Source organism: Cupriavidus sp. GW823-FHT07A04 (assembly GCF_058794615.1).
On the sequence record NZ_JBXAHA010000013.1, the window covers coordinates 1 to 55,809 of the forward strand.

The 55,809-nt window shown below is 63.1% G+C and carries 44 protein-coding genes and 1 pseudogene; 28 read left to right on the forward strand and 17 right to left on the reverse strand.

The window, feature by feature from the left end:
- Window positions 1-203 precede the first annotated feature (203 nt).
- Window positions 204-2,489, reverse strand: coding sequence for a xanthine dehydrogenase family protein molybdopterin-binding subunit (locus AC1Q7Q_RS22450; protein WP_492376756.1), 2,286 nt, complete (start codon window positions 2,487-2,489; stop codon window positions 204-206).
- Window positions 2,486-2,989, reverse strand: coding sequence for a (2Fe-2S)-binding protein (locus tag AC1Q7Q_RS22455; RefSeq protein WP_174424795.1), 504 nt, complete (start codon window positions 2,987-2,989; stop codon window positions 2,486-2,488). Before AC1Q7Q_RS22455 ends, AC1Q7Q_RS22450 begins: the two co-directional genes overlap by 4 nt.
- A gap of 285 nt (window positions 2,990-3,274) precedes the next feature.
- Here AC1Q7Q_RS22455 and AC1Q7Q_RS22460 point away from each other — a divergent pair, with 285 nt between their 5' ends.
- Window positions 3,275-4,609: an HdeD family acid-resistance protein gene (locus AC1Q7Q_RS22460; RefSeq protein WP_492376757.1), complete on the forward strand. Its 1,335-nt coding sequence runs from the start codon at window positions 3,275-3,277 to the stop codon at window positions 4,607-4,609.
- A gap of 39 nt (window positions 4,610-4,648) precedes the next feature.
- Here AC1Q7Q_RS22460 and AC1Q7Q_RS22465 read toward each other — a convergent pair whose 3' ends face one another.
- The 3 genes from AC1Q7Q_RS22465 to AC1Q7Q_RS22475 all read right to left on the reverse strand — a co-directional run bounded on the left by AC1Q7Q_RS22465 (window position 4,649) and on the right by AC1Q7Q_RS22475 (window position 7,535).
- Window positions 4,649-4,960, reverse strand: a complete 312-nt coding sequence (locus AC1Q7Q_RS22465) for a helix-turn-helix domain-containing protein (protein WP_492376759.1) — start codon at window positions 4,958-4,960, stop codon at window positions 4,649-4,651.
- Between the two features lie 129 nt (window positions 4,961-5,089).
- Window positions 5,090-6,814, reverse strand: a complete 1,725-nt coding sequence (locus tag AC1Q7Q_RS22470) for an alkaline phosphatase family protein (RefSeq protein ID WP_492376758.1) — start codon at window positions 6,812-6,814, stop codon at window positions 5,090-5,092.
- 262 nt (window positions 6,815-7,076) lie between these two features.
- The gene (locus AC1Q7Q_RS22475; RefSeq protein WP_492387214.1) at window positions 7,077-7,535 is read right to left on the reverse strand and encodes a hypothetical protein; all 459 of its coding nucleotides are present in this window, start codon (window positions 7,533-7,535) and stop codon (window positions 7,077-7,079) included.
- 506 nt (window positions 7,536-8,041) lie between these two features.
- Between AC1Q7Q_RS22475 and AC1Q7Q_RS22480 the strand changes: the two genes are divergently transcribed.
- The gene (locus AC1Q7Q_RS22480; protein ID WP_492376461.1) at window positions 8,042-10,126 is read left to right on the forward strand and encodes a Na/Pi cotransporter family protein; all 2,085 of its coding nucleotides are present in this window, start codon (window positions 8,042-8,044) and stop codon (window positions 10,124-10,126) included.
- Window positions 10,127-10,183: 57 nt separating this feature from the next.
- On the opposite strand, the gene AC1Q7Q_RS22485 is transcribed toward AC1Q7Q_RS22480, so the two are convergent.
- The 3 genes from AC1Q7Q_RS22485 to AC1Q7Q_RS22495 form a co-directional block, all read right to left on the reverse strand.
- Window positions 10,184-10,684 carry a TlpA family protein disulfide reductase gene (locus AC1Q7Q_RS22485; protein WP_492376460.1) on the reverse strand — a complete coding sequence of 167 codons (501 nt, stop codon included), beginning with the start codon at window positions 10,682-10,684 and terminating at the stop codon, window positions 10,184-10,186.
- Window positions 10,685-10,733: 49 nt separating this feature from the next.
- Window positions 10,734-10,967, reverse strand: a complete 234-nt coding sequence (locus tag AC1Q7Q_RS22490) for a high-potential iron-sulfur protein (RefSeq protein WP_492387220.1) — start codon at window positions 10,965-10,967, stop codon at window positions 10,734-10,736.
- Between the two features lie 77 nt (window positions 10,968-11,044).
- Window positions 11,045-12,400 carry a cytochrome C gene (locus AC1Q7Q_RS22495; RefSeq protein WP_492376459.1) on the reverse strand — a complete coding sequence of 452 codons (1,356 nt, stop codon included), beginning with the start codon at window positions 12,398-12,400 and terminating at the stop codon, window positions 11,045-11,047.
- Window positions 12,401-12,659: 259 nt separating this feature from the next.
- Between AC1Q7Q_RS22495 and AC1Q7Q_RS22500 the strand changes: the two genes are divergently transcribed.
- Window positions 12,660-13,304, forward strand: a complete 645-nt coding sequence (locus AC1Q7Q_RS22500; RefSeq protein WP_492376458.1) for a lytic transglycosylase domain-containing protein — start codon at window positions 12,660-12,662, stop codon at window positions 13,302-13,304.
- An 85-nt stretch (window positions 13,305-13,389) separates the two neighbouring features.
- Here the strand turns inward: AC1Q7Q_RS22500 and AC1Q7Q_RS22505 are convergent, their stop codons facing one another.
- The gene (locus tag AC1Q7Q_RS22505) at window positions 13,390-14,247 is read right to left on the reverse strand and encodes a peptidylprolyl isomerase (RefSeq protein ID WP_492376457.1); all 858 of its coding nucleotides are present in this window, start codon (window positions 14,245-14,247) and stop codon (window positions 13,390-13,392) included.
- A gap of 372 nt (window positions 14,248-14,619) precedes the next feature.
- On the opposite strand from AC1Q7Q_RS22505, the gene AC1Q7Q_RS22510 reads away from it, so the two are divergent.
- Together AC1Q7Q_RS22510 and AC1Q7Q_RS22515 are read left to right on the forward strand one after the other, a co-directional pair.
- Window positions 14,620-14,913, forward strand: coding sequence for a hypothetical protein (locus tag AC1Q7Q_RS22510; RefSeq protein ID WP_492376456.1), 294 nt, complete (start codon window positions 14,620-14,622; stop codon window positions 14,911-14,913).
- An 830-nt stretch (window positions 14,914-15,743) separates the two neighbouring features.
- On the forward strand, window positions 15,744-16,574 hold the full coding sequence (locus AC1Q7Q_RS22515) for a response regulator (protein ID WP_492376455.1): 831 nt from the start codon (window positions 15,744-15,746) through the stop codon (window positions 16,572-16,574).
- 121 nt (window positions 16,575-16,695) lie between these two features.
- On the opposite strand, the gene AC1Q7Q_RS22520 is transcribed toward AC1Q7Q_RS22515, so the two are convergent.
- The gene (locus AC1Q7Q_RS22520) at window positions 16,696-17,832 is read right to left on the reverse strand and encodes a PAS domain-containing sensor histidine kinase (RefSeq protein WP_492376454.1); all 1,137 of its coding nucleotides are present in this window, start codon (window positions 17,830-17,832) and stop codon (window positions 16,696-16,698) included.
- A 313-nt stretch (window positions 17,833-18,145) separates the two neighbouring features.
- On the opposite strand from AC1Q7Q_RS22520, the gene gspG reads away from it, so the two are divergent.
- From gspG to AC1Q7Q_RS22615, 19 genes are all read left to right on the forward strand, one after another.
- A complete protein-coding gene (gene gspG / locus AC1Q7Q_RS22525; RefSeq protein ID WP_492376453.1) occupies window positions 18,146-18,580 on the forward strand; it encodes a type II secretion system major pseudopilin GspG in 435 nt (144 codons plus the stop codon).
- Between the two features lie 59 nt (window positions 18,581-18,639).
- Window positions 18,640-19,842, forward strand: a complete 1,203-nt coding sequence (locus AC1Q7Q_RS22530) for a type II secretion system F family protein (protein WP_492376452.1) — start codon at window positions 18,640-18,642, stop codon at window positions 19,840-19,842.
- Between the two features lie 7 nt (window positions 19,843-19,849).
- Window positions 19,850-21,553 carry a GspE/PulE family protein gene (locus AC1Q7Q_RS22535; protein ID WP_492376451.1) on the forward strand — a complete coding sequence of 568 codons (1,704 nt, stop codon included), beginning with the start codon at window positions 19,850-19,852 and terminating at the stop codon, window positions 21,551-21,553.
- Complete coding sequence (locus AC1Q7Q_RS22540) at window positions 21,534-22,442, forward strand: hypothetical protein (protein ID WP_492376450.1); 909 nt, start codon at window positions 21,534-21,536, stop codon at window positions 22,440-22,442. The genes AC1Q7Q_RS22535 and AC1Q7Q_RS22540 overlap by 20 nt, the downstream gene beginning before the upstream one ends.
- Window positions 22,439-22,969: a hypothetical protein gene (locus AC1Q7Q_RS22545; RefSeq protein WP_492376449.1), complete on the forward strand. Its 531-nt coding sequence runs from the start codon at window positions 22,439-22,441 to the stop codon at window positions 22,967-22,969. Before AC1Q7Q_RS22540 ends, AC1Q7Q_RS22545 begins: the two co-directional genes overlap by 4 nt.
- Window positions 22,966-23,532, forward strand: coding sequence for a hypothetical protein (locus AC1Q7Q_RS22550; RefSeq protein ID WP_492376448.1), 567 nt, complete (start codon window positions 22,966-22,968; stop codon window positions 23,530-23,532). Before AC1Q7Q_RS22545 ends, AC1Q7Q_RS22550 begins: the two co-directional genes overlap by 4 nt.
- On the forward strand, window positions 23,529-24,140 hold the full coding sequence (locus tag AC1Q7Q_RS22555) for a hypothetical protein (RefSeq protein ID WP_492387215.1): 612 nt from the start codon (window positions 23,529-23,531) through the stop codon (window positions 24,138-24,140). The genes AC1Q7Q_RS22550 and AC1Q7Q_RS22555 overlap by 4 nt, the downstream gene beginning before the upstream one ends.
- Window positions 24,141-26,453, forward strand: a complete 2,313-nt coding sequence (locus AC1Q7Q_RS22560) for a secretin GspD/PilQ domain-containing protein (RefSeq protein ID WP_492370958.1) — start codon at window positions 24,141-24,143, stop codon at window positions 26,451-26,453. It abuts the gene before it with no gap.
- Between the two features lie 3 nt (window positions 26,454-26,456).
- Window positions 26,457-26,975 (forward strand): type II secretion system protein, encoded by a 519-nt coding sequence (locus AC1Q7Q_RS22565; RefSeq protein WP_492370957.1) that lies wholly within the window; start codon window positions 26,457-26,459, stop codon window positions 26,973-26,975.
- Window positions 26,976-26,983: 8 nt separating this feature from the next.
- Window positions 26,984-27,373 carry a type IV pilin protein gene (locus AC1Q7Q_RS22570; protein ID WP_492370967.1) on the forward strand — a complete coding sequence of 130 codons (390 nt, stop codon included), beginning with the start codon at window positions 26,984-26,986 and terminating at the stop codon, window positions 27,371-27,373.
- 65 nt (window positions 27,374-27,438) lie between these two features.
- A complete protein-coding gene (locus tag AC1Q7Q_RS22575) occupies window positions 27,439-27,981 on the forward strand; it encodes a type II secretion system protein (RefSeq protein WP_492370966.1) in 543 nt (180 codons plus the stop codon).
- A 345-nt stretch (window positions 27,982-28,326) separates the two neighbouring features.
- Entirely contained in the window at window positions 28,327-29,808 is a 1,482-nt protein-coding gene (locus AC1Q7Q_RS22580; RefSeq protein ID WP_492370956.1) for a multicopper oxidase domain-containing protein, read from the forward strand.
- Window positions 29,809-29,818: 10 nt separating this feature from the next.
- Window positions 29,819-31,414 carry a multicopper oxidase domain-containing protein gene (locus AC1Q7Q_RS22585; protein WP_492370955.1) on the forward strand — a complete coding sequence of 532 codons (1,596 nt, stop codon included), beginning with the start codon at window positions 29,819-29,821 and terminating at the stop codon, window positions 31,412-31,414.
- Between the two features lie 17 nt (window positions 31,415-31,431).
- The gene (locus AC1Q7Q_RS22590) at window positions 31,432-40,197 is read left to right on the forward strand and encodes a cadherin-like domain-containing protein (protein ID WP_492370954.1); all 8,766 of its coding nucleotides are present in this window, start codon (window positions 31,432-31,434) and stop codon (window positions 40,195-40,197) included.
- Window positions 40,198-40,349: 152 nt separating this feature from the next.
- Window positions 40,350-40,835, forward strand: coding sequence for a hypothetical protein (locus AC1Q7Q_RS22595; RefSeq protein ID WP_492370953.1), 486 nt, complete (start codon window positions 40,350-40,352; stop codon window positions 40,833-40,835).
- Between the two features lie 46 nt (window positions 40,836-40,881).
- Complete coding sequence (locus AC1Q7Q_RS22600; protein ID WP_492370952.1) at window positions 40,882-41,667, forward strand: outer membrane lipoprotein-sorting protein; 786 nt, start codon at window positions 40,882-40,884, stop codon at window positions 41,665-41,667.
- Window positions 41,668-41,684: 17 nt separating this feature from the next.
- A complete protein-coding gene (locus tag AC1Q7Q_RS22605; RefSeq protein ID WP_492370965.1) occupies window positions 41,685-42,527 on the forward strand; it encodes a LolA-like protein in 843 nt (280 codons plus the stop codon).
- Window positions 42,528-42,529: 2 nt separating this feature from the next.
- Window positions 42,530-44,164 carry a cytochrome c/ABC transporter substrate-binding protein gene (locus tag AC1Q7Q_RS22610; protein ID WP_492370951.1) on the forward strand — a complete coding sequence of 545 codons (1,635 nt, stop codon included), beginning with the start codon at window positions 42,530-42,532 and terminating at the stop codon, window positions 44,162-44,164.
- Between the two features lie 92 nt (window positions 44,165-44,256).
- Window positions 44,257-44,886: an SCO family protein gene (locus tag AC1Q7Q_RS22615; protein ID WP_492370950.1), complete on the forward strand. Its 630-nt coding sequence runs from the start codon at window positions 44,257-44,259 to the stop codon at window positions 44,884-44,886.
- Window positions 44,887-45,005: 119 nt separating this feature from the next.
- Here AC1Q7Q_RS22615 and AC1Q7Q_RS22620 read toward each other — a convergent pair whose 3' ends face one another.
- The 4 genes from AC1Q7Q_RS22620 to AC1Q7Q_RS22635 form a co-directional block, all read right to left on the reverse strand.
- Window positions 45,006-45,548, reverse strand: coding sequence for a GAF domain-containing protein (locus AC1Q7Q_RS22620; protein ID WP_492370949.1), 543 nt, complete (start codon window positions 45,546-45,548; stop codon window positions 45,006-45,008).
- A gap of 4 nt (window positions 45,549-45,552) precedes the next feature.
- Complete coding sequence (locus AC1Q7Q_RS22625; protein ID WP_416050897.1) at window positions 45,553-46,533, reverse strand: Bug family tripartite tricarboxylate transporter substrate binding protein; 981 nt, start codon at window positions 46,531-46,533, stop codon at window positions 45,553-45,555.
- Window positions 46,534-46,638: 105 nt separating this feature from the next.
- Window positions 46,639-48,468 (reverse strand): gamma-glutamyltransferase family protein, encoded by a 1,830-nt coding sequence (locus tag AC1Q7Q_RS22630; RefSeq protein ID WP_492370948.1) that lies wholly within the window; start codon window positions 48,466-48,468, stop codon window positions 46,639-46,641.
- Window positions 48,469-48,647: 179 nt separating this feature from the next.
- Complete coding sequence (locus AC1Q7Q_RS22635; protein WP_492370947.1) at window positions 48,648-49,451, reverse strand: hypothetical protein; 804 nt, start codon at window positions 49,449-49,451, stop codon at window positions 48,648-48,650.
- 181 nt (window positions 49,452-49,632) lie between these two features.
- On the opposite strand from AC1Q7Q_RS22635, the gene AC1Q7Q_RS22640 reads away from it, so the two are divergent.
- Window positions 49,633-50,589: a LysR family transcriptional regulator gene (locus AC1Q7Q_RS22640; protein WP_492370946.1), complete on the forward strand. Its 957-nt coding sequence runs from the start codon at window positions 49,633-49,635 to the stop codon at window positions 50,587-50,589.
- Window positions 50,590-50,702: 113 nt separating this feature from the next.
- Here AC1Q7Q_RS22640 and AC1Q7Q_RS22645 read toward each other — a convergent pair.
- From AC1Q7Q_RS22645 to AC1Q7Q_RS22655, 3 genes and pseudogenes are all read right to left on the reverse strand, one after another.
- A pseudogene (locus AC1Q7Q_RS22645) lies at window positions 50,703-51,002 on the reverse strand (type II toxin-antitoxin system RelE/ParE family toxin).
- Window positions 51,002-51,286 carry a CopG family ribbon-helix-helix protein gene (locus tag AC1Q7Q_RS22650; RefSeq protein ID WP_492370945.1) on the reverse strand — a complete coding sequence of 95 codons (285 nt, stop codon included), beginning with the start codon at window positions 51,284-51,286 and terminating at the stop codon, window positions 51,002-51,004. Before AC1Q7Q_RS22650 ends, AC1Q7Q_RS22645 begins: the two are co-directional and overlap by 1 nt.
- 173 nt (window positions 51,287-51,459) lie before the next feature.
- The gene (locus AC1Q7Q_RS22655; RefSeq protein WP_492370944.1) at window positions 51,460-52,365 is read right to left on the reverse strand and encodes a LysR family transcriptional regulator; all 906 of its coding nucleotides are present in this window, start codon (window positions 52,363-52,365) and stop codon (window positions 51,460-51,462) included.
- 60 nt (window positions 52,366-52,425) lie between these two features.
- On the opposite strand from AC1Q7Q_RS22655, the gene AC1Q7Q_RS22660 reads away from it, so the two are divergent.
- From AC1Q7Q_RS22660 to AC1Q7Q_RS22670, 3 genes are all read left to right on the forward strand, one after another.
- Window positions 52,426-53,505, forward strand: a complete 1,080-nt coding sequence (locus AC1Q7Q_RS22660; protein WP_492370943.1) for a 4-oxalomesaconate tautomerase — start codon at window positions 52,426-52,428, stop codon at window positions 53,503-53,505.
- Between the two features lie 56 nt (window positions 53,506-53,561).
- Window positions 53,562-54,518 carry a Bug family tripartite tricarboxylate transporter substrate binding protein gene (locus tag AC1Q7Q_RS22665; protein ID WP_492370942.1) on the forward strand — a complete coding sequence of 319 codons (957 nt, stop codon included), beginning with the start codon at window positions 53,562-53,564 and terminating at the stop codon, window positions 54,516-54,518.
- A gap of 126 nt (window positions 54,519-54,644) precedes the next feature.
- Window positions 54,645-55,703, forward strand: coding sequence for a porin (locus AC1Q7Q_RS22670; protein WP_492370941.1), 1,059 nt, complete (start codon window positions 54,645-54,647; stop codon window positions 55,701-55,703).
- Window positions 55,704-55,809 lie beyond the last annotated feature (106 nt).

Below are 55,809 nucleotides of genomic sequence, written 5' to 3' on the forward strand. Positions count from 1 at the left end.
CGTGTGAAAGTAGGTAATCGCCAGGCTCTCCCTTGAAACCCCTCAGTACGAAAGTACTGGGGGGTTTTGCTTTTGCGGCTGGGGTTTCGCGGCAGTGATTTTACGGCTGCGATTTGCGGCAACGATTTTGCGCGATCACGTTTGCCAAATGAAATGTGAATCGCGGAGCGCGAAACCCAACACCCCGCGATTCAGGCCCGGCCTCAAGCCTTCTTCAACTGCTCCCGGATCGGCAGCGCGCGGATGCGCTTGCCGGTAGCTGCAAAGATCGCATTGCACAGCGCAGGCGCGATGGTCGGCATGGCCGGCTCACCAACGCCGCCAAGCGGTGCATCGAACCTGCCCGGCACCAGATGCACATGGATCTGGCGCGGCGCCGAGGGCGCGCGCATCACCTCGTACTGGTGGAAGTTGTCCTGCTGGGCGCGCCCGTCCTTGAAGGTGATCTCGCCCGTGGTGGCCAGGCTGATGCCCATGATGCAGGCGCCTTCCACCTGTGAGCGGATGCGGTCCGGGTTGACCTGGGCGCCGCAGTCCACCGCCATGTCGATGCGCGGCACGCTGATGCTGCCGTCATCGGCCACCACCACTTCGACCACTGCCGCCACGTAGGTCACGAAGCTGTAGCAGACAGCCAGCCCCAGCCCGCGTCCCTTCGGCAGCGTCTTGCCCCAGCCAGCTTCGTGCGTGGCCAGTTCAATCACGCCGCGCAGGCGGCCGATATCAAGCGGATACTGCTGTGGCGATTCGCCGTAGTTCCAGGTATCGGACAGCTGCGTCGGGTCGATGCGCCGGTCCGGGCCGAGCAGCGCCAGCAGGTAGTCGCGATGATCGTGCCCGGCTGCCGTCGCCAGTTCGGCCGCGAACGATTGCACTGCGAAGGCGTGGGGGATGTTGGACACCGAGCGGAACCAGCCGATGCGGGTGTGCGCCTCCACTTCGGGGTTTTCCACGCGCACGTTCGGGATGTCGAATGGCATGTTCACCGCCGACATGCCAAGCTCGAACGTGGCTTCGTTCTTGGCGCCGGCCACGAAGGTCGACGTGATGGTGGAGGCGGCGGTGCGATGCAGCCACGCCTGCGTCTTGCCGTCGGCGCCGAGCATGGCTTCCATGTGCTCGACGGAGACGGTGTGGAAGTAGTCGTGATGCAGGTCGTCGTCGCGCGTCCAGGTTACCTTGACCGGCTTGCCGCCCATGGCCTTGGACAGCAGCGCGGCCTCGGCGGCGAAGTCCGGCTTGGACTTGCGGCCAAAGCCGCCGCCCAGCAGCGTCACGTGCACCGTGACGTCCTCCGGTTTCAGGCCGAGATGCCCGGCCACGGTTTCGCGCGTGGCCTGCGGCGCCTGCACCGACGTCCAGACTTCGCACTTGCCATCGGCGATGCGCGCCGTGGCAACCGGCGGCTCCATCGTGGCGTGCGCGATATGCGGCAGGTAATACTGCGCGGTGATGCGCTTGCCGGGGCCCGACAGGGCGGCCATCGTGTCGCCCTGGTTGCGCACCACCTTGCCGGGCTGGCTTGCGGCCTTTTCCATCGCGGCACGGAACGCACCGGACTCGTAGCTGGCGTTGGGGCCATCGTCCCAGCGCAGCTTCAGCGCCTCGCGGCCCTTGATGGCCGACCAGGTATTGGTGGCGATCACCGCCACGCCGCCCAGTGGGTTGAACATGGCGGGCACGGGGCTGCCGGCCAGTTCCACCACCTTGATCACGCCGGGCACCTTCATCGCCTGCGTGGAGTCAACGCCGGCGAGCTTGCCGCCGAACACCGGCGGGCGCGCGATGACGGCGTACAGCATGCCGTCGAGCCGCACGTCGATGCCGTACTGCGCGCGGCCAGTGGCAATGTCGTGGCCATCGATGCTGCGCGTGCTGTCCTTGCCGATATAGCGGAATTGGGCCGGATCCTTCAGCCTGAGGCTGGCGGCCGCCGGCACGGGCAGGCGCGCGGCATCCTTTGCCAGCGCACCAAAGCCAAGGCTCTTGCCGCTCGGCACGTGGACCACCGCGTGGTTGCGCGCCTGGACTTCGCTTACCGGCACATTCCAGCGGGCGGCGGCAGCAGCTTCCAGCATCATCCGCGCACTTGCGCCTACGCGCCGCATGGGCTCGAAGAAATGCCGCACGCTGCGCGAGCCGTCGGTGTTCTGGTTGCCGTAGCGGATTTCATCGCCGGGCGCCTGCACCACCAGCACCTGCGCCCAGTCGGCTTCGAGCTCGTCGGCCACCACCATCGGCAGGCTGGTGCGCACGCCTTGCCCCATCTCGGAGCGGTGGCAGACGATGCTTACCTTGCCATCTTCGGCAATGGAGAGGAACACCAGCGGGCTATCCACGGCGCCGCCAGGCATGCCGTCGCGGCCGTACTTCTTGGGCTCATCCGCTGCCAGCACGATGCCGTCCAGGCCAACAGTCAACGTCAGGCCGGCGAGGGCGCCCATGCTCTTGAGCCAGGTGCGGCGCCCGGCAGATTGCAGCGTGCTCATTTGGCGCTCCTCTTGCCCGTCGGCTGGGCAGACGGCTTTGCAGCCACGTTCGATTTAGCAACGTGCTGGATGGCGGCGCGGATGCGCGTATAGGTGCCGCAGCGGCAGATGTTGCCGCTCATGGCCCCGTCGATGTCTTCTTCGCTCGGGTGCGGGTTGGTGTGCAGCAGCGCGGTGGCAGACATCAACTGCCCCGCCTGGCAGTAGCCGCACTGCGGCACGCCGAATTCCTCCCACGCTGCCTGCAAGGCCTGCCCGATCTTGTCGGCCGACAAGCCCTCGATGGTGGTGATCTTCTTGCCGGCTACTGCCGAGATCGGGGTCACGCAGGAGCGGATCGGCTGGCCGTCCAGATGCATGGTGCAGGCGCCGCACAGGGCCATGCCGCAGCCAAACTTGGTGCCGGTCAGGCCGAGGTGATCGCGTACCGCCCATAGCAGCGGGGCGTCATCGGGCAGGTCGATCTTCTGCGGCTTACCGTTGATCGTGATGGTTCTCATGTTTTTTTGTGGGGGTGGTGCAACGGGGACGAGGGCTGGCGGACGAGCCAGGTGCCTGCGCTGCTTTGCGCAAAGCGCATTGTGATGCCGGCGGCTGGTACTGGGGAATGGCGTTGGCGGGATTTGTTAATTCCACAAACTGGAATGATGGCACTGCGGAGAACACTCTCGCGCCATCTATACGGCGATTGTCGACAATCGGAATGCGGCTGCCAGAGCCTATGGACCGGCAATCCGACGGTAGAATCCGACTAGCATTCCGCTGACACGATCTGGAGATTGCCGATGGTTCGCCTGCTGATGCTCTTGCTTGGCGTGGATTACTTGCGTATGCGATGGCGCACGCTGGCTTGGGCCGGATCCATCAGCGTGATCACCGGGGGTGCACTGTTTATCGACGCACTCGATGGCCGGCTCGATTTCCCGATCGAGCCGTTTGCATGGCTGCTGTTGCTCGAAGGGCTGGCTACCATGGCGGTGGCGTGGACCGGAATGGGCGGCCAGCGCACGCTGCGCTATGTCAAGGGTATGGCGTTCAGCGTGGCGGCGATCCTCGTGCTGGCCGGCCATCACCATGGCCACATGATCCTGTCGCTGTTGTTCGGCCTGCTGTTTCTGGCCGACGGACTGCTGCAGGTGGCATCGGCACGCCTGGTGCGCTTTCGTACGTGGCGGCTGGCGATGGCAGGTGGCATCGTCGAGATTGCAGTGGCGATCTTCTTTGTCCAGCCCTACCCCACGCACTACGCGGGCACCGTGCCCTACTGCGTGGGCCTTGGCCTGCTTTTCGGTGGCTGGAACATGCTGCTGCTCGCATCGCGCGTGCGCAGGCTGACCGGAAATCCGGGACTGCCGGGCACATCGGAAGCCGGCTCGGCTGATGATGCGGACCAGCGACTCACGACATGGAGCGGCCCGCCCGCAGCCAACGAACACGCGTTGACCGTGCACGTCTGGACGCCGGTGGGATCGGCAAAGACCGAAGCGCGCCGCCAGCCGATCATCGACCGCTATATCGCCGCGGTGGACCAAAATGGCGTGATCTCCACCGGCCACGCGGCACTGGAATCGCCAGAAGGCGTCTACATCAGCCTCTACCCGGCGGTCGAGATCGACCGCGCGCCCGACGATTTCACCCGACTGCTGCGCGCCACGCGCGAGAACGACGTACCTGGCACTTTCCAACCCGACTATCCGACCGAATCGAAAGCGTGGTGTCCGTCGACGGTGCAGGTGCGCATCCGCAACTACGACGCGCAGCGCCTGCGCGAATTCTGGGATGCCTATCAGCGTGACACCACGTACAACCTGACCCACCGCAACTGCTCAAGTACAGTGGCACGGGCGCTCGATGCCGCGCTGGAAGGCGCCGGCGCGCGCGTATGGACGCGGCTGGACGGGTGGTGGCCGTTGTTCCGCCTGGTACTGACTCCTGAACTATGGGTCGCGGCGCATCTACGCAAGCGCGCCGCGACGATGGCGTGGACGCCGGGCCTGACCCTCGACTACGCGCGCGCCATGAGCATGCTGGCCGATCCGCGTCCCTTCGCCTGGGCCACGTTCATCGGCACGCTGAAGCGGCGCAGTTCCGCCAGCCCGGCGGACGATCGAGACGCCTAGGAGCTGGCGACGGCGGAGCCAACTATAGCTTCGGACGCGTCACCCCCCCTTCCGGTGCCGAAATTCGTCTGGTGGCAGGCCCATCAGGCGATGGAACATAGCGATGAACGCTGATGCGCTGCCGTAACCGAGGCGGGATGCAATCTCCTCGACCGTGTGCGATGCATTTAGCAAAGGTATCGCTTTAACAACCCGTAGCCGTTGCCTCCATTCGGCCAATGACATACCTAGATTTTTCCGGGCGCGCCGTGCTAGCGTCCGTTCGGTCGTTTTGGCCAGCTCAGCGAGCGCGGGCAGTTGGGGAGTATCACCAGGAGCATTTTCCAGGAGTCGGAGGATAGGTTCTAGCAGTGGGTCGGTTGTGTACTGGAGGTAACTGCCATCGCCTTGCTATGATGCGGGAACGCCCCGCGGACTCTACAGCCACGGGGCTGTTTCCTGTGCCGGGACCGTCAGCTTGCGCTGCTGTCCCGGCGCCGTTCAATGCAGATACGGCAGTACCTTGGTGTGCTCGGCCTGCACCGCCTGCAGCTCGTGCGGCTTGAGTCCAAGCAAAGCGAGGATGGTCGGCGCGATCTGGTTGGTCTGGACCGGTTCGTCGACGATGTTCTGGTCGATGCCTGCACCCCACACAACGATGGGTACGTGACGGTCCTGCTTGGCATCACCGCCGTGTTCGGCGATCTTCGACAGTTTGCCGCCGGCCCAGACGGTACCTTGCTGCGCAATGCCGACGAGATCCGGCGCGCGATCGTCGCCGTGCGCCACGCCGAACAGGTCAGCGGCTTCTTCGCCGGCGTAGATCTTTCTCACCCCTGCCTGGCTGAAGGCCTTGGCGATGGCGTTGCCAGCAGCGTCGGAGCCGAGGCCGTTGCCGGAATAGCCGAGCAGGAAGCTCCTGGCAAAGCTGATCGCGGCGGGGGAACGGTCGTTGAACCACATCAGGATCCCGTCATCGTCGATCGCATGGGCCACCAGATGGGATCTGGACGAGTCCTTGCATGTGGCGGCGTATTTTTCCCAGGCGCAGTTCAGCGCATCGATCATGTCGCCATCGTTGATGATGGTGAGATCGGCGCGGTTCCGCGGGGACTGGCCGTGCTTGGCCGACAGGACTACCACGGTGCTGGTGCGGTCGAGGGCGCCGACCATTGTCGCCAGCTGGTTGTTGACGAAGGTCAGCGCGCTTTGCAGCACCACGCCGGGCGTGGTCCCGTTCATGGTGTAGCCGCCCAGGCCGCCGGCAACCTTGGTGGCGGTGTTGTTCGGATCCGTGTAGTAGCTGGATTTGTTGAGCTTCTGCGCGGTCGACACGGCCTGGAAGTTCATGCCGAAGATGGCGGGGGTGCCCGGTGAGCCGTTGCCGGCATGGTCGTGGCCCTTGATCCAGTTCAGGACGGCTTGTACCTTGAGGCTGTCGTAGCGCTGTGTGTTGGTGTTGTCCTTGGTCCAGTCGTCACCCGGGCCGGCGGGCAGCGACGGATCGGTTACCGAGCTGTTGATTTCGGGGGCAAACAGATCGTCGATACCCTGGCCGGACGGCCCGTTGAGGATCTCGTAGGCGGCGTGCTTGTCCGACCAGGCGGTGCGCAGTCCATGCTTGTGCGCGACCTCGAATATCGTGTTGACCTTGAGATACTGATGCGGATAAACCGGCTGGCAGGTCTGCGCAGAGACCGGCAGCAACGCCGGGTTGATCAGGTCTTGCGGGTGCCCGGTCAGCTGCGAAATCCTGGAAAAATCCGAGTACAGGCCGGGGATGCCTTGCCCGCTGTCCAGCCGGTTCAGGTCTTTCGCAATCACTTCGGCGTAATACACTTCAGCGCCTGGCTTGGTGCTGCGGCAACTGGCTGCCTTGGTGCCGGCCGGCAGCAGGCTGCGGCTGTAGGCGTCGTCGTAGTAGATGCCGGTGGTCCTGGGGTTGCCACCCGTGGCCTGGCCGACCATGCCGGGGAAAGAGTCCGAGGGGAACGGCGTTTGTGCATTCCGGTAGGCAACGCCATGGCGGACAAGTTGCGCAAGGCTGGAGGCCGGATTTGCGTTGACGAACCAGTCCAGGTCGGCCTGATGCAGGCCATCGACCGAAACCAGCAGCACATGCTTGGCACGCGGCTGACGGGCGTCGTCGTCCGCGCGTGCGGACGTGGCCAGTCCGCATGACAGCGACAGCGCCACGGCCAGGGTAAGCCTTTTTGTTGCTCGCATGATATCTCCTCGAATGACTGCCACAGGGCAGCCGGGAGACGCTATCAACCGCCCATGTCCGATCGGTGTCAGCGAATGGCCGGAGAGGTAACAAATTGTATGGGTGCCTTGAAGCTCCCGGAGTCGGGCATGCCCCGCGTCGGCAAGCCGCGAGGCGAACAAGCGAATCGAGCACGAGGCCGGCGGGCTTTGACGCCGCGGGCATGCCACGACACCGCATCTCAGGCGGTGTCGTGGCGGATGGCCAGTTGCGGGTACGGCATCAGACGTTGGCGCCTTCGGTGAAGACATCGACCTTGCCGCTGCGAGCGCCGTCGGTGTAGGCATCGAAGCTGCGGGCCGGTGTAGCCGAGACGCCGGTGCGATCCAGGCCGGCAACCAGCGCGCCATCGGTGTACGGGTCAAACTTGCCGGCACGTGCGCCATCGGTGTAGGCATCGAAGCCGCGAGCCGGCGAAGCCGAAACCCCCGAGCGGTCCAGGCCGGCGATGCGTGCGCCTTCGGTGAAGGTATCCAGCTTGCCGCTGCGCGCACCGTCGGTGAAGGTGTCGGTGGACCGGAAGTCGTAGCCATACTTGTCGGCGGGGACCGAGGTGCGGAATTCATAGCCGTACTTGTCGCCGGCGAGGGTGTCCTTGGCGGAGGCGGCCTGGGCGGCGCCAATGGCGGCGAGCGACAGCACGAGGGTGGAAGCGAGCTTGAGGGCGAAGGTCTTGGTCATGATGTTCTCCAGTATCTTAAAATTCGTTGAATTTCGTTGATTGTTCGCTGCGACTGCCAGAACGTTGCTTTGTTTGTGCGCGCCGTCCATGTAACGAACTATAGGAGAGTCATCGGCGCGTTAGACTAGTCTTATCCGGATAGTTTATTCAGAATTTTTGAATTAACGTCGGCGGCATCAGGTTGCTGGCAGCGCTCGGCGCTGACAAGGTGCCTTAGCGAGGTCGCTGCTCTGCGCAATGGCACGAGCGCCCCGGCTCGCAAGCCGGATCTCCGGGTTTCCGGCTCCCGCATTTTCCAAGGCGCCCGGCGCGTGTATCCCGCCGTGGCCGGCTCCTGGGGCCATCGTTGCTTTTTTTCCACTTCGGCTTCCTGTAGAAAGTCACGTTAGACTGGTCCCACTGTTTGATCGGGCACGTTTCAACTGGTGCACGATTTCGGCTGAAACGCGCAAGGCCAGCGGTGAGAGTCACATGGGCAACTGTTTGACGTCGAGGGCGGTGAATCATGGCATTTACATACACGCTGATTGATCTCGCTGGTTCCATAGCGCTGCTGCTGTTGGGCACCCAAATGGTTCAAACCGGTCTGCAGCGCGCCTTCGGCGCCGGCCTTCGGTCCCTCCTGGGTCGGGCGCTAAGCGGGCGATTCCGCGCCTTTCTCGGTGGAATGGGTGTCACGGCGATATTGCAAAGCAGTACGGCGACCGGACTCATGACTGCCGGCTTTGCTGCCGAGGGGCTCGCCGAGCTTGTCCCCGCCCTTGCCGTCATGCTCGGCGCAAACGTCGGCGCGACTTTTCTCGTGCAAGCGCTGTCCTTTGAGGTCGCGGCAGTCTCACCTGCGCTGATCCTGGTTGGTGTGCTGATGTTCCGCAAGGTATCGAACACGCGTGCGCACGATCTGGGCCGCATGTTCATTGGTTTGGGCTTGATGCTGCTCGCGCTGAACCAGCTGCTGATGTTGATGACGGATTATGAGGATGCCCCCAATCTTCGCATGCTGCTGGGCGCCGCATCCACCGTACCGGTGGTCGATGTTCTGCTGGCCGTCGGCTTGACCTGGGCCGCAAATTCGAATGTGGCGATCGTTCTGCTCGTCACGGCGCTTTGCGCAAAGAACGTGGTCCCGCCGGATACCGCTTTTGCACTGGTATTGGGTGCGAACCTCGGCACCGCGATCAACCCCGTGCTGGCAGCAACCACGCCGAGCGATCCGGCATCAAGGCGACTACAGGTTGGAAACCTGCTCATGCGCGCGGTCGGCGTCGCGGTGGCACTCGCTGCGCTCGGGCCAATAGGCCGGTTCATGGTCACGATCGAACCTGACAATGCGCGTGTGGTTGCCGATTTTCATACGCTATTCAACCTGGCTCTCGCCTGCCTGTTCCTGCCGTTGCTTTCCGTCTACGCGGCCCTGCTAAGGCGGCTGATGCCGCCGCTTGTGGAGGTCTCCGACGCATCACCGCCACTTCACCTCGATCCGGCTGCGAGGCGGATTCCGATGATGGCGCGCGGCAACGTGGCGCGCCTGGCTGATGTCCTCGGCGAGATGCTGTCGGGTCCCCGCGACGCGTCGGTTGAACGCGACCGAAAACGCATCGCGGAGGTCGGTCAGCGTGACGACATCCTGGATAGCCTGCATGGCACGACCGGGCCGCACCTGAGGTCTCTCGATCCCGAGCATTTCGTGGAGAACGACCTTCCGCGCTTGAGCCAGAGAAGATACGCGGCGTATGGCGAAGAGAGCATTGAATTCAAGATCAAGGAACACCGAGGCTACACGCTCGAACACGTTGGCGCATTTGGCAAGCCGCAGACATTTTACCCCGCGAAGTCACTGTGGCTCACTTTGCAGGATCTCCAGGTCGTCCAAGAACTAGAGCCAGCTGGAGGTGCAACGCAATCGACGCTCGCTACCTACATCCACGGGACCGCGCGCTTCGACGACAGTCGCTTGTCCATTATTGGTGAATCCGAGAACGGCACGCGTACGGTCCAGATCTCCTTCGCAGCCCGCGAAATCGGCGTGGCGGACCAGCAAGGCCTTCGTGAATGGCAAGAAGCGCTTGGCATTACCTTCTCCGACGCGCCGCTTGGCACAGCAAGGCTCGGCTATAACCGCTCTGACCGCGAGATGCAGGAGCCGGACCAGTGGTGGGCGTCGTGCCACGTGCCAGAAAGCAGCCTGCAAGCGCTTTGCGAGGGCGTTGAGAGCGGCCGGCTCACCGCCGTTAAGGTCGGGCTATGCCTGCGCAACATTTACATGTCCGACCAGGGTATGGCTGCGCTGCCAGGGGAGGCATGCCTGTTCCTTAGACCCGGCAAGAGCGATAACACCGTGGAGTCGCCGGAAATCGCAAGCGGATATGTTGTTCATCTCTCGCTGGATCTGTCGAAAGTCAGCTTGCGCCGGCTCGAAGAAGAACAGGGTTCGCACGAGGTGCCGCCGCTTCAAGAGCAGATAAACACTACTGGGACAGATGCCATTGGCGTACTGGTGGAGAAGCTCGGCAAGCTGGTCGCAAGCTTGAAATGGCTGGCGGCGCTTGTCGCTATCCTGGTTATCGTTTTTGCATTGAAAAACCGATGATCGAGAGCGTGTCGCATATTGCGTAATTGCTCAAGAAGAGCAACCGATGTCTAGGCTCTACGGCTTGAGGAGCGGCATCACCTGCGTCTCAAGTTGCGGCAGGTCGATGGTCGGCTCAGCGTGCCAGCCGTCCCGTTGCAGGATGCCGTTCCGATCGATTACGAACGTGACCGGGATCCGCCATAGGCGGCCAAAAGCCTTCACGTCAGCATCGCCGATAAAGGCCAGCGCAAAGGAGAAGGATTTCATCACCGAAAGTGCTTCCGCCTGATCGCTGGCCTTGTCGATATTGACAGCGATGACGTCCACCCCCAGCTTGTGATTCTTTTCGTAGAACGCCTCAAGCGCGGGCATCTCCTTGCGACACGGCGCGCACCAGCTTGCCCAGAAATTGACAATCGTAACGCGGCCTGCCGCAGTGGCTGGCGTTACGTGCCGCCCGTCCGCGAGCTTGATGTCGAAGGCCGGGACCGGCTCACCGACCTTAAGCTCGCCTGCGATAGCCGGCACCGGCACTGACAACAGGGCGGATAGCAACATTGGCAGCGCGCGCATCATTGACTCCTCGTGGCACTGCCGGAAGGCAGCCTTGCTGCGGGATGCGGACTCAGCGGCGCGAAAACGCCATGCACCACCCGTGAGGACTGATAGGGCCCTCCAGGATCTTGCAGGTGCCAGTATCGGAATCCGGTGCTGTCGAGGGCCTGAATGAACTACAGTCGGAGCACGAATGCCCATCCTTAGGGCTCTCCTGGTAGTGGAGCATCCCCTTCGTCGCGGAAGCGGACTTGGCGGCTGGCGAGTGAATCGCGATCGGAATCAGAGCAATGGATCCGAGCATGATGGTGCCGCGACGAAGCAAGTTTCGGCGGGACAACGGTATGATTTTCTTCACGGTGTTTCCTCCCTGATACAGGCTTAGAACATGAACCACGCATAGAAGAACAGGGTGTTGTTATCCGCTGCGCGTCTGAGCGTCGAATCGTAGTTCGAGTGGCTACCATTGAACTTGGTATAGCCCGTATATTGCAGACCAAAACGCACGTTCATTTGCGGGTCCCAGGCAAATTTAAACTTCGGCCAATAGTTCAGCTCGACGAGATAGCCCGTCGTATCCGGCTTGCCCGTTGTCGTGCCAAACCTGGCGAAATCGGCGTCGCCTGTCACCTTGAATGCACCGGCGGTAATGCCATAGGTGCGGTCGAATAGATAGGTGATCTTCGCTCGGGTCGAACGCAGGCTCGAGCTGGGATTGTCATTGCTCCCGTTGGGAAAGCCGGATCGCCAGTCGGTTTTTTCGTTGATCATGGCAGCCTGCGCGCTGATGATGTGGCGATCATCCTTGCTGAAGAACTGGTATTGGGCATCGAATCCAAGATCGCGAAACCGGTCTGCGGGTGTTCCGCCGCTGTCCGGCACTTCGACCGAGGCAATTGTTCCAAAGTGGCCGATCATGAAACTCTGGTGTTCATCGCCGATGGTATAGGCGATTCGCCAGTACGGATTGGCACCAGAGAGTGAAACTCTTTGACTATCCGGGGTGCCCGCGCGCAAGACAGAGAGTGCCCCTTTTGCCGTTTGATATGAGGTCGCCTCAAGGTATAGGGAATCCAGCACGTGCGCATAGGCACCAATCCCCGCAACCCGGGCACCCGACTCCAGGAACGTTAGTGTGCCTCGGCCCGGGGCTGCGATGCTCGGGCTCCAGTACGGAAAGCTCCAGGCCGGTGCCGTATTGAAAACGTCCTGAACGGTGGGGTTGTTGTGCAATGTCAGGCCGACAATCGTTGGCTTTTCTTCCGACCCGAACATTTTCACCACACGTAGATCCGTATTGTCGAGCGCACTGTGCCCGGCGAACGTCTGGTTATCCGTGGTGCTGATATTGTTATAGGTCCACTGGATGAAAGCACCGGCGTTGTCCGTGATCTTCCCGCCGGAGAACAGGCTGATGGCTTCCGCAACAAACTCGTTGTTCTTGCCGTAGAGCTTATCGCCGGTCGATTTGTCGGTGTTGTCGTTGATGGAGTTGCGCGAGAAGACTGCCATCAGCGCTAGCGGAACCTTCTCGCGTTCACCCAGCGTGTATCCGCCAAGTTTGAATTTCCGTCCGAATGGTGTCAGCTCAGGATAGATCGTGTGACAGGACGCGCAATTCAGGCCGGTTTGCCTGGCAAAAAGCGGATTGGCCTCTGTCCGCGGAATGAAGCCAAAAATGACGATCAGCCAAAGCGCAAGCACGGGGCTTCTAATGACAGCACAGAGGGTCTTCATTGCGGTTCTCCCGTCGGCCTTCCGCTCGGCTTCAGTCTTACAGAAAACTCTAGGTCAGCCACGCGCAGTCGTTAAGGGGGAGATCTACTCCTGCTCGCTTGGGTGCATCCATCCTTCGCTTGGGATAGAGCGCATCGCGAGCGCGCCCTCGCGCGAGGGCGTAACGGGATGGGATGGTTTGCCCTACCACAGCTGTAGGGAACCAACCCATGCCGTATCTCATTGCTCATCTGCACAATGCAGTCTGGGGGATCTCCAGATGCGTGCTCGCGTGTTGCCGCCCTTGCTGAGAGTTGGCTTTTTCATTGCGTCCTTCGCACTGGGCCTGGCTTGCCCGCGCATGGCAAAGGCCCAGATATTCGGCGCCGTCGGTGCCGATGGATCGATCATGCTGACAGACAGACCGGGCAATCCGGCGCTGCACCTGGTTGTCACTTCCAGCGAGCCGCCAGCGCGGGGTGCAAGAAAGGACAATGCCACCGGTGCTTCCGCGACGATGGATTCCGCTCAGTATTCCGAGATCATCGCCGAGGCGAGCCGCGATGCCCGGGTGCCACCGGAGCTGATAACGGCGGTGATCGTGGTCGAATCCGGATACAACCCGAACGCGGTGTCCAAGAAGGGAGCGCGTGGCCTGATGCAGTTGATGCCAGAGACCGCCAGGCGGTTTTCCGCGGGAGACATCCTCAATCCCCGCGACAATGTGTTGGCCGGCGCCAAATACCTGCGCTTTCTCCTGGATCTGTTCAGAGACGATGTTGAGCTGGCACTGGCGGCGTACAACGCGGGAGAGAATGCGGTGATCCGGGCGGGCTATCACATCCCGGCGTATGCGGAAACGCAAAGCTACGTGCCGATGGTGATGGCGCACTACCGGCGCTTGAGCGGTAGCAGGAGCCCCTAGGCAGCGGGTGCGCGCGCATGGCGCTCGGAGCGATTGATAACCCGCTTCTCGCCTCCCGCCGGCGGGCCGGAGGCGCCTGTCGTCCCTATTGCTGAATCGTCGCGCGTTGCATCTGGGCACTGATGAACCCGGCGCTCGCGTTCTTGAGGGCGAGCACTTGCAACTGCTGGCGAATTGCGCCCTTCATCTGATCGAATGTCGGCACCCGGGTCGCACGCTTGGCTTCCAGCTTGACGATCACGCGGACGTTATCGACGGCAATCGGCGCGGGCGTAACGCCGCCGGCGGAGAGTTGCGTCACGGCCTGCGCGACCGCTAGCGGCACACCTTGCGTCTTTCCCTCGGCCGCGGGCGTTTTGAAACTGACCCATGGCATTTCACCACCGTCTTCCTTGCTCGAAGCAATGCTGTACTCGCGCACGAGCGCGTCGAAGGCCGCACCTGAGCGCAATCGTTCAAGCACTTTCGCTGCCGTAGCATCGTCAGCCACGGATAGAATCCGCAGCTTATACTCCTCGTCGCCCATCAAGCCAACGATCTCGTGGTAGCGCGCGTTGACCTGCGCGTCGGTGATCGGCTCGGGATGGATGTTGTCCCGCAAGTAGAGTTCTGTCTCCGCAGCAACCTTGCTGGCATTGACCGCTTCCTGTACCGCCGGCTTCATGCCGTAGTTCTGCTTTTCGGCACCCTGGCGCAAGACCTCGCGCGCAATGAGTTCCTGCTTGAACAGCCGGCGCAGCTCGGGCGTATCCGGCTGACGCGCCGCGCGCATGGCGTCGCCGAGCCGCGCTAGCGGAATTGCCACGCCATTCACGATCGCCAACGTGTCCGTTGGCAAGCTGCCGCCTTCCTTGCTGATGGCCTGCTGGGCGAAAACGGGTGCTGCTTGGCCAAGCGCGAAGGCGATGGAAACGGCGATGACGGTCAAGGCATTCGTTTTCATTTGCATCTCCCGGTTGCGTGTCGTCAACAAGATCGCTGCCGTGGGTCGAGGGATGGCAGCGGCACGCCGCGGCGCTTGATTCCTCCCGGCCTTTGCATTTTGCTGGTGGCCGGTCAAGCTCGCCATGGGTCAACACCCTACAGATGAGGTAGGGCTACCCACCAAGGAGCCGCATCGTACAGGCGATGAATGATGGGGGGCGTGATCCGCACCGCCTTGCATTGGGGGATCTTGCCCATGCCTTTTGGCGTGGATTACCACTGTTCTTGTTACCCGCTTGGCCGAGCATAGTGATAGAAGCCCGGGACTGGCGTCGCCTCGCTTCGCCCCCGGATGTCCCGGGCCGTTATTGAATCGCTGAGGGAGACCATCATGAACAAGCTCACCGCCGCCGCACTTGCTTGCAGCTTGGCGTTCACAGCTGCAGGCGTTCTTGCTGCCGATGACACGGTTGGCGACATCGCCATCAAAAGCCTGATGAATCACGAAGTCACGGCCCAGGAAGGAGCTCCGAGCGATGCGGAGAACAACCGTGGCATGGCTGCGGAGCCGATGAAGGACGAGCCGGCGAGTCCCGACAGCATGAGCGAGCAGCAGATGAAAGACGAGCCGATGAGCCACGACAGCGTGGCCGACGATGGCGCCAGGAATCCGACGGAGCAGTAGTCCGGATCGCTGATGGCGAGGCGCCTGCGCAGCTTGCCCAGATCGTGCCGCTATTCCGGCCCGGCCTTGAACTGGTCATGACGCGAGGCCTTTCTCTCTCGGCACAAGCAGAACACCCAGGCCTTCAGGGACAGCTAGCCCCGTGTGCCAAGCGCCTTGGCGCGTACCGTTGCTTGCCGCACAGAGTGCCGGGCGTCCACGGCATTGCGCGTCAAGCGCCGTTTGGGCCGATGCATGGAACGTCCGCATTCGCTATATGCAGGCCAACCGTGACGTTATTGTATTAGCGGCAATGCATTGAGCTTGTGTTTGAATGGGTTGTGCCGAATACAGCCCTAATCCATCTGGGTGGTGTATCTCCGTGAATTTAGTTCCTAGCCTTGTATTACAGAAAGTTACGAAACGCGAAGACCAGCTGGGAGAGGTCATGATGAGCAAGCGCCGGGAGGGCCGCACCGACCTGCTGCGACATCTCCATGTCAGCGGAGAATCGTGCCGAAGCCATCACCATCTGGCCACCAGGCGTTGTGGGCGCGGCTCCTCGTCAGGTCCCTTGATTCCGAGTGGGTGCTGGCCGGCCAATGCTCCGCGTGCGCGCCACAGCGGCAGCCTAAGGCGTACCTGCATCGTTCAGACCAAGCGCATAGCGAGAATGATCGCGTGACGCAGCACGGTTTCGCGCCCCGTCCCCCGGAGGGCACTTTTTTCATGCCGGCGGCACTTACGGCCGCACATTGTTTCAAGCCATGCTTTATAGGAGATTATCGCTGATTTTGGCAAATCGCAACAATGAATAACAGAAGAAAATAGGGTGGTAAAGGGAGGGGGAAGTGAATATAAAATATAATGTTCTGATCGTCGAAGATCATCACCTTCTACGAAGCGGCCTACGCTCGATGGTATCCGGCATCGGCGAGTTCAATGTCGTCGGTGAGGCGAAAGACGGCAGAGAGGCGTGTCATCTTGCTATCTCATTGAATCCGGACCTGATCCTGATGGATTTATCGATGCCCGGCATGAATGGAATCGATGCGATCTCCGCGATCCGACGCCGAACGCCAGCCGTTCGGATCATTGCGCTCACTGTTCACCAAAGCGACGAGTACGTCCGGGAGGCGCTGCGCGCTGGAGTGGACGGCTACGTCTTGAAGGATTCTTCATTCGAAGACCTGGTTTTTGCGATGCATGCCGTCATGCAGGGCAAGAAGCATCTGAGTTCGGAAATGTATGGAAACCTGGTGGAATCGTTTGTTAGCGGAAATGACCATTTGGCTTCGAATAAGAATGCGTGGGATGTGCTTACGGCCAGGGAACGCAGCGTCCTGAAGCTCGTTGCGGAAGGACGATCCAATAAGCAGGCTGGGCAATACCTGAACCTCAGCCCAAAGACCATCGAGAAGTATCGTGCCAGTCTGATGCATAAGTTAGGGATCACAAATCTGACTGGGCTGGTTCTGATCGCAATCAACATGGGCCTGATCACCTCCCTGGCCAAGCGATACTATGATCCGAATCGCAATGAAGACCCGCCGCTGACGCATGCACATGAAGCGCCCAATGACAGCGCGAGCAGCGCCGATGACGTTCGGGATGGCCAGTCCGGCAGCACCGCCGGAAACGAGGATCGGCTTGGTTGTCCTCGTCGCGACGCTCAAGAGTAGGTTGGTTGGGGTGGGCGGCGTGCATATGGCCGCCCGCACAGCTTGCACAGTTTGCGTGGCAACGAGGTACATGTCCGGACCACAAGCCGATGCAGGGACGTTGTCGTTGTCCCGCGGCGGATCAGGCTCTCCACGTTGCCGAGACGAGGGTCCCGCTGCACTCGCTTGACTGGAGCGAGAAACTTCCGCCATTCGATTCGACCCGCTCTTGCATCCCGATCAGGCCCAGCCCCGAGAAGGACGCGTCGTCGGCCGAAAGGGGAAGCTGCTCGAAGCCGATGCCGTTGTCTTGTATCGTTAGCAGGATGTCGCTTGCGTTGCGTTGCAATGTCACCCTGATCTCGGTCGCCACCGCGTGCTTCACGACGTTGTTCATTGCCTCTTGCGCCACCCGGAACATATCCGCTTTGAGACTGTCCGGAATCTCGTCTTCCCTGACCCGGCAATCGAAGATGACGACAACCTTCCCGCTGCCGCGCTCTATCTGCCTGCACAGGGATGCCAACGCGGGGACCAAGCCCAGATCATCAAGCAGCCTGGGGCGTAGTTCGTTGCAGATCTGGCGCACCTCGCCGATGGTTTCACGGATACGCAGTACCGTGGTATCAAGTAACGCAACGGCCTCCTCGACGTTGCCGCGCTCGATGCGCAGCAGTGAGTCTTCAACCATCAGCTTGATCAATGTCAGTGCCTGCCCGAGGCCATCGTGGAGCTCCGAGGATACCCGCTTGCGCTCTTTCTCCTGTCCGATCATCAGGTGCGTGTAGAGGCGACGAAGGTCCGATTCAGGACGGCTCAGCGCCTCGATGCTGCCATTTTGCAAAATGACGGGTTCCTCGAAGACAACCAGGAACGCGCTGAAATTGCCCTCGCTATCCGCAATGGGTTGTTTGTGCAACAGGATATCGGTGTCCCGGCCTCCTCGTCCGCGCAAGACCGCACCAAAGGAGTGAAACGCACTTGATGCACTGCCGGAGAATCCCTCGCTAACGCGTTTCTGATCGCTGTCCTGAACCAGTTCGACAAGCGATTTGCCTATCAAGTCCGCAATCGAATAGCCAAACATCGCCGCGGCGCTGCTGTTCGCCGACAAAAAACGTCCGCCCGGCGCGAGAATGGCCAGAGCGGTACCGTGAACATCTGTTATCGCGCGCAGGACCCTGTTGCTCGAATCGATCGCGGCCATCATCTTGCGCATTGCATCGGTGACGTTACGCAGTTTCAGATGCTCTCCTCCGTGGGGAGTGCTTGCGCTCATCGGAACTCCTAAAGTGCTGCTGCGGCCGCGGTCCGCGCGAGATGGACGGAAAGCGCCAGTCACCTCCTTACGCAATGGCGATGTCCAGGAACACGGAACGACGCCGCCTAAGGGCATTTCCCTTCAGGTGTGTCTTATTGTATGTACCCGGAAAGCCAAATGCCAATACGGCTCATTGCCGTAGCAATGTGGAGGGTCTCTACCCATGTCGTTCGGCGGGTATCCCTACTTCTTTCCCATCGTTCGCTAGCCAAGAATGAGAAAAAGGCCGCGGCTGGGCCGAGGCGATCGTCCCGAGGGCAGGGGGTTTTCCATGCGCATCGATACGCAACTGAAGAATTTGGGGCGAACCAAGGGCTTCACGCTGCTGGAACTGCTGGTCGTCCTGGTCATCATCGGCTTGCTGGCAGGCCTCGTTGCACCAAAGTACTTCGCTCAACTCGGTAAGTCAAATATCAGCATCGCCAAGGCGCAGATCAGTTCCCTGGGCAAGGCGCTGGACCAGTATCGCCTGGATGTGGGGTCCTACCCGACCACGGAAGAGCGGCTTGAAGCCCTGGTGGCAAAACCACAGAACGAGCCGCGCTGGAGCGGGCCCTACCTGGAGAAGGCCGTGCCGCTGGATCCATGGGGCAGACCCTATCAATACCGCTCGCCAGGCGAGCATGGTGACTACGATCTGGTCTCCTTCGGAAAGGATGGCCAAGTTGGAGGCGATGGCGAGAACGCGGATGTCACGTCCTGGTAAGCGTGCCCTGCCTGCGAAGAGGTAGCGCGCTGGTTGTATGGCCCGACAGGGAGAACGAGGTGAAGTACCTGATGCGCGTCTTTGATACCTGCGGCGAGGTGCAGTCAATCCACATCGACAGCGACTCGCCGGCCAGTGCGGCCGCAACGGCGCGCTCGCGCGGGCTGCGCGTGGTATCGATTCGGCAAAGCGCCGGCGCCAAGCGCGGGCCTGGCCGCTGGACGGCGCTGCAGGTAACGAAGTTCGACGTCGAGTTGTTTGCGAGAGAGCTGGCCGCTTTGCTGGACGCCGGTGTTGGCGTGATCGACGCTTTACGCACGCTGGGCAGCAATGAGGGCCGCGATGCCTCGGCAAGAATCTACCGGCAACTGCTAAGGCAACTGGATGAAGGCCACGCATTGTCCGCCGCGCTCGAGCATGCGGAGGATGTCTTCCCGACGGTCCTGATAGCCTGCGTAAAGGCCAGCGAGCAAACTGGTGGCCTTGCCGAAAGCCTGAAGCGCTATTCGCGCAATAGCGCCACTCTGCGAGAATTGCGTGCCCGGGTGGTTTCCGCGGCCATCTATCCGTCCGTCCTGATGGCAGTTGGCCTGGCCGTGGTTTTCTTCCTGTTGGCTTTTGTCGTCCCGCGTTTCGCGAACCTGCTCGAGAACAGCGGCCGCGAACTTCCGCTGCTGTCGCGATGGCTGATGGCCTGGGGCGGCTTGGTCCACGCGCACGGGTCTTCGCTGGTAGCAGGCTTCGCGGTGATTCTGCTGGGATCGATCGTTGTGCTGCGCCGGCAGGGCGTGCGCGACTGGATTGCCGATCGCATCCTTGCGTTGCCCGGCATCGGCATGCATTTCCGTATCTATCGCCAGTCGCAGTTCTTCAGAACCTCGGCGATGCTGGTCGATGGCGGCATTCCGGTGGTCCAGGCACTCGATCTCGCCCGTGGCCTGATCGGCCGTGGCGACCGCGTGGCGCTCGCCACGGCGATGAATGCCATCCGGAACGGCGGAAAGATGTCCGACGCATTCCAGGATTGCGGGCTGGCAAGCGCGATTACCTATCGATTGCTGACCGTCGCCGAAAAGACCGGCGGCCTGGGCCCCGTGCTCGACAAGATCGCCGGATTCCAGGAGGCAAAGGTGTCACGGGCCATCGACGTGATCTCGCGATTGGTCGAGCCAATGATGATGATCTTCATCGGCGTGGTCATCGGCGGCATTGTTGTCCTGATGTATTTGCCAATTTTTGAAATAGCCTCCAGCCTCCAATAGGTACGTCATGGATCCGAACGGCGCGAATATGGAAAGAGGGAGCGTTCAGTTCCGGGCCACCCTGCGCGAGCTCGGCGAGCGCCACGGCTCCGGGATACGCGCCCTCGAGGCACTGTTTGCACAACAGCCCATGGGTGCCGACGAGGTTCTCGCGCAACTGGCGGCCGAGTTCAGGATGGTCCCGATCAGTATCCGTGAGCTCCATCAGCTTGAGCCGGAGTTTGAAGTCCTTCCCTTTGTCGAGGCGGCGACCAGGCTGTGCGTAGGGTTCCGGCAGGGAGCCGGCCTGCTATTCGTGATCGCCGACCCGCTGGACACGCGTACACGCAGCTGTGTCGATCAACGCATGCGCGCACGCCCTACCGTGCACTACAGTTGGTCGCTGGCCAGCGTTGGCGATCTGACTGCCTACCTGGCCGCACGTGAAAAGGATGTGCGTGCCCTGGACACGCTCGCTTTCGATGACCCGATACAGCGTACCAACGATCCGTCCGCACTGGCCCTGACGCTACAGGGCATCAGCAGCGACGACAGTGCGGTGGTGCGCCTGCTCAATTCGACGATCTACGACGCATTGAAAATGAAGGCCAGCGATATTCACCTTGAATGCCGGGCGAACGGCCTGGTGATCAAATGCCGTGTGGATGGTGTGCTGACGGTGGTCGGCCGGGCGGAAGGGCGAGGCGTCGCCGACCAGGTGCTATCGCGCGTCAAGGTGATCTCGGAGCTTGATATCGCCGAGCGGCGGGTGCCGCAGGATGGTCGCTTCAAGGCCCAATATGCGGGGCGAGACATCGATTTTCGCGTGTCGATCATGCCGAACCTGTTCGGCGAGGATGCCGTTCTTCGCATTCTCGATCGCTACCAGCTATCGCAGGCGTCGGGTGGCTTGACGCTCGAGGCGCTCGGCTTCCAGGAGGCTGATATGCGCTTCATGCGCTCGGTCGCATCGATGCCGTACGGCATGCTGCTTGTGACGGGGCCCACGGGCAGTGGCAAGACCACCACCCTTTACGCAATCCTGACCGAAATCAACGACGGCCTCGACAAGATCGTGACGATTGAAGACCCGGTTGAGTATCAGTTGGGCGACATCCTCCAGATTCCGGTGAACGAAGCGAAGGGGCTGACGTTCGCCCGGGGGCTGCGTTCGATCCTGCGACACGATCCCGACAAGATCATGGTCGGCGAAATCCGCGATCCCGAGACCGCGCAGATCGCCGTGCAGGCGGCGCTCACGGGGCATCAGGTCTTTACGACGGTGCACGCGAACAACGTGTTCGATGTGATCGGCCGCTTCACCAATATGGACGTCGATCCTTATAGCTTTGTGTCCGCATTGAACGGCGTGGTGGCGCAACGCCTGGTTCGCCAATGCTGCGCCGACTGCGCGATCGAGGAGGCGGGAGACGCGGACGCGCTGGCACGCGCCGGGATCGATCCCGAGGTGGCAGCAGGCTTTCGCTTCCGCAGGGGGCTTGGCTGCGCCGCCTGCCGCGGCTCGGGCTATCGTGGGCGACGCGCCATCGCGGAAGCGCTGCGGATGAACGACGAACTGCGCGAACTGCTGTCGGAGCGGGCACCGCTCGGCCGCATCAAGAGCGCGGCGCTGCGCCACGGGATGGAAACCCTGCGCACCGCGGCGGTCCGGCTGATGGCGAAGGGCGAAACGACCCTCGAGGAGATCAATCGTGTCACGATCGTCGAATGATGTCCTCGCAATCGGGCTGGGCACCTGTGCAGCCGCGGTCGGGGTGCGCCCCACAAGGCTGCAGTATCTGCTGCGCCTGGCGCAGCGCGCGCGCCGGGGGGCAAAAGCTGTCGCCGCGCCGCCGTCCCTGCCACCGGTCATCGAGCACGCCAGCATCGCGATGGCCGAGACACAGCATTTCTCCGAGCAAGGAGCGCTCGACGTCCTGCGTCAGGCGTTGGCGCAAGCCCCCGGTGTTCCTGGACGGGCGACAAGATCGAAGCGCCGTGCGTTCATTGTGCTGGATGATTTCTGGGCCAATCACGGGATTCTGCGGGGCGACTTCCGCACCATGCGCGCGCGGGAGGTCGACGATATCGCACGCAGCTATTTCGCGGAGACATTCGGGCTGGATGGTGATGCCATCATGATCCGCACCGTGGTGCAGCGGGGCGGCAGGGCCGTGTTTGCCAGCGCGCTGTCGAGATCGCTGCACGATGGTATCCGCGATGTCAGCACGGCGGCGAGCGTGGAAGTGCAAAGCCTGATGCTCGGGCTGCCTCAGGCGATGAATCGGGCCCGCCACTGCGTTGACGGTAGTGCTTCGATGCTGGTGGTGGTGGCCGAAACCGTACTGCACGCCGTGCTGATGAACCATAGCCGCTGGGTCGCCTATGGCGCGCATCGTCTGTTTGCCGACGATGTCACCGATACATTGCGGCTTGCGGCCATTGCCGAGCAAGTCTTCGAACGGTTCTCGAATACGCGGCGAGAGGACTGCAAGATCTATCTGGGCGGGATCGACCTTGATCCTTCTGCGTTCGAGCAACGGTTCGCCACCGTGCGCTGCCTGCAGGAGATCGTGTCGAGCGCTTCAGCCCCGCTGCGCTTGATGGGGTTCGCGCTATGATGCCGCCGCTCAAGATCGATTTCAGCCGGCGCCCGGCAACACTGGCGCCGAGCGGCGTCGTGCTGCTGGTCTTGGCGGTATTGATGCTGCTGCTCGGCGCCAGGGCTCTGTGGCTCGCGTATCAGGACAACGATCGTGCCCGAACCGAGTTCGGGATAGCAGCGCGCGAAGAGAACGCCAGTAAGCGCCCGCCCAAGACCGCGCCCACGCCTGCCGCCAAATTGGCTGAAAGGCAGGGCGAGGCGATCCTGCGCGAGCTCACGGTGCCATGGCAGAGCCTGCTGTCCATCGTTGAAGATTATCCTGCCCGCGACGTTGCGCTGATCGGTATTGATCAAAGCCCAGCGCAGAGCCAGATCCGCATCACGGCGGAGGCCAAGGATGCCGACGGGATGATTGCGTACCTGAAGTATCTGCAGGGCAGCGTGCTCCTGCATGAGGCGGTGTTGAGCGGTCACCTGATCGAGACCAACGTGCCCGGGACGCCGGTGCGCTTCCAGATCGTCGCAGTGTGGAGAAAGCCATGACGACCCACCGGCTTGCCGATCTGCTGCTGACGCTGCATTTCGAGATGCGGCGCACATTTGGCGTGCCAGGCCTGCTTGGCGCGCTGGCGCTAGGTGTGGCCGCCGCGACATGGACCGCGATTCCCACCGTGGAAGCGCAGACCAGAGGCTTGCTCGACAGCGCACGGCAGGCCCGTGCTGCGAAAGCACGATATCCCGGCGGCGCTGGCCGGGCGCCGGCCGACGTGAATTCCCTGGGCAAGCTGCCGGCTTTGTTCACGACCTTCGCCGAGAGCGGGAACGACATCGCCGTGATCTTCTCCCAGGCGCGTGAGAGCCATCTGACCCTGGGATCGGCACAGTACCAGATCGTTACGGAGCCTGGGGCAGGATTTACGCACTACCAGGTCGTGCTGCCGGTCAAGGACCAGTACGGCACGATTCGCCGTTTTGTTGCATCCGTTCTCAACAGCGTGCCAAACGCCGCGCTGCAGGAGATTCATGTCGAACGGCCAGCGGTGGACGGCAATGTTCTCGAGGCCCGTATCCGCTTCGATCTGATCTATCGGACGAGCCGGCCATGAACAGCGCTTTGGTCAGGAGAATATTGATTGCCGGCACGGGTCTGGCGACCGCCGCATTGATTGGTTGGGACCAGGCGCCGGAGCACCGCGCGCCGGCCGTGGCCTCTGCCATCAGGGCTGCCTATGGGCGCAGCCTGCCGAGCAGGCCAGGCGTTTTGCCCGCCGCCCCTCCGGCTTCGATCGCGCAGGCGCCGCGGCGCACGCAAGCTGCGGCGAGCGAGCCTGCGGCGCGCCCGGTTGCCGAAGTCGCGCCGCGCGAACGGCTTGCGGCGTTGCGTGCGCCGCTGTCGCCAGATACGGGCCACGATCCATTCAGCGTTTCATCCTGGCTTCCCCCGCCTGCGCCACCGGCCCCGCCCGCTCCGGCCCCGCCGCCTCCGGCACCCACGGCGCCGCCGTTGCCGTTTGCCTATGTAGGCGCGCTGGGTGCGGACGTATCGAAGGAGCAAGTGTTCCTGAGCAATGGCGACCGTTTGTTGATCGTATCGCTGGGGGATGTGATTGACGGGCAATACCGCCTTGAGGCGATCACGGCAACAGGTGCGACCTTTACCTATCTGCCGCTTAACGTGAAACAGGTCATGTCCACCCAGGGCGAAGGAAAGTAAATGAAATCCCGGTGCAGATCGGACGCTGCCTGCAGAGTAGAGCGCTGCGACGCGTCCCTCAGGTCAATAGCCGCGTCAGGTTGCACGGCGCCTCGCGCGTCTTATGCCAGCTACCACGCGCGTCGATTCAGTGCGGCCCTGATCGCGATGGTGCTCGGTGGCTGTGCGGTGGAGCCAGGCGCGCTGCGTAACGCAAGCGTTCGCCAGCCCACCGATGCGCAGATACAGCTGAACTACATGCACGAACGCAACGGCCAGATGAATGCGATTCTGGATGAAGTGGATCGGCTGCGAGCCAGCTACCAGTTTCATGAAGCCGTGCTGAAGCTCGATGAGGCGAGCAGGATCGATCCCACCAGCGAGCGAGGGCGGAAGCTGGGCGCGGCGCTACAGATCGATATGCGCGATCTTGTCATCCTGGCGGAGGTCCAGCGGATGCTTGAACGCGGCTCATACGACAGCGCGGCGGAGCGTGTGCGTGAGGTGCTTGCGGAGAATCCGACCAACGTCCAGGCACAGCAGATGATGAGGCTGATCGAAGACAAGCGGCGGCAGCTGCGGGCCGCGCGCGAGGAGAAAAGCGCGGCCGCGTCGATCATGCGTACGCCGGTGACGCTGCAGTTTCGCGACGCGAACGTGCGGATGGTCTTTGAGGCACTGTCGCGCACGTCGGGCTTGAATGTCATCTTTGACCGTGATGTGCGCACCGACCTCAAGACGACGATCTTCGTGACCAACGCCGCGATCGAGGACGCGGTCAATCTGATTTTGTTGCAGAACCAACTGGACAAGAAGGTCCTGAATGCGAACACGCTCTTCATCTATCCAGCCACGCCAAACAAGCAACTGGAGTACCAGGAGCTGAAGGTCCGAACCTTCCAGTTGTCGAACATCGACGCCAAACAGGTGCAGGCCTTGTTGAAGAGCTTGCTGAAGATCAAGGAGATCGTGATCGACGAACATGCCAACACCCTGTCGATTCGCGGAACGCCCGACACCATTCGGCTCGCGGAACAGCTGATCGCCGCACAGGATCTTCCCGAACCCGAGGTCATGCTGGAGGTTCAAGTCCTGGAGGTCTCGCATGAACGGCTGACGGACCTGGGAATTGCATGGCCGAACAGCTTCACGATGGCCACGCCAAGCACGGCGTCCACTTGGGGCGCCCTGCACACGCTGCCGATCAACCAGCTGGTGGTCAGCGGGCTGTCGGCGACGGCGAATTTCAAGCTGACGGATACTGACGCGAACCTGCTTGCGAGTCCTCGCATCCGTACCCGTAACAAGGAAAAAGCAAAGATCCTGATTGGCGACAAGGTGCCGGTGATATCGAGTTCGAGCACCCCGAGCACCAGTGGTCCGTCCTATGCGCAAAATATCCAGTACCTGGATGTCGGTATCAAGCTTGAGGTTGAACCGCAGGTCTACCGCGACGACGATGTCGGCATCAAGATTAGTCTCGAGGTCAGCAACATCACGAAGACAATATCGAGCAGCAACGCGCAGACCGGCCTCAGCTCGCTGGCTTACCAGATCGGCACGCGCAGCGCATCGACCAGCCTGCGTCTCAGGGATGGCGAGACACAGGTGCTCGGCGGCCTGATTTCGGATGCCGACCGCACCACGGCGGACAAGGTGCCTGGCCTGGGCCAGTTGCCGGTGCTCGGGCGCTTGTTTTCGGATCACAACGGCGACCACGTCAAGACGGAAATCGTTTTGCAGATCACCCCGCACATCATCCGTCCTCAACGTGTCGCGGATGCCGATACGCGTGAGATCTGGTCCGGCACCGATGCCAATGTGCGCACCGAGCAGTTGCGTCTCGATCCCGCCAGCGCCCCCGCGCCCGCAGTTGCCGCTCCCATGGCGCCGGTCAAGCCAGGCAGGGTTGGCGGCGGAACCGTGGCACCCGTGGTGCCCGTGGCACCGGCGAGTGTCGGCGGTGCGGCCATTGGAGAGGGAACACCTGCTGCCGCGGGTGGCGGCGCCTCTCCGCCCGCGCCTCCTCCGGTGCCGCCCAGAGGCTCGCTCGGGCAGGCTCCCGCGGCGCCGCGGACAACCCCGCCGGTGGATCCGTATGCGGGGAGGTTCCCGGCGATCCAGGCCGCGCCGGCGGCACCGGCGGCACCGGTGGCGGCGGCGCCTGCTGATGCGAACGCGGTCGTTCCGGACGCGACCGGCACGGCAGGCGCGACGCAGGTGCCTGCACCCGCGGCAGGGCCATTTCCTGCGCCAGCCTCAATCCTGAAGATGCCGCCCGGCGACATGTCCAGCGACAACCCACTCTATCCGGTCCCCAACGGGACGCATTGACTCATGACGCTCCAGGCCCAGTCTGCACGTTGCCGCGGCCGTCCGCTCCTTCATGGCCGCGGTTTCACCTTGATGGAGCTGGTGGTAACGCTGGCACTTGTCGGCATTGTCGCGCTGGCGATCCTGCCATTTTCCGAATTGATGGTGCAGCGTGAAAAGGAGCAGGAGCTAAGGCTTGCGTTGCGGCAGATCCGTACCGCGCTGGACGCCTACAAGGACGCCAGTGACTACGGGTCGATAGAAAGAGAAGTCGGTGCTTCCGGCTATCCGCCGACACTGACCGTGCTGGTGACCGGCGTCAAAGACGCGAAGGATCCGAAGGCCGGGCTGCTGATGTTCCTGCGCAGCGTGCCGCGCGATCCGTTCTTCAACGGTGACGCCTCCACGCCGGCGGAGGACACCTGGAACTCGCGTGCCTACGGCAGTGTGGCGAGCGGCCCGCAAGGCGGCAATGACGTGTTTGACGTGTCATCCAAGACTGACCGCCTTGGTCTCAACGGCATTCCCTACAAAGATTGGTGAGGCCCATGATGAAACCCGCTCGCAGCCGCAGGCTCCATGGGTTTACCTTGATCGAACTGATGGTCGTGATGGCGATCATCGGCTTGCTGCTGACCATTGCGCTACCGCGCTACCTTCGCAGCATCGATCGTGGCAAGGAGCAGGTGCAGCGGCAGAACCTTGCCGTAATGCGGGATGCGATCGATAAGTACTTCGGTGACAATGGCCAGTATCCGGAGAATCTCGACGAACTGGTGCTAAAGCACTATCTGCGCAGGGTCCCGGAAGATCCGGTCACGGGTGGCACCAGCTGGACGGTCATCGCGTCGCCGGATACGGACAAGGCCGGCGTCTATGACGTCGCGCCGGCGAGCGAAGCGGCGGCGGTGCCGGCCGCTGCCGTGGTGCCGGAAAAATGAACCGCCTTCGCTGTGTGCGTCGTTCAAGGCGGCATCGCCAGGGCGACGGCGCCCATGGCCTGGTCCTGCTGACGCTGCTGATCGCCCTGATCCTTGTTTCCGTGGCATTGCTGGGCGCGCTCGACGTCTGGGCGCTGCAGCGGCAGCGGCTGCAGGAAGAGGAGTTGCTGTTTGTCGGCAACCAGTACAGGCTGGCGATCCAGCGTTACTACCAGGCGGGCCGGACTCTGCCGGCATCGGTCGACGACCTGCTGGAAGACAAGCGCTTTCCGGTGCCGCTACACCATCTGCGGCGTGCTTACCCGGACCCGATCACCGGGAAGAACGACTGGCTGTTTCTCCGCGACGGCGACCGTATCTACGGTGTGTATAGCAAGTCCACGGCGCCCGCGATCAAACACGCGAATTTCCCCCGGCGCTATGCGGATTTCGCCAACGCGAAAACCTATGGCGAGTGGCAGTTCCTTTATCTGCCGCCAGGTCGCCGAAGCCGCGCGAGTAGTGCTATTCCGAGTACGCAGGATTCGATCGGACAAGCCGACGCAGCTGCCCGGCGCACAGGCGTGAACAACGCCTCTCCATTTAGTCCAAACGGACGGTCCAGATGATATCGCCGGCGCAGGGAAACCTTCGATGGATTGCCCTACCGCATCAGTAGGGTGTTGACCCATGCAAACCTGCATCGGCGTTATCCACAATACAAGCGTGGGGAGAGAACCGCAGAATGGGCGTCCCCGAAACGAGACGGTTGAAGGGGCGTTGCGCTACTTCGTTCATCGGGCCGGGGACCAGGGCCAGGGATTTTACAGGCCCAGGGAGTTTGCTTATCCCGGCGCTGGTGGCGCGCTTTGCATTGATCAGTGATGACCGGCAAGGACGGGTGTCGTTGCCGCAGGCGTGGGAATTGATGTCCTACGGGAATTGCGCTGGCTGACCCGCAGGAAGGAGGTTATATGTTTAGTACTCGCATATATCGCGGCGGCCTGTCGGCGCTGGTTTTGCTTCTCTTCGCTCTACCTGCGGCAGCCCAGTCATTCCGGGTTCAATGTCCTGAAGAAACGCCGCTTCATCCAAAGTCGGCCACAGGTGTGATCAGCGATGGAATCAAGTGTCAGCAGATCTCCGGTGGTGACGGCTACGCAACGATGGGCGATGGCACGCAGACCTACTTGTTTGCCTTCGGTCCACTATCGGGCCTCACTGATATCAAGAACGGCCTCCCGGGAACGCAGAAGGCGTCCGTGTTTCGCACGCCAGAAGATCCGAATGGCGCGATCGGCCTTGTCCCGGATCCGAATGCCGGTGGCGCCATCACGGGACACGTCGATGCGCGGGCGATCATGGATGTCGGCGTCATGAACGGCAACATGCCGGCCCCTACCATGGCGATCGACGAGGACGACGAATTCTTCCTGACCCTGACGAACGTCGGAATGATCATGCGCCCGGACCTGTTCGAGCAGCACACTGTGCACTTCCACGGCTACCCGAATGCATCCTCGTTCTACGACGGTGTGCCGGATGCCTCCGTCGCCATCAACATCGGCGGCAGCTTCACTTACTACTACCTGGCGCCGGACGCGGGAACCTACTTCTGGCACTGCCACATCACCCCGCCGGAGCATCTCCAGATGGGCATGGTGGGTCAGATCTATGTGCGGCCACGCCAGAACCGGGTCCCTTTGAACGGTTCGCTGTACACCGCGTTGCAAGCCCAGCAGAGCGATCCGCGCACGAAGTGCGGCGGCGACATTCTGTGCTCGACGCCGCTGCCGCGCGTGGACAATGGTGCTACCCACCAGCCCAACAAGAGTAACTCACCGACGCTGTACGCCTACAACGACGGCGATGGCACCACTGCCTACGACGTCGAGTACCCGATCCAGATCCATGGTTTCGATCCGAATTTCCACTTCGTCGGCATGACCTTCAACCCGGAGCCATTTACCGACATGAAGGACAAGTACTTCCTTTTGAACGGACGGAGCTATCCGGACACGGTAGCGCAGGGGGCCATGAGTACACAGGTGGCGGATGGCACAGCGCATTTCTCGCAGCCGCTGCCGACCGTTATCAACATTCCACTCGGTGGAAAGGCGTTACTAAGGATCTCGGATCTCGACGTCAGCGAGTTCCAGACGCTGGCTTCACTCGGCATACCGATGCATGTCGTCGGTGTCAACGCGCGATTGTTGCGCGATATGACGGGCAACAATCTGGCCTACGACACGAACTCGATCACACTGGGGGGCGGTGAATCGATCGATGTGATCCTGGACGCAAGCAACAAGAACCTGTACCCGGTGGGATCGACGTATTACCTGTACACGCCGAATCTGGATCACCTTTCGAATGACGCCGAGAACTTCGGTGGCTTGATGACCGAGGTCCACATCTGCAATGTGGTGGACCCGACTACCAAGTCCTGCAATTAGGAGAAGCGCCGTGGGCCACTCTACCAGCAACCCGTGGATTGCGACTTTCGCGCGGCTTGCCTGCGCTATCGTTGCCGTGCTGTTCTGCGTGCCGGTATACGCCGCGGCGCCAGGCATTACGGGGACGAGTTTCGATCTGACTGCCGAGGCGGCGCGTATTAGCCAGCCGGATGGATCCAGCATCTACTCCTGGGGCTACGGCTGCCGTGCCGGCGGCACTGCGCCGGCCGGCTTTTCCCCTGCGGCCATCCCCGGTGCGACCTGTCCTAGCATGCAGATACCGGGCCCGACGCTGATCGTCAGAAAGGGCGATACCGTGACGGTGACGCTCAGGAACAACCTGCCGGCGGCCGCCGGCAATACCTCGATTCTCTTCCCCGGGTTTCAGGTCACCACGTCAAACGGCGTGCCAGGCCTGCTCACCGGGGAGGCCGCGCACGGCGGGTCGGTCACCTATAGCTTCGTCGCAACGACGGAGGGTACCCATGGTTACTACAGCGGCACGCAGGGCGACCTGCAGATAGAGATGGGACTGTATGGGGCCATCATTGTCTTGCCGACCACCATACCTGCTGGCTGCCGGGCCGTCGGCAGCACGCTGCCGGACGGACAGACCGACTTCCGCAACGCGGCGGCAGCCTACACCAACAGCGCGTCGTGCTACGACCGCGAGTACCTGTTTCAGTTCTCCGAGATGGATCCCCGCATCCATTCCCAGGCGGAGCAGCAGGTCGGGACACCGGCCGGGAAGGCGTGCACACGGCCCAACGGCTGCATGACCGTCGAGACCGAACCCTATCATCCAGCGTATTTCATGATCAATGGCCGCTCCATGCCCGACGACATGGATCCGAACTATGCCGTGCAGTATCCGCACCAGCCGTACAACGGCAATCCGCATATGCACCCCGGAGAGCTCGTGCTGCTGAGAATCATCGGTACCGGCCGCTGGCAGCATCCGTTCCATGAGCACGGCAATCATGTGCGGGTGCTGGCCCGCGACGGCAATTTGATACTCAGCCAGACCGACAATGTCTCGCCTGCCGGGCCGCTGCTGTTCACTACGACGACCACACCTGGCGTGGCGATGGATGGCATCTTCTACTGGACGGGCCGAGGTCTCAACTGGGACGTGTATGGCCATGTCGACGGTGGCTTGTACACCGACCCGGCGTTCCCTGCATACCTCGGCAAGCCGGTGGTATGCACCCCGGACGCAAACGGTTACTACACGGCAGACCCGATGGCGCCGAACTACTACGAGTGGTGCCAGGATCATAACAAGGCCCTCGAGACCCATCCGTTCGGCCAGGTCGGCAGTGGCGGCCCTGTAACGCTACCCGATGCGAACATCCTGACGAACGGTACCTGGTATGGCGGCAGTCCCTATCTGGGGCCCGATGCGACGGTCCGCGCTGTTGGGCCTACGGGCACTACGCCGCCCTCGGGCACGATCGCGAATCCTCCGACGAGCGAAGCTGGGTTCGCCTTCATGTGGCACTCGCACAATGAGCGTGAGATCACCACGAACAATATCTTCCCGGGCGGGATGATGATGATGATGCTTGTCGATCCACAAGCCTTCACGATCAACGAAGCCAATTAGAGGTCAGGGGAAACGCGATGAGATCCAACCAGTTCAAGGCGAGCCTCTTCGACTTGGTCAAGACAGGCCTCGCTGCATCGATTCTATTGATGGCGAGCTGCGCGTCGTTCGCGCAGAGTGTCAACCTGACCGCGAGCGCGACAAGTACCACGCTGCCCGACGGACAAGTTGTGCCGATGTGGGGCTACACCTGCACCGGCGCCGCTGCGCCCGCCGCTTGCAAGGGCTTGAATCCGAATGCCGGGACGAGCTGGACGCCAGTGGTGATTACCGTCCCTCCTGGCAATCTGACGATCAACCTTACCAATAATCTGCCGGTGCCTCCGGGCGCCACCTCGGGAATTCCCACGTCGCTGGTGATCGTGGGTCAATTGGGCGGCGGTTTGGGCGCGGCGCGAACAACAATGCCCAGCCCGAACCATGCGGTCCAGGCCGTGACCTGGCCGATCGCCGGGGATAGCAATGGCGCTACCTTTAGTCCGCCCAATCAGGGGCCCCGGGTCCAGTCCTTTGCAACCGAAGTGGCCACGGCCACAGGCGCAAGCCCAACGGCGCTGACATGGAGCAATCTCAAGCCCGGTACTTACCTGATCGAATCGGGAACCCACCCGTCCATCCAGGGTCCGATGGGTCTTTATGGCGTGCTGGTGGTTACCACCGCTCCCGTAGTGCCCGCGCTGGGCACCGCCTATCCGGGCGTCACCTACAACGCGGACGTTCCTCTGCTGCTCAGTGAAATCGATGCCACGCAAAATGCCGCCGTGGCTACGGCTGTGTCGACCGCGAATTTCAGCGAAACCTCCTCCCGCGTCCTCAGGGACTCTGTCAGTTCCATCTCGGTGGCGCTCGACTCCGCCGGCAACCCCATCGCGGGTACTGGCTACAAGGCTGGCGATTTCGTCGCGTTCTCCGGTGGCGGCGCTTCGGTAGCGGCGACGGCTCATGTCGCAAGCGTGGACGGCACCGGCGCTATCACTGGTATCACGGTCGACAGTGCCGGGACGGGCTATTACGCCGTTCCCGACGTTACGGTAACGAGTACCACCGGCACCGGGGCGCAGGTCGTTGCGGCGTTGACCTTGACTGGCGTGATTTGCAGCGACCGCGCAGCCGCGTGCTATCCGCCTGCTGTCAACTACGATCCGCGCTACTACCTTATCAATGGCATCGCTTTCGACAGGACCAAGACCGCCACTTCGCTATTCTCGACGAACCCTGCCAACGCCACCGGCAGTGTCCTGGTGCGCTTCGTCAACGCTGGTCTGCGCATGCACGTACCGTCCATCGTAGGGGCGCTGACAACCGACAACAGTTCGGGTACGCCCAAGGTGGTTTCGGGACTGTCGCTGCTAGCGGAGGACGGCAATCTCCTCCCGGGGACCCGGCGAGTGCAGAATGAAGTATTCCTGGCTGCAGGCAAGACGTATGACGTACTGATCAATGCCCCCGTGGCTGTCGCTCCGGCGACCGCGCCAGCAGCCCTGGCGGTGTTTGATCGCCAGCTGAGCCTATCCACCAACAATCAGCGCGACGGCGGCATGATGGCATATATCGGTGCCAATGGCGCCACACTGCCCGCCAGCGGGGTGACCGCGAAGGCCAACCCCGACTCCTACTTCCTGGTTTCGGGCAATAGCCTGACGGTGGCGGACCCTGCCAAGGGCGTGGTCGCCAACGACGTGGGCGTCTACGGCGTCAAGCTGCTGACAGCACCCACGGGCGGCACGGTCACCTTGAATCCTGATGGTACGTTTACCTACGTGCCCAATACTGGCACTGCGTCCGACAGCTTCACGTACCAGGCGAACGGAAACGCCGCGCTGACGGCGAAGGTGACGCTGGCCGCCTGTACCGGTAATTGCAAGGGAGGGGCGCCCACAGCCGGCGGCGACAGCTTCCTCAGTAACATTGCATCGCGGTTGCAGATCGGCGCGCCCGGCGTGTTGGCGAACGATAGCGATCCTTCACAGCTTCCGCTGACTGCCGCGCTGGTCGCCGGCAGCGCCACGGGCGGCACGGTCATGCTGAACGCGGACGGCTCGTTCACGGCAATACCCACGGCTGCGCCGGGCCCCGCAACGACGGCTAGCGTGACCTTCAAGTACAAGGCGGTGAATTCGCAGAAGACATCGAGCAATGCTGCCACGGTGACGGTGACGTTCAAGGGCGGCAGTGGCCTTGTCGTGAACGTATTTGACGCGCCGAGCGTGCGACCGGGGGCAACGCCGGTCAAGATCACCGACTACCGCTGGATCATCGAGGAAGACCGCACCTTCCAGATCGACCTCGCATGCCAGGTGAACTCCGCCACGCGGCCGGCCAATTGCCCGCCGCTGCCGGTGCCGAGCCTGGGGACCAGCTTCCATACCAGCTACATGCCTGTCATTGCCGCGGGCTGTGTCGGTCAGGTTGCTTGCGAGGCGGGGCAGACAGTCTTCGACCCAGCGAGCAATTCGCACATGCCAGCCGTGTGCGATGTTGGCAATGGCGTCTGTCGCACGGACTCCGCGCAGCAGGCCCCGGTCGACCCGAGCCAGGTAGCGCTCGACCCGGCCAAGCACTACTACATTTCGATCTTGCCCGGCGATGCCGGCAACCCCTTCGCTGCGGGCGCGGGCGCTCCCCAGCCGGTCGATCCAGCCAAGCCCCAGGGGTTGCAGAGGCCTTTCAGTATTGCCAAGGACTGCCCGTCGGTCGCGGATTTCGCCCCCGGAACGGGAACCTGTGGCCACGGCATGGGCGGCGCGCCGATCGCGCCTGCACAGAAGACGGTCAACATACCGCTGCAACAAACGCCGCTGGCGACGGCGAAGGTCTCGGTGTTCGTGTTCGAGGATGATGCACCGCTTAACGGCGAAGTCGACGTCAGCGGCGGCACCGAGGGCTTCGGGACGTCCCGGGAGCCGGGACTGGGAGGCTTCGAGATCAAGCTATTCGACGACGCCGGTGGCACGGGCGATCCGACCGGACAGATGACGTACGACATGTTCAACATGCCGCTTTCCAATTCGCTGCAGGGGATGATCGATCCGATCACGCACCTGAATGCGTGCCCGATCTCGCCAACGCCGAAGTCGGCGAAAGACGGACTGGTCGGCATGATTCCCACCTGTCCGAAATATGAATCCGATGGCACGACACTGTCCCCGCTGGTCGGCCAGGCCATCATCGCCAATCTGATGCCCGGCAGATACGGCGTGGTCGCAACGCCGGCAGCCGACAGAATTGCCAAGGGCGAGGAGTGGCTCCAGACGAATACGCTCGATGGACAGAAAGCCCATGATGCCTTCATCAAGGTAGGCGGCCCGGCGTACTTCCAGGAGTTTGGCCCGGCCGGCTTTCACGTCTCCGTCGGCTTCGCCAACGCGAAGATCATCAATGATCGCAGGACCAATGCCGCGAAGTCTGGCCTATGCGACCGTTCCGGAGCCTCGTGCGCCAATGCGGTCAATGGCAGAATCACCAACCTGCACTACAGCCGGCCGCCCAACCAGCATCTCTACGGCAGCGGCTCGCGCGACTCCCTGGCTTTCACGCAGTGCTATGTGAGCCTGGGGGATCCGGACGGCGAGGACATCGCCTTCACCAAGTGCAACGACAAAGGCGAGTTCAGCTTTTCCGGTATTCCCGATGGCACTTTCAGGCTAACGGTCTTCGACCAGTGGAACGATCAGATCGTCGATGGCCTTGCCACGGCGGTACAGCTTGGACCTAACGCGAGGAGCGTCAATGTCGGGGATCTCGCGGTCCTGCAATGGCACACGAATCTCTATACCAGATCATTCATCGATCTGAACCGTGACGGCGTCTCGCAGGACGGCGAGCCTGGCCTCACGCTGGTGCCGACCAACATCCGCTTCCGCGACGGCAGCTATTCCAATTTCAACAATACCGACCTCAACGGCTACGCCGCGTTCAACGAGATCTTCCCGCTGTTCAACTGGTATGTGGTGGAAGCCGATACGACCCGTTTCAAGCAGACGGGTGTGCACGTGGTCTATGATGCCGGCGGTCCGCCGGATGGCACGCCTGGCGGCGGTAAGTCGAGCATTGCGGCGAATTTTGCCAACACAACGGAATCCGCGACTGCACATCTGCCAGACAAGCTACGGGTCCCCGGCGCGGTGTACTGCGACAACGCGGATTGCACTGGCTATTCGATCCTGCACCCCGGCCACAGTGCCGCCAACCCGTCGACCGGCCGGATCGATCCGCCGTCGGTGACCACCCTTGGCTGGCAAGGCTTCTCGGGCCAGAGCTCGTTCATCGAGTTCGGCAAGACGCCGTTCGCCGCAAACGAGAACGGTGGCATCAAGGGTGAGGTGATCTATGCCTCCACGCGGCCGTTTGACGACCCCGCGCTGCTGATCCACACAAGCTGGACGCCCAACGTGCCGAACGTGACTGTCAACCTGTATCAGGAGGGCACTGCTAAGGATGGAACGCCCAGCCTGACCCTGGTGGATACCACCACGACCAGCAGCTGGGACGATTGGGCGCAGGGCTTCCGCAGCGACGGCGTGCCCAATATGAACTGTCCGGGCCAGGAAACCACCGACCCGTACTTCTTCACACTGCAGAACAGCACCCAGTGGCTCGATCCGAAGCACACTGCCTTGCCGGCAAAGTCCCAGTTCAAGTGCTATGACGGCATGCATATGTTCAATCAGCTGCAGCCCGCGCCTTACGATGGGATGTACCAATTCCCCAGCGTGAAAGGCAGGAATCCGCAAACCGGAAGGCCGATGGGTACCAACTGCAGCATCTGCGTGCCGAATCCCGCGGGTGGCGGAGTCTTTGAGGCCGGAACGCCCATGCTGCCCCCCGGCAAGTATGTGGTCGAGGTGGTTGTGCCCCCGGGCTACGAACTGGTGAAGGAGGAGGACAAGAACATCCTCATTGGCGACAACTACATCGCGCCGGTGACCCAGCAGTTCGCTGGCCTGGGCAGTATCTTCATCCTGCCCGACCAGGCGGCGGTGAATGCCACCTATAACGCCAACAATCCGCAGAACCCGACCACGGATCTGGGATCCACGCCCAGGCATGAGGGCGATACCGGGAGCGTCGAGACCTTCTGGCCCTGCGTCGGTGCGCTGCGCATCGTTCCCGACTATATCAGCCTGTTCCCGGGCTCGCAGGAGGTGGCGCCGTTCGCCGGTGCGTCGCGGCACCTGTGCGACCGCAAGGAGGTCACGCTTACCGATCAGATGACGGTGCTGGCGAAGTTCTGGGTATTCAGCTCAACCCACGTCGCCGCGCACTTCACCGGCTTCATGCTGGACGACTTCTCTTCGGAATTCGACCCGTATTCGCCGCAATTCGGCGAGAAGTTCGCCGTACCCAACGTGCCGGTGTCGATGAAGGATTTCGGCGGCAACGAAGTGGCCCGTGTGTACTCCGACCAGTGGGGCATCTTCAATGGCCTGAACTATTCGACCTGGGAAGTCAATCCGCCGAATCCGACCGGCTATGCGCCGACCATGATGGTCGCATGCATGAACGACCCGGACATGCCGGATCCCGCGCACCCCGGGCAGACCATCAGGGATCCCATGTACAACCCCGCGTACAGCCAGTTCTGCTACGAGATTCCCTTCATGCCAGGACAGACCCAGTACATGGACACGCCGGTGGTGCCGGTGCAGGCCTTCGCGGATGGATATAACCAGCCTGACTGCGCGTATCCGGATGCCACGCCTGCGATCTCGAAGGTCGTAGGCGATGCCAGCAACGGCGGTGCCGGTCCGTGGGTCAGCGCTGCGGGCCACACTTTGACCATTAGTGCCTTGGGCGACCAGCAGGTAACCAACCATGCCTATAGTGGACCAGGGGCGAGCAAGGTCCCTTACAATCAGAAGTTCATCACACGCCACTATGGTTTCGGGAGCTGGTGTACCAGCGTCGGAGGCGCCTGCACTGTGCCTTCGAGCGTAACCATCGGCGGCACGCCTGCGCAGATCACGGCGTGGACCGACCAGTCGATCACTGTCACGGTGCCTGCGCTGTCATCGGACCATGGCGAACTGGTGATCACCGCGGGCAATGGCAAGAAGTCCGTCGACACAGTCAGCGTCAGCATCGGCGGCAAGGCGCCGACCTACGTCGCTGGCGAAAACGCCACCGGCAACGCCATCCAGACGGCGATCGACAAGGCCGTCCCCGGCGACTTGATCATCGTCGGCCCGGGTGTCTACCAGGAGATGCTGCTGATGTGGAAGCCGGTCCGGCTGCAGGGCGTTGGCGCTGCCTCGGTGACTGTCAACGCGAATACGCACCCGTCTGGCAAGATGGACCCGTGGCGGGCGCAGGTCAGCTGCCTGTTTGGCATGTCGCGCAACGGTGGGGTGATCTCGCCGACCAATCCGTTCGACCCGACCAACACCTATAGCTGTCCCACGGGCCTGGCAACCGATCCGCTGGCCATGCAGCGGCGGATCGACCCAATACCGTTCGAGCCCACCCTCGGCTGGGACAGCACGCTCAACGGCAACCTGGGCGAGCTTCTGATCGAGCCCACGCTGATGGGCGCGTACGAAGGCGCGGCCATTACAGTTCTGGCGAAGGGCGTGCAAGACGTCAACGGACAGCCCGACCCGAACTGCACCGCGAACGGCATCTGCACGCCGTTGACGGCAAGTGCCGCGGATTGCGCGAACAATCCCAGCAACTTCCTCTGCAATCCGTCGCGTATCGATGGCATCACCTTCACCAACAGCTCGCAAGGTGGCGGTGGCATCTTCCTGCACGGCTGGAACCACAACATGGAGATCTCCAATAACCGCGTCTTCGGCAATGCCGGCACGCTCACGGGCGGCATCACGATCGGCCAGGTCGAGGTACCGGACGGGACCATCGGTGCGGACGGCGTGACGCAGATTCCGTTCGGCTTCAACATGAACGTGAATGTGCATCACAACGCGGTCACCTCCAACGCTTCCTACGGTGATGAAATCAATTCGACCACGCCATCGGCGGCCGGCGGCGTGACCTTCTGCTCGGGAGCCGACAACTACCACTTCAACTACAACTGGGTGTGCGGCAACATGAGTAGTGGTGACGGCGGCGGCGTGGCCCACTTCGGCTTCAGTTATAACGGCGACATCTCGCACAATCTGGTGCTCTTCAACCAGAGCAACAACCCGACGCTACCTACCTACGGGGGCGGCATCATCGCCCAGGGAGTACCGCCGGATGGCACCTTCTGCGAGAACCAGACCGTCGATGTCGATTGCGCACCGCAGCTGTCCGACGGCGCAGGCCCGGGCCTCACGATCGACGGCAATCTCCTGATCGGCAACACGGCGGAGAGCGGTAAAGGCGGTGGTCTGCGGCTGCAGGGCATCAACGGCACCGATGTACAGCGCAGTCCCAATGACGCGTCGAAGTGGTACCGGGTTTCCGTCACCAACAACATCATCGCGAACAACGTCGCGGGGTGGGCAGGGGGCGGTGTGTCGATCCAGGATGCGGTGGGCGTCAACTTCATCAACAACACCATCGTTTCCAACGACGCGACGGCGTCGGCAGGCGTGCTCTTCAACACGCCCGCGGCCGCTCAGTCCAATGTACCTCCGCCGACGAAGTGCACCACGGTGGGCGCGGAAACGACTTGCGATCCGATCACCACGTCGACCTACCAGCCGGCTGGTCTCGAGACGGCGCGGCACACGCCGAACTTCATCGCAGCGTTCAGCAATGCAGGGGTCACCTGCCCGGTTGGAACCTCTGCCTGCACGACGTTCTCGAACCCGGTGATGGCCAACAATCTGTTCTGGCAGAACCGTTCGTTCTACATCACGGTGGGCGGCCTCAATCCGTCGATCCCTGGCTTGCAGAACGTGGTGACGCTGAATCCGACGCTGAACCAAGCTGGGAAGACGACGGGCTATTGCGACCCCAAGGCTATCTACTGGGACATCGGCGCCTTTGGCGACTCCGGACCGAGCAAGCATGAGTCGGGCCTGACGCTCAGCCCGCAATTCTCGATCCTGACTGACGCCGCCGACTACCAGGGGGCAAGCAACCTGGGTTCCAACCCCGCTGTTGTCAGCCAGTACTGCAATGGCTCGCGGGTTCCGCCGGAAGGTGGAGGGGTCGGATTCGCCGTGCCGCCGGGTATCTCGGATACAGTCTTGCCCAACCCGCTCTTCGGCCTGATGCCGACGGCGACCCCGGATGAAGGCAATCAGTGGATCAATATGTCCTACGGACCGCTCTCCCTGTTCAACGCCAGCATCTCGTCTGGCAGCCCGGGCTACAACGTGCCACTTGGCAACTACGCGATCACGTCGGGTTCGCCGGCAATCAATACCGCGACCGACGCGGGTGCCCCGAATCACGACTTCTTCGGTACCGTCCGGCCGCAAGGCGGCAAGTTCGATATCGGAGCGGTTGAGTTCGTGGCAGGCGCCTCGCCCAGCGCGACCCTGACGCTGTCGACCCAGGACTTCGGCAGCGTCGCGCGGGGCGATGCGGGGCCGGTTCATGTCTTCACGCTAAAGAACACGGGTAGCGTACCGCTGACAGGTATTGCGAACCCGGTGATCACCGTGGATAACACGAACTTCTTCATTGTTGCGCAGCAGACGACGTGTGGCAGTGTCAACCCAACCGGGGCCAGCAGGATCACCAGCCTGGCTCCGAACGGCACCTGCGCCATCGCCGTGCAGTTCAGGCCTGCCGGCCGGGATGCAGCAAATTCCACGCAGAACGGCACGCTCAGCATTACCGATAGTTCCGGTACGCAGACGTCGGCCTTGAAGGGGGTGGCAGTTCGTTAGGAATGGGTGGGAGCGCGAAGTCGAGGCGCGAAGGGGGAAGGGGGCGCGGCACTTGTCGCCCCCCCCCAATGTCGAAGAAGCAGGAACCAGTGGCCATCCGGGAGTGGCGTGCGAACATGTCCAGTCATGCAAGGAACTTGACGAGGATCTCGATGCTGCTTGCCGGCTGCATCTGGGGGGGAACCGCCCTGGCTGAATGGGCCTTCCCGCAGGAAGGGCCCCCGGCGGGGCCAGTCCGTGCCGCGACGACGCCGGCCAGGACCTCGCCGTATGCGCCGGTGAAGCTGCCAAAACACGCGAAGGTCTATTACGATCTCTACAGAGGTGTCGAGGATCTGCACGTGCGCCAGACCGCATCGGGCAACCTGATCCGCTTTAGCTATCGCGTGACCGACCCCAGAATTGCCCAGATGCTGAGCGACAAGAATGCGACGCCCTACCTGCTCGGGCAAAGGAGCCGGGCACTTCTGCAGATTCCGGTCATGGACAAGATCGGCCAGCTTCGTCAATCGGGCCCGCTGGCGGTTGGCCAGGAATACTGGATGGTGTTTTCCAACAAAGGCAACCTGATTAAAACCGGGGACCGCGTCAACGTGATGATCGGTTCCTTTCATATCGACGGCCTGGTGGTTGAATGAACGCGCGCGGGCGCGATCTTTGAGGCATGGATTGGGGGGTGTGCTCATGAACCGAATTCTCTTCCTGGCATTGGGCCTGGTGTCTCTGGCGGGATCAGCCGGCGCGGCGACGGAAAGCGCATCGGGGAGCCGGCTGACGGCCGCCCAGATCGCCGACCGGAATGTGGCTGCCCGCGGCGGGCTTGAAGCCTGGCGGGCGGTAAACAGTCTGACCATGTCGGGCCAGATCGATGTCGGCGGCAAGAAGGACGTGATGCTGCCGTACGTGGCCACGATGAAGCGGCCGCACAAGAGCCGCTTCGAGCTTCGCTTCCAGGACCAGACGGCCCTGCAGGTGTACGACGGGGCGCAAGGGTGGAAGGTCAGGCCCTTCCTGGGGCGCGATGAGGTCGAGCCGTACAGCGCAGCCGAGGCCAAGATTGCCGCGCAAGCCGCGGAGCTGGATGGCCCGCTGGTCGATTACGCCAGGAAAGGCACCAAGGTCGAACTGCTGGGGATGGAGTCCGTGGAGGGGCACCAGGCCTACAAGCTCAAGCTGACGATGAAAGACCGCGTGGAGCGGCGCTTGTGGGTCGACGCAACGAGTTTTCTCGAACTGAAGATGGAGGGCGAGCCGCGCAAGCTGGACGGCAGGATGCATAGCGTTGCCGTCTATTACCGGGATTACAAGACGGAGGGCGGGCTGAAGATGCCGCATGTCATGGAGACCGCTGTCGAAGGTGTCAAGAAAGCCCACCGGATGACCGTCGAGCACGTGGCGATGAACCCGCCGGTGGACGATGCCGTGTTTGCGAAACCGCAGTTGGCGTCGGCCAGGTTGCCCGGCAAGTAAGGAGGGGGGCTATGACGATAAGACGGATCGCCCTTGGGGTTCTCGCTGCTTGTGTCTCGATGGCGGCGATGGCGGCTTTGGCGGTGTTGGCGGCGCAGCCATCGGCGTCGCCCGATTTGAGCGTGGCCCAGATCGTGGAGAAGAACGCCGCGGCACGGGGAGGGCTTGAGGCCTGGCGGAAGATCCAGACCATGGTCTGGGTCGGACACGTGGAGAGCGCGAATGCGCCTGCACGTTTTTTGCTGGCCATGAAGCGTCCCAACAAGACTCGCTTCGAGATCACCGCGCTCAATCAGATGGCCGTGCGCGTCTTTGATGGCAGCCATGGCTGGAAGCTCCACCCGACCCAGGGCGGCAAGCCGAATCTGCAACCCTACTCGATGGAAGAGGTGAAGTTCGCGCATGACGAGCAGGTGATCGACGGGCCGCTCATGGACTACGAGGCCAAGGGTATCGCCGTGACGCTCGAAGGTGTCGATGAGGTCGAAGGGCACAAGGCATACCGCCTTGGCATCCGGCTACCTTCGGGCGGGAGCCGCCGCCTGTGGATCGACGCGAAGACATTCCTGGAACTCAAATACGACCGCGAATCTCGCAATGTCCTGGGACAGTCGCACACAGTCACTGTCTTCTATCGCGACTACAGGGCAATCGACGGGCTCCAGATTCCGTGCACGATCGAAAGCGGCGTCGCGACGGCCCAGGCAACGGACAAGCTCGTGATCGACGAAGTCTCGTTCAACCCCTCGCTGGGCGACTGGATGTTCGCCAAGCCCGGCACGCCGAGGCAGGATAAGCCGGTGTCGATCGATGCCCAGGCGCGGCCAGGTCCGGGCGATATGGCCCGGCCGGCGCCATAGCGATGAGCCGGGGACTATCCGCCCTGCGGGCGCTCGCAGCGGGCTTCGTCGCCGCTGCGCTGACGGGGTTTGGCGGCCAAGCCAGCGGCGCTTCGGCAACGGATGCCGGCGAAGCGATTTTCCAGCGTGGCGAGCTGCCTTCGGGGGCGCCGCTCGACGCGATCCGCGATGGCGGCATGCGGATGCAGGGGGCCGCCGCGGCCTGCGTCAATTGCCATCGGCGCAGCGGGCTCGGCGCCAAGGAGGGCTTTGGCACCGTGCCGCCGATCACCGGGCGCTATCTCTTTCACCCGCGCGCCAAGAGCCTCGAGGACCTCGACCTCCCATACGTCGAGGGCATGCGGGCCGATCGCGATCCGTATACCGATGACACTGTTGCCAGAGCCATCCGCGAGGGCTTGGACTCGGAAGGCAGGCCGCTCAATTACCTGATGCCGCAATTCGCGCTGAACGATGCCGACATGGCCGCACTGATCGCATACCTGAAGCGGATGGACCAACGCAGGCCGCCGGGGGTCACGGACACGGTACTCCATTTCGCTACCATCATCACGCCCGATGCGGATCCCGTGAAGCGCCGCGGCATGCTGGATGTGCTGGACCACTACTTCGCCGACAAGAACACGTTTCCGCTCGGGCCGACCCCTGCGCTACGTACCTCGCGCAAGATGATGTTCATGGTCAATCGCCGCTGGCAACTGCATGTCTGGGAACTCACCGGCCCGGAAGCGACCTGGCTGGATCAACTCAAGCGGCATCTGGCGGCGGAGCCTGTCCTTGCCGTGGTGTCCGGGCTCGGTGGCAGGAACTGGGCGCCGGTCCATGCTTTCTGCGAGCAGGAATCCGTGCCATGCCTGTTTCCGAATATCGAGGTGCCAGTCAACAGCGATACCGATTTCTATTCCCTGTATTTCTCCAGCGGCGTGCTGCTGGAAGCGGACCTGATCGCGAAGAAGATCCTGGATGCGGGCAGTGGCAAGGTGGCGAAGTCGGTGCGCCAGTTCTATCGTGCCGGCGACAGCGGGGAGCCGGCGGCCAAGGCGCTCGCCGTCAAGCTGAAGGGGCACGGCGTCGCGGTATCCAGCCACGCTCTCGCCAACGGCGAGAGCGTGGCTCAAGCGCTGCGCGGCGCAGCGGGCGCGGACGCGCTCATGCTGTGGCTGCGGCCTGGCGACATCGCCGCGCTTGGCAACGCGCCGCCGCCGCGCGCTGACGTGTTCATGTCTGGCCTGATGGGCGGGCTCGAGCGCACGCCGTTGCCTACGGGCTGGCGCGGTGTGACTCGCCTCGCCTATCCCGTCGACCTGCCGGAGCGCCGGCGTGTGCGCGTGGACTATGCGCTGGGCTGGTTTGCGATCCGGCGTATCCCGGTCGTCGCCGAGCAGACGCAGGCGGACACGTTTCTTGCCTGTGGCCTGCTGGCTGAGACGCTGAGCCACATGGTCGACGCGTTTGCGCGCGACTATCTGGTGGAGCGCATGGACGACATGATAGAGCGCCGCATCATCACCGGCTACTATCCACGCCTGACGCTTGGGCCGGGCCAGCGTTTCGCTTCCAAAGGGGGATACATCGTCCGGTTCGCGGAGCCTGAGCATACACGGCTGACCGTGGACGGGGAGTGGACGGTGCCGTAGGGAAGCATCCAGGTGAAGGTCCATCCGGAGGGATGTGCGGATTGCCAAGATCCGCCAGCGCAGCGTGTCGATAATTGCTGAAGGAGGTTTCCATGAGCGCGTTCAAAGAACGATGGGGCAGGGCGCTGGTATCGGCCCTTGCGGCGGGGAGCACGATCGCGGCGGTGATGCCGTATGCGCTGGCGCACGATGGCGCCGATCCGCATGCGCATCACCACATGATGCGGGACACGCGCACATCCACCGCGGCCTACTCACTGCCATCCGTGACGCTGGTACGAGACGATGGCCGTACCGTGTCGCTGAAGGATGAACTGGACGATGGCCGCCCCGTGGTCCTGACGTTCATCTATACCACTTGCACATCCGTCTGCCCGGTGATCAGCCAGACGCTCTCGCAATTGCAGGGCGAGCTTGGCCCGAACAGGGACAAGGTGCACATGGTGTCGATCTCGATCGACCCGGAGCAGGACACGCCGTCGCGCCTGCGGGAATATGCGACGAAGTTCGGAGCGGGTCCCGAATGGCAGCACTACACCGGCGCTGTTGCCGCGAGCGTTGCCACGCAGCGCGCATTCAACGTCTATCACGAGGACAAGATGAACCACAGTCCCGTGGTATTCCTGCGTGCGGCGCCGGGCAATCCATGGCTGCGGATCGATGGCTTTGCTACCGCGGACGAGCTGTTCCTTGCCTATCAGAAGCTGGTCGCAGCTAACTGACTGGAGCATGATCCGGCTTCTGGCGCCTTGCAGGGATCTCCGTCAGGTCCCTGCAAAGCGCCGGAATGCCGACAGTAGACGTTTCGCTGGCCGGCAAGGCGGATGCCGGACGTCCCGTCTCAGCGCTCTGCTTGCGCCGCCGGGCTGGCCGCCATCACCGCCGGCGCCACCATCTGCGCGAGCAAGCGCAACACGGCCACCTCGGTCTGCGTCCACGCGTCGCGCGCCGCAAGGAAGTTGAACGTCCCTACGCATTGTCCGCGCTCACATACCGGTACATTGACCACGGCCGAAAGCGCAAGCCCGCGAATCGTCGAGATATCGTCGAACACGGCTTCAAGCGCCGCGTCCCCCTCGCCCACGAAGACCTCGCCCTGATGCAGCACGCAACGTGTCCACGGCGTATCAGCCTTGTACTTGCGGCCGCCCACTGGGTAGGCGGCGGTGTCGGAGGACCATAGCCGTACCACTTCGGAGCTGGCGCGCCGGTAGGCGTTGATGGTGAGCAGCCCCGGGCCCAGCAGCGCGGCAGTGGCGCTGCCGATCGCATCGAAGGCCATGGCGGGCTTGGCTGCGCGCGCCAGCGTGTCGCATAGCGAGGCTAGCAGCGCCACAGGCAAGGTCACGACGCAGGGCGCGGCGTCATTCACGATATCGGTCACGGTTTCACTCCCCCTTGATGCCCAGGTCCCGAATCAACTTGCCATAGCGGTCCGCGTCGCGGCGCAGGATGGTGCCGAACTGCTGAGGTGTGGAGGTGGCGGTTTCCACGCCGATGGCGTTCATCTTTTCCTTCACGTCCGGCAGCGACATGATGCGGTTGATCTCCTGGTTCAGGCGCGCCACCAGCGCCGGTGGCATGCCGGCCGGGCCGAAGGCGCCGTACCACACGGACAGCTCATAGCCGGGCACGGTCTCGGCCACGGTGGGCACATTGGGCAGCAGCGGCGAGCGCTTGGCTTCGGTCACGGCGAGCAGGCGCAGCTTGTTGGCCTTGACGTGGGGCAGGGTCTGCGTGCCGGCGGAGAACAGCAATTGCGTTTGCCCGGCCACGGTGTCGACCACGGCGGGCGCGCCGCCCTTGTAGGGCACGTGCAGCATCTGCACGCCGGCCATCTTCTCGAACAGCACCGCGCTCAGGTGGTTGGTGGAGCCAGGGCCGGCGCTGGCATAGGCCAGCTTGCCGGGGTTGGCGCGCGCGTAGGCGATCAGCTCCTTGACGTTGTGCGCGGGCACCGATGGGTTGACCACCATGGTGTTGGTGACAAAGGCCAGCAGGCCCAGCGGGGTGAAATCTTCCACGCCGCGAAAGGGCATGTTGGGCATCAGCGCGGGGTTCATCGCGTGCGTGCTCATGGAGCCGACCAGCAGCGTGTAGCCGTCTGGCTTGGCGCGCGCCACCATGGCAGAGCCGATATTGCCGGAGGCGCCGGGCTTGTTGTCGACGATCACCGGCTGGCCGAGCGAGCGGGTCAGGTGCTCGGACAGCACGCGGGCAAGGATGTCGGTGGAGCCGCCAGCGGCCCACGGCACGATCAGCGTGATGGGCTTTTGCGGGAAGGGATCGGCGGCGCCGGCGCCCGAGGCGGCGGCAAACAGCGAGAACGTGGCAAGGCCCAGCAAGCAGCGCTTCAAAACGGCTTTCATCTCTTTCCTTCTCCGATGGCTATGCGAACCGCACGGTGCGATCCGGTTTGATTCGATCCTGTAAGTCGGGTCCAGCAGACAGTGGACCAGTGAGCCAATGCACCGTCAGCGGCCCACTGCATATCCCTGCATGCCACGCGCATTGGCGCCGGCGCGCAGCACCAGCCGCCCCTGCGCATCGCGCTCCCGCGTGCAGGCGGACATCCGCCCCTCCGACCACGGCTCGCCTACTTTGACCTCGTGGCCGCGCGCGCGTAGCGCCGCGATGGTGTCCTCGGGCAGCCGGGACTCCACGCTGAGCCGGTTGAGCACCACCGAGCGCGGCCAGAACGAGCCGGGGAAATGATCGACATGCCAGGCAGGCGCATCGATGGCTTCCTGCAGGTTCATGCCGTGCACGGCGTGGCGCAGGAAGAAAGCGACGGACCATTGGTCCTGCTGGTCGCCGCCGGGGGTGCCGAAGACCATATAGGGCTCGCCGTCGCGCAGCGCGAGCGAGGGTGACAGCGTGGTGCACGGGCGCTTGCCCGGCGCTAGCGTGTTGGGCAGGCCCGGCTCCAGCCAGGTCATCTGCAGGCGGGTATTGAGCGCGAAGCCCAGCTCGGGAATCACCGGGCTGGACGACAGCCAGCCGCCCGATGGCGTGGCCGCGACCATGTTGCCCTCGCGGTCGATCACGTCGATGTGGCAGGTGTCGCCGACGAAGATCTCGCGTTCGGCCCATTCCGCTACCGGCGGCATGGCCGCAAAGGTGGGCTCGCCCACGCCGAAGCGCACATCGGCGCGGCGCAGCGTGCGCTCCGCCGCGCCGAGGTCGGGCAGGCGGGGCGCGCGGCCACCGACCGTGCCCGGCAGGATGTCGAGCGAGGCGCGTTCGCCGATCCGGCGCGCGCGTGCGGCGAGGTAGCCGGGATCGAGCAGGCCAGCCAGCGGCGTATCGCCAAAGCTGGGGTCGCCGTACCACGCCAGGCGGTCGGCCATGGCCAGCTTGGCCGCCTCGGCAATGCGGTGCACGAACTCGGGCGAGGTGGGTGCGTGCGCGGCGAGATCGGCGTGGCGCAGCATGCCGAGTTGCTGCAGGAATGCCGGGCCCTGGCTCCAGATGCCGCACTTGGCCACCGTATAGCGGCCAAAACCCAGCGTGGCGGGCGCTTCCACGGTGGGCGCCCAGCGCGCCATGTCTTCATGGCGCAGCAGGCCTTTATGCCGCTCGCCAGTGGTGTCGCGCACCGCCTGGGTACGGCAGAAGCTGTCGATTTCCTTGGCGACGAAGCCCCGGTACCAGCAATCCAGCGCGGCGTCGATCTGCTGCTCGCGCGTGCCGCTGGCGGCTTCGGCCGTCTCGACGATGCGTGTATAGGTGCGTGCCACGCCAGGCACCGTATGCAGGCTGCCCGGGCGGGGCACGCGGCCGTCAGGCAGCCAGACATCGGCCGAGCTGTGCCATTCGTTCTGGAACAGTTCGCGCACCGCCAGGATGGCTTGCGAGATGCGTGGCACCAGCGGGAAGCCGTCGCGCGCATAGCCGATGGCGGGGGCCAGCACATCCGCCAGCGTCCAGGTGCCATAGTCGCGCAGCATGGTCAGCCACGCGCCGAAGGCGCCGGGCACCGTGGCGGGCAGCAGGCCGATGCCGGGCACCAGGTCCAGCCCCATGGCGCGCATCGCGGCCGGGTCGGCCAGCGCGGGCGCGGGGCCTTGCCCGCAGATGGCGCGCACCGCGCGTTCGCGCTCGCTCCACAGCAGGATGGGCACCTCCCCGCCCGGTCCGTTCAGGTGCGGCTCCACCACCTGCAGCACAAAGCCGCCGGCAACGGCCGCGTCGAACGCGTTGCCGCCGCGCTCCAGCACGCTCATGGCGGTTTGCGAGGCCAGCCAGTGGGTGGACGAGGCCACGCCAAAGGTACCGACGATTTCCGGGCGGGTGGTGAACATGGAGACTCCGTGGCGGATCGGGCAGGGTGGCGAAACGCGCTGGCGCTCAAGCGCGCAACGCAAGCCGAGTGGGGTTGGTGCCTGGGAGTATAAGGTCACCGGATAACCGCTTTTGGTCAATAATTTATCGTTGCATAACGGATTGGTTATGCATGGCACGGGCCATGGCCGCACTCGGACTACCCCTTCGCCAACGCGAAGAGCAGAAGCAGGACATTCACAACGATTAACGCGTACAACACCAGCATGGGCGCCGGCGTGCTCCGGCACTGCGCAACCACTTTGCGCAAGCGCTTGTCCCGTCCGCGTTTGAGCAGGTAGGCCAGGCTCATGCCGAACGCGCCAAACCAGGCCAGGTTGCCAAGAGTGCCCTTGGGGCTGGAAGCCGCCTTGTTAGCGAGTGGGGGCGCAGCGGCGACAGCCGGCGAAGCGAGGAACGACGTGTCCGTCGTGGAGGCGATCATGGCCGGTGGCGCGTTGTGCAGCGCGGCCATCGGCTGCGCCGGTGCTGGTGGATTCTGTCTGAGCGGCATTGGCCTTGCCGCTTCGCCGCGTCGTGGACTGTTATGCGCTTCCAGCCTCTCGCGCTGCTTGCCGGAGCGATCGGCGTCCCGGGCTGACTTCGGCCTGGCATCGTGCTGCGGCCATTGCGCGAAGACACCGTCAAGACAGTGCACGGAGTCGCAAGCGTCCCGCTTCTTGCGCCAGGCTACGATGTCCGCTTTGCGAATTGCACCTGCGTGGAGCAGCCGTTGCTGGTCGGCATAGATGCGCTCATAGCCAATCGACAGAAGGGCGTAATCGCAGATGAGCCGCGCCGCGCGCGGGCGTTTGTCTGTTTGCCGCGCGCACGCCGGGCCTTGGCAGCCGGCAGGGGCCGCACGGGGCGCTGTTTTACAGACGATGTCAGACGCCTGCGCACCAGGAATGGCAAACAGGCTCAATGCGAGGAGGACGGCCAGGTGGCCTGTGACCCTGTTCATCGTGTCTTCTCATAGAAGTGATGATTTCGGCGCTGAGGTCCGGCCGGGATCCGCCAAACATTGTGCTACAACGTCACCACCGCGGTCCGCGCGTTACCGCACGTACGCTGCCGGTGCCGGTGGTTCAAAAGTGCCTTTGTAAAATCAAAGGCTTGCAATGCGCACAGGCCCAGGACTTTCATTGCCCTCACCAGTCGACAAACTCCAGCACAACCTCATCTCGCGCCTGCGCCTGAAGCACCTCGCGCTGCTCCTGGCGCTGGACCGCCAGCGCTCGGTCTCGCGCGTGGCGGCCGAGATGGACCTGACCCAGCCTGCCGTGACCAAGGCGCTGCGGGAGATCGAGGAGATCTTCATGGTGCCGCTGTTCGTGCGTTCGCGCCGGGGGCTGGAGCCGACGGGCACCGGCGCGGCGGTATTGGCGCACGCGCGGCTGGCCATGGCGGATACGGAGGCGCTGGGGCGGGAGCTGGCGGTGATCGGCGCCGGACTGCACGGGCGGCTGCGCATCGGCGTGATTCCCTATGTGGCGCCGGTGGTGCTGGACGCGGCCTGCTCGCACGGCCTGCTGCAGCAGCCGCGCGTGGCGGTGCTGGTGCGCGAGGGCACCACGGATGAACTGGTGGCGGCGCTGCGCGCGCACGAGCTCGATTGCGTGATCGCGCGGTCCTTCTACGCGCCCGGCGACGACATCGCGCAGACGCCGCTCTACCGCGAAGAGCCAGCGCTGGTGGTGCCTAACGACGCCGCCGCGCGGCTCGCGCGCGGCAAGCTGGACTGGCAGCGCCTGGCGGCGCTGGACTGGATCCTGCCGCCCGCGCACACGCCGATCCGGCGCACCATCAACACGCTGTTCGCCACCGCCGGCGCGGTGCCGCCCACGCCAATGGTGGAAACCTATTCGATCAAGACCATCGCCACGCTGATGCGCAACCAGCCACGCGCCATCACCATCGTGCCGCGCGCGGTGGCGGCCGAGCTCGCGGCCACCGGCAGCGCGGCTGTGCTGCCGCATACGCTGACGTGGGACCTGCCCGCGGTGGGCGCGATGTGGTTGCGGCGCACGGAGCATAGCGAGCCGCTGCAGGCGCTGGTGCGGGCGTTGCTGGAGGCGGTGGGGGTGAAGGCGGGAGGCTGAAGGGGAGACGGCCGGCACAGGGTCAATGCGCGCGCCTCCAGATTTGCAGTATCTCGATGGACGTCGCTTTCGCGTCTGATCGCCTAAGGGCCGATCGATCCATGGATCCGCGGCTATCGCACGCCGCCACGGTCTGTCGTGTTGGGCCACCGTCGCGCGGCATGCAATACACGCAATATCTCCACGCTATCGTCCGCAATGCGGTAGACCATGATGTAGTTCGATCTCACCACGCACTCTCTGGTGCCGCCGACTCTGCCAGCCTTCTACAACTCCGGCCGCTGCCGGACCTGATCCGCGAGGGCTTCAAAAGCTTCATCCAACTCCACCGCGGCAACAGGATTGTCTTCACCGATGTAATCCATGATTGCCGCTCGATCTTCAAGCGCCGCTGGCTGCCAGCGTAGCCGCATCACCCGGTAGCCTTGGTCCTGCGAAGCAGCGCATCACGACGCTTCGCGAAAATCCGGCGAGCCTCATCGTCTTCGACGCTTGGACGCGCGTCTTCAAGACCGGCCTGCACCTGCTGGCGAAACCAAGCGTCATGGTTAGCCGCCTCGTCCTGGCTGCGCTTGACATAGTCGCGCATGAAATCACGAAGCAACAATGATGCGGGCCGGTTATGGGACTTCGCAGCCTCGGTGAAAAGTGCTTTTAGCGCATCGTCAACGCGGAAGGTGAAGGTGGTTTCGGACATGAGCGACGATCTCCATGCAGATACTAGGTATGTATTTTGCATTAACAGTGCACTGCGAACAAACCGAATCGAACAACTACGTCGTGGCCGCATCGGACACAGCGCACTGTTGATGCGCGCTAGTGCGCGCACAATGATGTGCCGGTGGGCCATCGTGTGGATGGCCTGCCGCCCTATAGCGCTCGCCTGGCGGTTTGCTGCACCATGTCGCGAAGCACCTTGGCCGTGGGCGAGAGCGGTACGCTGTGCCGGGTGATCAGGCCCAGGGTCCGCGACACCTCGGGCTCGACCAGCGGGATGCCACGCAACGTGGCATGCCCCTTCACGGGCAGGGCCAGGCGCGGCACCGCGGCGACGCCCAGCCCGGCTTCGACCAGCCCGAGCAGCGTCGACACATGGGCCACTTCAAAGAAACTTGTCGGCCTGCGTTCGCAGTTTGCCAATGCCGAGTCAATCAGCACGCGATTGCCGCTGGAGCGGTCGACGGTCATGAACCGCTCGTCGGCCAGCTCCGACCACCTTACGCTTTTGCGGCGCGCAAGCGGATGCGCATGCCAAACGGCTAGCACAAATTTCTCGCTGAAGATCCCTTCGAAGGCGACATCCGGCTCCTGCGTTCCGATGAAGTTGATGCCGAAGTCCGCGCGCCCGGTGATGACGGCATTCAGCACGGTGTTGGCGCTTTCATCCAGTACACGGACACGGATGCGCGGGTAGTGCTGCGCAAATCGCAGGATCACCGATGGCAGGAAGTAGTAGGCGGCGGACGGCACGCAGGCCACCGTCACCAGGCCGCTGCGTTGCGCGGCAAGGTCCGTGATGTTCAGCACCCCTCCCTCAAGCTCCTCGAGTGCTGCCCGTGCGTGATCCAGGAACAGGCGTCCGACGTTCGTCAATGCAACGTGGCGCGTGCTGCGTTCGAACAGCTTGACACCCAGGATGCCTTCCAGCTTTTCAATGCGCCTGCTCAGTGCCGGCGGCGAGAGGTGGAGGTCGTCCGCGGCCGCGCGGAACGACAGCCGGTCCGCTACGGCCACGAATGCCTGCAGTTCCTGCAAATCGAAATTGATGCGTGCCATGCAACGATGTCTCCTGGGATTGCAATATACAAATTATTACCTTGAGGACATCATAAATGCATGAGCAAAGACATTCCCTGTGTATTGATGCGTGGCGGCACTTCCCGCGGACCCTTGTTCCGTGCGGACTGGCTGCCCGATGACCCGGCCAGGCGGGATCAGGTATTGCTGTCGGCGATGGGCTCGCCCCATGCCTTGCAGGTCGATGGGCTTGGCGGTGGCAGTTCGCTGACCAGCAAGGCGGCGATCGTATCGTGTTCGCTTCGGCCAGGATGCGATATAGATTATCTGTTTGCGCAGGTTGCGGTTGACAAGAATCGGGTAGACACCCGTCCCAACTGTGGAAACATGCTCGCCGCCGTGGCGCCATTCGCCATCGAGGAGGGCTTGGTCCGGGCCGGCCAGTGCGCGACTACCATCCGCATCTTCAACGTCAATACCTCGTCAGTCGTCGAAGCCGTGGTCCAGACCCCGGGCGGTCAGGTGACCTACGCCGGCGATACGCGGATCGATGGGGTTGCCGGGACAGCAGCCCCGATCATGCTGAACTTCCTGGATGCATGGGGGCGCGTGACCGGCGCCATGTTCCCGACCGGGAACACGATCGACGTGATAGACGAGGTCCCGGTTACCTGTATCGATGCCGCCATGCCTCTCGTTGTCGTTCATGCGGTGTCGCTCGGCGTGCGTGGAGACGAAACACCCACGGCGCTCGATGCCAATGCGCAGATGCTCGCGCGGCTGGAGTCGATGCGCAGGGAGGCTGGTCGCCGGATGGGCTTGGGCGATGTCAGCAACAGCGTCATTCCCAAGCCCGTTCTCGTCAGCCGCTACGGCAGGGCGAATGAGATCACGTCACGCTATTTCACCCCTTCGCATTGCCACGCGGCACACGCCGTGACCGGTGCAGTCGGCATTGCGGCGGCATATTGCGTGCCTGGGACAGTGGCCAACGGGCTTGCTTCGACGCCCTCGCCGGAAGGCCGCATCGTGGTGCATCACCCTGCCGGCAGCATCGAAGTCCACGTCGAGCTGGAGCGTGATGGCGGCCTGCCGCGCTTCCGGCGTATCGGGCTCGTGCGCACCGCCAGACGCATCATGAAAGGCATGCTGTCCGTTCCCGACGAAGTGCTGGGCTGACGCCCAGGGTGCTTCGACCTGCATCGCATCACGAAAAAAAACACCAGGAGACCATCATGGCTTGTACCTTCAGGCACGCCTGTGCCATCGCGCTGGCCCTCACTGTCGGCGTGGCGCACGCCTTCCCCGACAAGAACATTACGATCGTCGTTCCAACCTCGGCGGGTGGCGGCAACGATGCCATGGCGCGCGTGATCGCCCAGCGCATGAGCGTGTCGCTCGGCAAGCCGGTGGTTGTGGAAAACCGTGCCGGCGCCAACGGCGCGATCGCTTCCGAGTATGTCGCGCGGGCCAAGCCGGACGGGCATACCATCCTGTTCGGATACATCGCGACGCATGGGATCAACCCGGCTCTTCAGAAGCTGCGCTACGACCCGGTAAAGGATTTCGCGCCGATCGGCATGGTCGCAAGTTCCCCCACCTTGGTTGTGGTCAACCCGACGGTGAAAGCCGGCGACATGAAGCAGCTGATCGACCTGGCGCGCTCCAAGGATGCCAACCTGAACTACGCCTCCGCGGGCAATGGCACCGCGCCCCATGCCGCCGCGGAACTATTCAGGCAGGCCACGCAGACGCAGATGGTGCACGTGCCCTACAAGGGATCCGCGCCGGCGCTGGTCGATACGATCGCCGGCAATACGCAGATCATGTTCCCGAGCTTGTTCACCGCCTACCCGCAGATCCGCAACGGCAAGGTTCGCGTTCTCGCCGTGGCCAGCAGCAAGCGCACGCCGCTGCTGAGGGACACGCCGACACTGAACGAGCTGGGGATCGATGTCGCGGTCGATCAATGGTATGCCATGTTCTCCCCCGCGGGCACGCCCCCGGAGATCGTCGCCCGGCTGAATGCGGAACTCAATGCAGCGCTGCGCGATCAGGAGGTCGCGGACAAGATCGCGGAGCAGGGCGCCTACGTGCAGACCAGCACGCCACAGGAACTCGGCGCGCTCGTGAGCGCCGAGGTCGCCAAATGGAAGCGGGTGGTTCAGGCGGCCGGCATGACCACGGACTGACTCCGGCAATTCCCGGTGTGCGGCGCCAGCCCAGTCAAGCTCGGTGCATCGCGCGATTCGCACACGCCCTTGCCTCACAGCATGGCCTTGCAACATGGCCTCACAAAACCTGACCACGGGGGACAAATGAACCAATACCGGCTCGCCATTCGCGTCGCAAAGCACACTTCGCTCGGTGCGATCTCTACACTGATGGCGTGCGCCGCGCATGCCCAATCCAGCGTGGCGCTGTACGGCATCGTCGACGCCGGCATCCGGTACGCGACCAACGCTAATACGGCCAGGGACGGCAAGCTCGAACTATCGGAGGGCGCGCTGAACGGGTCGCGATTCGGACTGCGGGGTAGAGAGGATCTCGGCGCAGGGACTGCGGCGGTCTATGTGCTGGAAGCGGGCTTTGACCTCGGCACCGGAAGCGCCCTGCAGTCATCCGTCGCGGGCTATGGCCAAGCGTCATCCGGTGGCACGGGGCGCTTGTTCGGCCGGCAGGCTTTTGTCGGGATGCAAAGCCGTTTCGGCGCGATCACGCTGGGCCGCCAGTATGGCGTCGCCTATCAGGCGATGGCAGGCGCGCAGATCTTCGGCAACCCGAACCTGGACACGCTGGCGATCGCTCGCGTCTATACCGGTAGCCGGCAAGACAATGCGGTCAAATATGAAGGAAAGGCCGGCAGCTGGAAGCTGGCCGCGCACCACGCCTTCGGTGAAGTGCCCGGCAACACGCGCGCCAACGCCAGCACCGGGATCAGCCTCGGCTACGATGACAAGAAATTCCAGGCGAGTGCGTCTTACCAGCAGGCCCGAAGTGCCAATGGCGCGCAGGCAAGAAAGACCGTGGGCGCTACGGCCGGATACGCGAGCGGCCGCCTGAAAGCGACTGCCGGATACCTCTCCAACCGCTACAGCGCCACTGGCACCCGAAACGAAGTCATCATCGGCGGCGTCAGCTATCAGTGGTCACCGGCCTGGCTGGTCGGCGTGGGCGCATTCCACGATGAGCAGAAGGACCCGGGCGGCCGGCGCTCGGCCGCCTATCTTCTCGCCGACTACCGTTTATCCAAGCGCACGGATGTCTATTTCGAAGCCGACTACAACCGCATCACTGGCGGATACGCGCTGATCAAGTCGCAAGGAAGGGTAGGTGGCAAGGTGGGTGCGATGGTCGGGCTTCGGCATGTTTTCTGATGCATCGCTCGCAACCGCGGCTTGCCGGAGCGCGCAAGCCGTTCGTCCGGATGCAGGCAGCGAATACGGGGCCGGGGGGGGGGGGGGGGGGGGGGGGGGGGGGGGG

What these genes read in the sequence shown, in the direction of transcription:
- AC1Q7Q_RS22450 (WP_492376756.1), bottom strand. Translation starts at nt 2,489, where the DNA reads ATGAGCACGCTGCAATCTGCCGGGCGCCGCACCTGGCTCAAGAGCATG.
- AC1Q7Q_RS22455 (WP_174424795.1), bottom strand. Translation starts at nt 2,989, where the DNA reads ATGAGAACCATCACGATCAACGGTAAGCCGCAGAAGATCGACCTGCCC.
- AC1Q7Q_RS22460 (WP_492376757.1), top strand. Translation starts at nt 3,275, where the DNA reads ATGGTTCGCCTGCTGATGCTCTTGCTTGGCGTGGATTACTTGCGTATG.
- AC1Q7Q_RS22470 (WP_492376758.1), bottom strand. Translation starts at nt 6,814, where the DNA reads ATGCGAGCAACAAAAAGGCTTACCCTGGCCGTGGCGCTGTCGCTGTCA.
- AC1Q7Q_RS22475 (WP_492387214.1), bottom strand. Translation starts at nt 7,535, where the DNA reads ATGACCAAGACCTTCGCCCTCAAGCTCGCTTCCACCCTCGTGCTGTCG.
- AC1Q7Q_RS22480 (WP_492376461.1), top strand. Translation starts at nt 8,042, where the DNA reads ATGGCATTTACATACACGCTGATTGATCTCGCTGGTTCCATAGCGCTG.
- AC1Q7Q_RS22485 (WP_492376460.1), bottom strand. Translation starts at nt 10,684, where the DNA reads ATGATGCGCGCGCTGCCAATGTTGCTATCCGCCCTGTTGTCAGTGCCG.
- AC1Q7Q_RS22490 (WP_492387220.1), bottom strand. Translation starts at nt 10,967, where the DNA reads ATGCTCGGATCCATTGCTCTGATTCCGATCGCGATTCACTCGCCAGCC.
- AC1Q7Q_RS22495 (WP_492376459.1), bottom strand. Translation starts at nt 12,400, where the DNA reads ATGAAGACCCTCTGTGCTGTCATTAGAAGCCCCGTGCTTGCGCTTTGG.
- AC1Q7Q_RS22500 (WP_492376458.1), top strand. Translation starts at nt 12,660, where the DNA reads ATGCGTGCTCGCGTGTTGCCGCCCTTGCTGAGAGTTGGCTTTTTCATT.
- AC1Q7Q_RS22505 (WP_492376457.1), bottom strand. Translation starts at nt 14,247, where the DNA reads ATGAAAACGAATGCCTTGACCGTCATCGCCGTTTCCATCGCCTTCGCG.
- AC1Q7Q_RS22510 (WP_492376456.1), top strand. Translation starts at nt 14,620, where the DNA reads ATGAACAAGCTCACCGCCGCCGCACTTGCTTGCAGCTTGGCGTTCACA.
- AC1Q7Q_RS22520 (WP_492376454.1), bottom strand. Translation starts at nt 17,832, where the DNA reads ATGAGCGCAAGCACTCCCCACGGAGGAGAGCATCTGAAACTGCGTAAC.
- gspG (WP_492376453.1), top strand. Translation starts at nt 18,146, where the DNA reads ATGCGCATCGATACGCAACTGAAGAATTTGGGGCGAACCAAGGGCTTC.
- AC1Q7Q_RS22535 (WP_492376451.1), top strand. Translation starts at nt 19,850, where the DNA reads ATGGATCCGAACGGCGCGAATATGGAAAGAGGGAGCGTTCAGTTCCGG.
- AC1Q7Q_RS22545 (WP_492376449.1), top strand. Translation starts at nt 22,439, where the DNA reads ATGATGCCGCCGCTCAAGATCGATTTCAGCCGGCGCCCGGCAACACTG.
- AC1Q7Q_RS22550 (WP_492376448.1), top strand. Translation starts at nt 22,966, where the DNA reads ATGACGACCCACCGGCTTGCCGATCTGCTGCTGACGCTGCATTTCGAG.
- AC1Q7Q_RS22555 (WP_492387215.1), top strand. Translation starts at nt 23,529, where the DNA reads ATGAACAGCGCTTTGGTCAGGAGAATATTGATTGCCGGCACGGGTCTG.
- AC1Q7Q_RS22560 (WP_492370958.1), top strand. Translation starts at nt 24,141, where the DNA reads ATGAAATCCCGGTGCAGATCGGACGCTGCCTGCAGAGTAGAGCGCTGC.
- AC1Q7Q_RS22565 (WP_492370957.1), top strand. Translation starts at nt 26,457, where the DNA reads ATGACGCTCCAGGCCCAGTCTGCACGTTGCCGCGGCCGTCCGCTCCTT.
- AC1Q7Q_RS22570 (WP_492370967.1), top strand. Translation starts at nt 26,984, where the DNA reads ATGAAACCCGCTCGCAGCCGCAGGCTCCATGGGTTTACCTTGATCGAA.
- AC1Q7Q_RS22580 (WP_492370956.1), top strand. Translation starts at nt 28,327, where the DNA reads ATGTTTAGTACTCGCATATATCGCGGCGGCCTGTCGGCGCTGGTTTTG.
- AC1Q7Q_RS22590 (WP_492370954.1), top strand. Translation starts at nt 31,432, where the DNA reads ATGAGATCCAACCAGTTCAAGGCGAGCCTCTTCGACTTGGTCAAGACA.
- AC1Q7Q_RS22595 (WP_492370953.1), top strand. Translation starts at nt 40,350, where the DNA reads ATGCTGCTTGCCGGCTGCATCTGGGGGGGAACCGCCCTGGCTGAATGG.
- AC1Q7Q_RS22600 (WP_492370952.1), top strand. Translation starts at nt 40,882, where the DNA reads ATGAACCGAATTCTCTTCCTGGCATTGGGCCTGGTGTCTCTGGCGGGA.
- AC1Q7Q_RS22610 (WP_492370951.1), top strand. Translation starts at nt 42,530, where the DNA reads ATGAGCCGGGGACTATCCGCCCTGCGGGCGCTCGCAGCGGGCTTCGTC.
- AC1Q7Q_RS22615 (WP_492370950.1), top strand. Translation starts at nt 44,257, where the DNA reads ATGAGCGCGTTCAAAGAACGATGGGGCAGGGCGCTGGTATCGGCCCTT.
- AC1Q7Q_RS22625 (WP_416050897.1), bottom strand. Translation starts at nt 46,533, where the DNA reads ATGAAAGCCGTTTTGAAGCGCTGCTTGCTGGGCCTTGCCACGTTCTCG.
- AC1Q7Q_RS22630 (WP_492370948.1), bottom strand. Translation starts at nt 48,468, where the DNA reads ATGTTCACCACCCGCCCGGAAATCGTCGGTACCTTTGGCGTGGCCTCG.
- AC1Q7Q_RS22635 (WP_492370947.1), bottom strand. Translation starts at nt 49,451, where the DNA reads ATGAACAGGGTCACAGGCCACCTGGCCGTCCTCCTCGCATTGAGCCTG.
- AC1Q7Q_RS22650 (WP_492370945.1), bottom strand. Translation starts at nt 51,286, where the DNA reads ATGTCCGAAACCACCTTCACCTTCCGCGTTGACGATGCGCTAAAAGCA.
- AC1Q7Q_RS22655 (WP_492370944.1), bottom strand. Translation starts at nt 52,365, where the DNA reads ATGGCACGCATCAATTTCGATTTGCAGGAACTGCAGGCATTCGTGGCC.
- AC1Q7Q_RS22660 (WP_492370943.1), top strand. Translation starts at nt 52,426, where the DNA reads ATGAGCAAAGACATTCCCTGTGTATTGATGCGTGGCGGCACTTCCCGC.
- AC1Q7Q_RS22665 (WP_492370942.1), top strand. Translation starts at nt 53,562, where the DNA reads ATGGCTTGTACCTTCAGGCACGCCTGTGCCATCGCGCTGGCCCTCACT.
- AC1Q7Q_RS22670 (WP_492370941.1), top strand. Translation starts at nt 54,645, where the DNA reads ATGAACCAATACCGGCTCGCCATTCGCGTCGCAAAGCACACTTCGCTC.